At 64.5% G+C, this 54,834-nt stretch carries 48 protein-coding genes and 1 pseudogene; 23 read left to right on the forward strand and 26 right to left on the reverse strand.

Features of this window, described 5'->3' with window-relative positions; genetic code table 11:
- A pseudogene (gene eno, locus VFW84_RS05695) lies at positions 1–354 on the forward strand (phosphopyruvate hydratase); the annotation flags it as partial.
- Positions 355–436: 82 nt separating this feature from the next.
- Here eno and VFW84_RS05700 read toward each other — a convergent pair.
- Positions 437–1,585 carry a GGDEF domain-containing protein gene (locus tag VFW84_RS05700; protein ID WP_329679473.1) on the reverse strand — a complete coding sequence of 383 codons (1,149 nt, stop codon included), beginning with the start codon at positions 1,583–1,585 and terminating at the stop codon, positions 437–439.
- On the reverse strand, positions 1,582–2,742 hold the full coding sequence (locus tag VFW84_RS05705; RefSeq protein ID WP_329679474.1) for a GGDEF domain-containing protein: 1,161 nt from the start codon (positions 2,740–2,742) through the stop codon (positions 1,582–1,584). Before VFW84_RS05705 ends, VFW84_RS05700 begins: the two co-directional genes overlap by 4 nt.
- A gap of 119 nt (positions 2,743–2,861) precedes the next feature.
- Between VFW84_RS05705 and ftsB the strand changes: the two genes are divergently transcribed.
- Genes ftsB through VFW84_RS05725 form a run of 4 tightly spaced genes read left to right on the forward strand, consistent with a single transcriptional unit; the run spans position 2,862 to position 5,217 of the window.
- Positions 2,862–3,134 (forward strand): cell division protein FtsB, encoded by a 273-nt coding sequence (gene ftsB, locus VFW84_RS05710; protein ID WP_329679475.1) that lies wholly within the window; start codon positions 2,862–2,864, stop codon positions 3,132–3,134.
- A 15-nt stretch (positions 3,135–3,149) separates the two neighbouring features.
- Positions 3,150–3,800, forward strand: a complete 651-nt coding sequence (pnuC, locus tag VFW84_RS05715) for a nicotinamide riboside transporter PnuC (protein ID WP_329679476.1) — start codon at positions 3,150–3,152, stop codon at positions 3,798–3,800.
- On the forward strand, positions 3,797–4,447 hold the full coding sequence (locus VFW84_RS05720; protein ID WP_329679477.1) for an AAA family ATPase: 651 nt from the start codon (positions 3,797–3,799) through the stop codon (positions 4,445–4,447). Before pnuC ends, VFW84_RS05720 begins: the two co-directional genes overlap by 4 nt.
- A complete protein-coding gene (locus VFW84_RS05725) occupies positions 4,444–5,217 on the forward strand; it encodes a pseudouridine synthase (RefSeq protein WP_329679478.1) in 774 nt (257 codons plus the stop codon). Before VFW84_RS05720 ends, VFW84_RS05725 begins: the two co-directional genes overlap by 4 nt.
- Here the strand turns inward: VFW84_RS05725 and VFW84_RS05730 are convergent.
- Positions 5,211–6,197, reverse strand: coding sequence for an Hsp33 family molecular chaperone HslO (locus VFW84_RS05730; protein ID WP_329679479.1), 987 nt, complete (start codon positions 6,195–6,197; stop codon positions 5,211–5,213). The two genes, VFW84_RS05725 and VFW84_RS05730, sit on opposite strands and share 7 nt — an antisense overlap.
- Positions 6,197–6,721, reverse strand: a complete 525-nt coding sequence (locus VFW84_RS05735) for a gamma carbonic anhydrase family protein (protein ID WP_329679480.1) — start codon at positions 6,719–6,721, stop codon at positions 6,197–6,199. The genes VFW84_RS05730 and VFW84_RS05735 overlap by 1 nt, the downstream gene beginning before the upstream one ends.
- A 160-nt stretch (positions 6,722–6,881) precedes the next feature.
- Here VFW84_RS05735 and VFW84_RS05740 point away from each other — a divergent pair, with 160 nt between their 5' ends.
- From VFW84_RS05740 to VFW84_RS05755, 4 genes are all read left to right on the forward strand, one after another.
- Positions 6,882–7,439, forward strand: a complete 558-nt coding sequence (locus VFW84_RS05740; RefSeq protein WP_329679481.1) for a peroxiredoxin — start codon at positions 6,882–6,884, stop codon at positions 7,437–7,439.
- A gap of 15 nt (positions 7,440–7,454) precedes the next feature.
- The gene (gene yaaA, locus VFW84_RS05745; RefSeq protein WP_329679482.1) at positions 7,455–8,231 is read left to right on the forward strand and encodes a peroxide stress protein YaaA; all 777 of its coding nucleotides are present in this window, start codon (positions 7,455–7,457) and stop codon (positions 8,229–8,231) included.
- Between the two features lie 14 nt (positions 8,232–8,245).
- Positions 8,246–9,091, forward strand: coding sequence for a 2OG-Fe(II) oxygenase (locus VFW84_RS05750; protein WP_329679483.1), 846 nt, complete (start codon positions 8,246–8,248; stop codon positions 9,089–9,091).
- Positions 9,092–9,219: 128 nt separating this feature from the next.
- Positions 9,220–9,438 carry a hypothetical protein gene (locus VFW84_RS05755; RefSeq protein WP_329679484.1) on the forward strand — a complete coding sequence of 73 codons (219 nt, stop codon included), beginning with the start codon at positions 9,220–9,222 and terminating at the stop codon, positions 9,436–9,438.
- 99 nt (positions 9,439–9,537) lie between these two features.
- Here the strand turns inward: VFW84_RS05755 and VFW84_RS05760 are convergent, their stop codons facing one another.
- Positions 9,538–10,911, reverse strand: a complete 1,374-nt coding sequence (locus VFW84_RS05760) for a DEAD/DEAH box helicase (protein ID WP_329679485.1) — start codon at positions 10,909–10,911, stop codon at positions 9,538–9,540.
- Between the two features lie 343 nt (positions 10,912–11,254).
- Between VFW84_RS05760 and dnaX the strand changes: the two genes are divergently transcribed.
- From dnaX to recR, 3 genes are all read left to right on the forward strand, one after another.
- Positions 11,255–13,153: a DNA polymerase III subunit gamma/tau gene (gene dnaX / locus VFW84_RS05765; RefSeq protein ID WP_329679486.1), complete on the forward strand. Its 1,899-nt coding sequence runs from the start codon at positions 11,255–11,257 to the stop codon at positions 13,151–13,153.
- A 67-nt stretch (positions 13,154–13,220) separates the two neighbouring features.
- Positions 13,221–13,547 (forward strand): YbaB/EbfC family nucleoid-associated protein, encoded by a 327-nt coding sequence (locus VFW84_RS05770; RefSeq protein ID WP_290693327.1) that lies wholly within the window; start codon positions 13,221–13,223, stop codon positions 13,545–13,547.
- Positions 13,548–13,565: 18 nt separating this feature from the next.
- Entirely contained in the window at positions 13,566–14,153 is a 588-nt protein-coding gene (recR, locus tag VFW84_RS05775; RefSeq protein ID WP_329679487.1) for a recombination mediator RecR, read from the forward strand.
- Positions 14,154–14,184: 31 nt separating this feature from the next.
- Here the strand turns inward: recR and VFW84_RS05780 are convergent, their stop codons facing one another.
- Complete coding sequence (locus tag VFW84_RS05780) at positions 14,185–15,969, reverse strand: transglycosylase SLT domain-containing protein (protein ID WP_329679488.1); 1,785 nt, start codon at positions 15,967–15,969, stop codon at positions 14,185–14,187.
- On the reverse strand, positions 15,966–16,751 hold the full coding sequence (gene gloB / locus VFW84_RS05785) for a hydroxyacylglutathione hydrolase (protein WP_329679489.1): 786 nt from the start codon (positions 16,749–16,751) through the stop codon (positions 15,966–15,968). Before gloB ends, VFW84_RS05780 begins: the two co-directional genes overlap by 4 nt.
- Here gloB and VFW84_RS05790 point away from each other — a divergent pair.
- Together VFW84_RS05790 and rnhA are read left to right on the forward strand one after the other, a co-directional pair.
- Positions 16,750–17,592: a class I SAM-dependent methyltransferase gene (locus VFW84_RS05790; RefSeq protein ID WP_329679490.1), complete on the forward strand. Its 843-nt coding sequence runs from the start codon at positions 16,750–16,752 to the stop codon at positions 17,590–17,592. The two genes, gloB and VFW84_RS05790, sit on opposite strands and share 2 nt — an antisense overlap.
- Positions 17,592–18,038, forward strand: coding sequence for a ribonuclease HI (rnhA, locus tag VFW84_RS05795; protein WP_414638904.1), 447 nt, complete (start codon positions 17,592–17,594; stop codon positions 18,036–18,038). Before VFW84_RS05790 ends, rnhA begins: the two co-directional genes overlap by 1 nt.
- 17 nt (positions 18,039–18,055) lie before the next feature.
- On the opposite strand, the gene VFW84_RS05800 is transcribed toward rnhA, so the two are convergent.
- From VFW84_RS05800 to VFW84_RS05815, 4 genes are all read right to left on the reverse strand, one after another.
- On the reverse strand, positions 18,056–18,610 hold the full coding sequence (locus VFW84_RS05800) for a GNAT family N-acetyltransferase (protein WP_329679492.1): 555 nt from the start codon (positions 18,608–18,610) through the stop codon (positions 18,056–18,058).
- Positions 18,597–19,208: a molybdenum cofactor guanylyltransferase MobA gene (gene mobA / locus VFW84_RS05805; RefSeq protein WP_329679493.1), complete on the reverse strand. Its 612-nt coding sequence runs from the start codon at positions 19,206–19,208 to the stop codon at positions 18,597–18,599. Before mobA ends, VFW84_RS05800 begins: the two co-directional genes overlap by 14 nt.
- A complete protein-coding gene (gene moaA, locus VFW84_RS05810; RefSeq protein ID WP_329679494.1) occupies positions 19,201–20,343 on the reverse strand; it encodes a GTP 3',8-cyclase MoaA in 1,143 nt (380 codons plus the stop codon). The genes mobA and moaA overlap by 8 nt, the downstream gene beginning before the upstream one ends.
- 70 nt (positions 20,344–20,413) lie before the next feature.
- A complete protein-coding gene (locus tag VFW84_RS05815; protein ID WP_329679495.1) occupies positions 20,414–21,139 on the reverse strand; it encodes a C40 family peptidase in 726 nt (241 codons plus the stop codon).
- 301 nt (positions 21,140–21,440) lie between these two features.
- Here VFW84_RS05815 and VFW84_RS05820 point away from each other — a divergent pair, with 301 nt between their 5' ends.
- Complete coding sequence (locus VFW84_RS05820) at positions 21,441–21,869, forward strand: Hsp20/alpha crystallin family protein (RefSeq protein ID WP_329679496.1); 429 nt, start codon at positions 21,441–21,443, stop codon at positions 21,867–21,869.
- A gap of 35 nt (positions 21,870–21,904) precedes the next feature.
- Positions 21,905–22,306, forward strand: a complete 402-nt coding sequence (locus VFW84_RS05825; protein WP_329679497.1) for a TraR/DksA family transcriptional regulator — start codon at positions 21,905–21,907, stop codon at positions 22,304–22,306.
- Here VFW84_RS05825 and VFW84_RS05830 read toward each other — a convergent pair whose 3' ends face one another.
- The 9 genes from VFW84_RS05830 to queF all read right to left on the reverse strand — a co-directional run bounded on the left by VFW84_RS05830 (position 22,307) and on the right by queF (position 31,730).
- Positions 22,307–24,319 carry an ABC-F family ATP-binding cassette domain-containing protein gene (locus VFW84_RS05830; protein ID WP_329679498.1) on the reverse strand — a complete coding sequence of 671 codons (2,013 nt, stop codon included), beginning with the start codon at positions 24,317–24,319 and terminating at the stop codon, positions 22,307–22,309.
- Entirely contained in the window at positions 24,316–25,212 is an 897-nt protein-coding gene (prmB, locus tag VFW84_RS05835) for a 50S ribosomal protein L3 N(5)-glutamine methyltransferase (protein WP_329679499.1), read from the reverse strand. The genes VFW84_RS05830 and prmB overlap by 4 nt, the downstream gene beginning before the upstream one ends.
- A gap of 9 nt (positions 25,213–25,221) precedes the next feature.
- The gene (gene dapE / locus VFW84_RS05840; RefSeq protein WP_329679500.1) at positions 25,222–26,376 is read right to left on the reverse strand and encodes a succinyl-diaminopimelate desuccinylase; all 1,155 of its coding nucleotides are present in this window, start codon (positions 26,374–26,376) and stop codon (positions 25,222–25,224) included.
- 33 nt (positions 26,377–26,409) lie between these two features.
- Positions 26,410–27,594 (reverse strand): PilT/PilU family type 4a pilus ATPase, encoded by a 1,185-nt coding sequence (locus tag VFW84_RS05845; RefSeq protein WP_329679501.1) that lies wholly within the window; start codon positions 27,592–27,594, stop codon positions 26,410–26,412.
- 44 nt (positions 27,595–27,638) lie between these two features.
- Positions 27,639–28,457: a 2,3,4,5-tetrahydropyridine-2,6-dicarboxylate N-succinyltransferase gene (gene dapD, locus VFW84_RS05850; protein ID WP_329679502.1), complete on the reverse strand. Its 819-nt coding sequence runs from the start codon at positions 28,455–28,457 to the stop codon at positions 27,639–27,641.
- 34 nt (positions 28,458–28,491) lie between these two features.
- A complete protein-coding gene (dapC, locus tag VFW84_RS05855; RefSeq protein ID WP_329679503.1) occupies positions 28,492–29,739 on the reverse strand; it encodes a succinyldiaminopimelate transaminase in 1,248 nt (415 codons plus the stop codon).
- A gap of 28 nt (positions 29,740–29,767) precedes the next feature.
- Positions 29,768–30,385 carry a M949_RS01915 family surface polysaccharide biosynthesis protein gene (locus VFW84_RS05860; protein ID WP_329679504.1) on the reverse strand — a complete coding sequence of 206 codons (618 nt, stop codon included), beginning with the start codon at positions 30,383–30,385 and terminating at the stop codon, positions 29,768–29,770.
- 212 nt (positions 30,386–30,597) lie between these two features.
- On the reverse strand, positions 30,598–31,323 hold the full coding sequence (locus VFW84_RS05865; RefSeq protein WP_329679505.1) for an energy-coupling factor ABC transporter permease: 726 nt from the start codon (positions 31,321–31,323) through the stop codon (positions 30,598–30,600).
- Complete coding sequence (queF, locus tag VFW84_RS05870) at positions 31,320–31,730, reverse strand: preQ(1) synthase (RefSeq protein WP_414638905.1); 411 nt, start codon at positions 31,728–31,730, stop codon at positions 31,320–31,322. The genes VFW84_RS05865 and queF overlap by 4 nt, the downstream gene beginning before the upstream one ends.
- Positions 31,731–31,926: 196 nt before the next feature.
- Here queF and smc point away from each other — a divergent pair, with 196 nt between their 5' ends.
- The 4 genes from smc (at position 31,927) to VFW84_RS05890 (ending at position 39,803) form a co-directional block, all read left to right on the forward strand.
- Positions 31,927–35,442 (forward strand): chromosome segregation protein SMC, encoded by a 3,516-nt coding sequence (gene smc, locus VFW84_RS05875; protein WP_329679507.1) that lies wholly within the window; start codon positions 31,927–31,929, stop codon positions 35,440–35,442.
- 17 nt (positions 35,443–35,459) lie between these two features.
- Positions 35,460–36,524 carry a cell division protein FtsZ gene (locus VFW84_RS05880; RefSeq protein ID WP_329679508.1) on the forward strand — a complete coding sequence of 355 codons (1,065 nt, stop codon included), beginning with the start codon at positions 35,460–35,462 and terminating at the stop codon, positions 36,522–36,524.
- A gap of 74 nt (positions 36,525–36,598) precedes the next feature.
- Positions 36,599–38,656: an NAD-dependent DNA ligase LigA gene (gene ligA, locus VFW84_RS05885; protein ID WP_329679519.1), complete on the forward strand. Its 2,058-nt coding sequence runs from the start codon at positions 36,599–36,601 to the stop codon at positions 38,654–38,656.
- A gap of 10 nt (positions 38,657–38,666) precedes the next feature.
- Complete coding sequence (locus VFW84_RS05890) at positions 38,667–39,803, forward strand: ATP-binding protein (protein ID WP_329679509.1); 1,137 nt, start codon at positions 38,667–38,669, stop codon at positions 39,801–39,803.
- A gap of 24 nt (positions 39,804–39,827) precedes the next feature.
- Here the strand turns inward: VFW84_RS05890 and VFW84_RS05895 are convergent, their stop codons facing one another.
- Positions 39,828–40,514 carry a response regulator transcription factor gene (locus VFW84_RS05895; RefSeq protein ID WP_329679510.1) on the reverse strand — a complete coding sequence of 229 codons (687 nt, stop codon included), beginning with the start codon at positions 40,512–40,514 and terminating at the stop codon, positions 39,828–39,830.
- Positions 40,515–40,725: 211 nt separating this feature from the next.
- On the opposite strand from VFW84_RS05895, the gene VFW84_RS05900 reads away from it, so the two are divergent.
- Entirely contained in the window at positions 40,726–42,297 is a 1,572-nt protein-coding gene (locus VFW84_RS05900; RefSeq protein WP_329679511.1) for a methyl-accepting chemotaxis protein, read from the forward strand.
- 92 nt (positions 42,298–42,389) lie between these two features.
- Positions 42,390–43,004, forward strand: coding sequence for a MarC family protein (locus VFW84_RS05905; RefSeq protein WP_329679512.1), 615 nt, complete (start codon positions 42,390–42,392; stop codon positions 43,002–43,004).
- Here VFW84_RS05905 and VFW84_RS05910 read toward each other — a convergent pair.
- Together VFW84_RS05910 and VFW84_RS05915 are read right to left on the reverse strand one after the other, a co-directional pair.
- Positions 42,983–43,912, reverse strand: a complete 930-nt coding sequence (locus tag VFW84_RS05910) for a stomatin-like protein (RefSeq protein WP_329679513.1) — start codon at positions 43,910–43,912, stop codon at positions 42,983–42,985. The two genes, VFW84_RS05905 and VFW84_RS05910, sit on opposite strands and share 22 nt — an antisense overlap.
- A 4-nt stretch (positions 43,913–43,916) precedes the next feature.
- Entirely contained in the window at positions 43,917–44,360 is a 444-nt protein-coding gene (locus VFW84_RS05915; RefSeq protein ID WP_329679514.1) for an NfeD family protein, read from the reverse strand.
- A 100-nt stretch (positions 44,361–44,460) separates the two neighbouring features.
- Here VFW84_RS05915 and VFW84_RS05920 point away from each other — a divergent pair, with 100 nt between their 5' ends.
- Complete coding sequence (locus VFW84_RS05920; RefSeq protein WP_329679515.1) at positions 44,461–46,725, forward strand: arginine/lysine/ornithine decarboxylase; 2,265 nt, start codon at positions 44,461–44,463, stop codon at positions 46,723–46,725.
- On the opposite strand, the gene VFW84_RS05925 is transcribed toward VFW84_RS05920, so the two are convergent.
- From VFW84_RS05925 to VFW84_RS05935, 3 genes are all read right to left on the reverse strand, one after another.
- Positions 46,695–48,521 (reverse strand): putative bifunctional diguanylate cyclase/phosphodiesterase, encoded by a 1,827-nt coding sequence (locus tag VFW84_RS05925; protein ID WP_329679516.1) that lies wholly within the window; start codon positions 48,519–48,521, stop codon positions 46,695–46,697. The genes VFW84_RS05920 and VFW84_RS05925 overlap by 31 nt on opposite strands.
- Positions 48,518–51,064 carry a hybrid sensor histidine kinase/response regulator gene (locus tag VFW84_RS05930; RefSeq protein ID WP_329679517.1) on the reverse strand — a complete coding sequence of 849 codons (2,547 nt, stop codon included), beginning with the start codon at positions 51,062–51,064 and terminating at the stop codon, positions 48,518–48,520. Before VFW84_RS05930 ends, VFW84_RS05925 begins: the two co-directional genes overlap by 4 nt.
- Positions 51,061–54,834, reverse strand: a 3,774-nt coding sequence (locus VFW84_RS05935) for a cadherin-like domain-containing protein (protein ID WP_329679518.1), incomplete at its 5' end; no start/stop codon positions are given. The genes VFW84_RS05935 and VFW84_RS05930, both read right to left, overlap by 4 nt.

The following is a 54,834-nucleotide window of genomic DNA, read 5'->3' on the forward strand; positions in this document are numbered from 1 at the left end:
GGCGACGACCTGTTCGTCACCAACACCAAGATCCTGAAGGAAGGCATCGACAAGGGCATCGCCAACTCGATCCTCATCAAGATCAACCAGATCGGCACCCTGACCGAGACCTTCGCCGCCATCGAGATGGCCAAGCGCGCCGGCTACACCGCCGTGATCTCGCACCGCTCTGGCGAAACCGAAGACAACACGATCTCGGACATCGCCGTGGGCCTGAATGCTGGCCAGATCAAGACCGGTTCAATGAGCCGCTCTGACCGCATGAGCAAGTACAACCAGCTTCTGCGCATCGAGGAAGACCTGGGCAACGTTGCCGTGTACCCTGGCCGCAGCGCGTTCTACAACCTGCGCTGATGATGCTCTGCGGTTTGCCGTCAGATCCTGACGGTGATCGCCATGAACCGCCCGGACGCCCCGGGCGGTTTTTTTTGGTTTGTCACGCCACCGTGCGCTCACTCAGGCAAACCGTGTTTCGCCCCTGCTCCTTGGCCTGATACATCGCCGCATCGGCCAGTTTGAGCAGCTCTTCGGGTGGCAGGCTGTTCGCCTGGAACACCAGTGCACCCACGCTGGCCGTGCAGTGATGCACCACCTGATCCTGGGCTGAACCCCTGGGACTGACCACCAGGTGGTAGGGCTCGGCCAGCGACGCACGAACCTTGTCGGCCACACGCCGGGTGTTCTCCCGGGCGGCGGCCACATCTGGGCCCAGCATGTTCAGCAAGATGACGAACTCGTCGCCACCAAAGCGTGCCTCGACGTCGATCTCTCGCAGACACGCTCTCAGTCGCCGAGCGACCTCCTTGAGCAGAAGGTCGCCTGTGGCATGTCCATGCTGGTCATTGAGCGACTTGAAATTGTCCAGATCCAGGAACAACAAGGCGCTGTGTTCCTTCGTGCGTTTGCCCATGGCGATCGATTCGCGGATGCGCTGGAGCATGCGGCGCCGGTTGGGCAGGCCTGTCAGCATGTCGATGCTGGACAACTCCTCGAAGGACTCTTCGTTCTGGCTGGCGCCTCGGTCTCGCGCAAAGGAGATGACCAGCACAGTGAGCAGGCTGGTGCAGGTGTGGGATATGCGCAGGAACTCGATCGTGGCCGGTGTCGTGGACAGAATCAGCGGGTGCGGTGTGACGCCGACATATTCGAAGTAGAAGAACAGCGATGCATTGAGTACAAAGATGCTCACCATGCTGCGCCATTGCTCCAGCGAGAAGAACATGGGGGTCACGACGATGACCGAGATGAAATAAAAGTGCAGACCGAACCAGGAGCCGGCGACCAGCAGCATGGTGCAGAGCATGGTCAGCGTCACGGACAGGCTCAGCACCCACCGTGCCAGACCGTGAAGGCCCCGATGATTGAGCCAGGGAACGGCGGCGATGCTGAAGTAGAAAGGGGTGATGGCCCAGGTGGCCAGGACCAGCCCCGCCTCTCCCAGCGCCAGATTGGCCGCATGGTAGAGCGCATAGGCCACCAGCACCACATAGGTCGTGGCGTTGACGTTCCTGATCTTGCGCTTTTGGGTTGGGTCGGCGGTCCTGTCGCAACCGAGATCCAGCCAGGCACCGAAGGATGGGGTCATGGGGTGGTGGTGGGTGTCGGCGTGTGAAAACAGATGGCGTTGCGCCCCTGGTCCTTGGCTCGGTACATGGCCGCATCGGCTTGCTTGAGCACGGCTTCTTCGTCCAGGGGGTCACCCTGGAACAAGGTCACGCCGATGCTGGCGGTGCAGTGGTGTTCGACGAGTTGTTCCACCTCACTGCCCACGCGCACCAGCAACTGATAGGGCTCGGCCAGTTGCACGCGGATTTTTTCTGCCACACCCAGTGCATGGCCTTTGGCGGCCACAGGATCCCGGCCCAGCAGGGTGAGCATGATCACGAACTCGTCGCCACCGAAACGCGCCACCAGGTCGATCTCTCGCAGGCAACTGCGCAGGCGCCGGGACACCTCTTGCAAGAGGAGGTCGCCTGCAGCGTGACCGTGAACGTCATTGAGCGACTTGAAATTGTCCAGATCCAGAAAGATCACCGCGCCATGCTGCCCGGAGCGTTTGCTCAAGGCGACGGATTCCTGCAGGCGCCGGACCATCTGCCGACGATTGGCCAGGTTGGTCAAGGCATCGATGTTGGACATGGCTTCCAGCGCGCGCTCGTTCTGGCTGGCCATCCAGTCTCCGACAAAGGACACGATCAGTGCGGCCAGCAAACTGGTGCTGATATGCAGGAAGCGCAGCAGCCGGGTCGTGCCGCTGTCCAGGGAGAGTATCTCTGCCGCCGGTGGAAAACCAACATATTCGCAGTAGATGAACAAGACGGTGTTGAGCAAAAAGAACACCGTCGGGATGGGCCATTGCTGCAATGGAAACAGAACAGGCACCACCACCATGATGGCGATCAGATAGTAGTGAATGCCCAGCCACGTGCCGTTGGCCACCCATATATTGAGCACGATCAGCGCCGTGATGGTATGGGGCAACAACCACCGCGCCGCGGCATGCAGTCCAAGATGGTTGAGCCACGGCACCAGCAGCACGCAGGGATAGAAGGGCAGCAGCGCCCAGCTGGCCCGGACGAGCCCAGGGTTGCCCGTGGCCAGATACGTGAGGTGAAAGAACACGATCAACAGCAAGGTGGCCCATGCTGCGGCATTGACGTTGAGCACCTTGCGCTTGAGGGTTTCCGTCGGCGCGCTGTCGCAGCCAAGCTGGAACCACAGGCTCAAGCGATCCATCATCATGCGCCTTCCGTGTTTTATGGAACCACCTTGCTTTGAGTTTGATTGTGCACGAGGGGCTTACCCAGGTAAATTCCCTTTCGGCATATTCAGACCATGAATGGAAGTGGTAAGCTTTCAAAATGCGTTGGGTAACCCTGATTCTCGTGGCTTTGCTGTCGGTGATCCAGGCCGAACTGTGGTTCGGCAAGGGGGGGGTGCCCCGCGCCATGTCCTTGCAGGCTCAACTGGTGGACCAGAACGAGCGCAATGAGGCGGCCAAGCTGCGCAACGAGCAACTGGCCGCCGAGGTCCGGGATCTTCAGGAAGGCCTGGACATGGCCGAAGAGATCGCACGCTCCGAGTTGGGCATGGTCAAGCCTGACGAGATCTACGTCCAGATCACGTCCCGCTGATCCCCGGTCGATGCGATGACGCTGTCCCTGGCGCAGGCCGATGTTCTGGCGTGGGTTGATCTTTGGGTCGCTCCTTGGTGGACGGCCTGGGGTGTGCCCGTCAGCCGCCTGGAAGGTCTGGCCTTCATCCTGTCGCTGGCCATGGTGGGCTTCAATCTGCGGGTCAATCCGCTCGGTTGGCCCTTGGCCATCATCAGCTCTTTGCTCTACGGCGTCTTGTTCGCCCGCTTCAAGCTCTACGGCGAGGCCAGTCTGCAACTGGTCTTCGTGGTCATGGCGGTGTGGGGATGGTGGCAATGGCTGCGAGGCACCGACGAGCGCCAGCAGCGTCTGAGGGTGCGGGTGATGCCCGCCGCCCAGCGCTGGCAGGCGGTGCTGGCCGTTGGCCTGGCCTGGCCTGCGCTGGGCTGGATCCTCGATCAGGTGACCGACTCGGACGTGCCCTATGGGGATGCCCTGCCCACCGCGGGCAGTCTGGTGGGGCAGTGGCTGCTGGGGCGCAAATGGGTGGACAACTGGCCTTGCTGGCTGCTGGTCAACTTGGTGAGCATGGCCTTGTTCGCTTACAAAGGCCTGTGGCTCACGGTGATCCTCTATGGCTTGTTCGCGCTCCTGTCGCTCTGGGGATGGCGCGCTTGGCTTCGGATCGCCCGGGAGAGCGCATGACAGTGGGAACACTCGGGCAGATCATTGCCATCATTGGCGCGGAAAGCACCGGCAAGACCTGGCTGGCGCGCGAGCTGGCACGGGTGCTCGGTGCACGTGGGGTGGACGCCGTCATGGTCGGCGAAGTTCTGCGCGAGTTCTGCGATCACCACGGGCGCACGCCCCAGGCGCATGAGCAAGCCGGCATCGCCGCTGAGCAGACGCGGCGCATCCGGCAGGCCGCTCAGACCCATGCCGTGGTGCTGGCCGACACCACGGCACTGAGCACCGCGGTCTACAGCGAGCTGATCTTCCAGGACCACAGTCTGTATCCCGGGGCCATCAGCGACCATGCTGAGGCCGCGATGACCCTGCTCACCGCCATGGACCTGCCCTGGGTGGCCGATGGTCTGCAGCGTGACGGCCCCCATGTCCGCCGCCCCGTGGACGAGTTGCTGCGCCAGGTCCTGCTGCGTGCGCGTGCGCCGTTTGCCGTGGTCAGCGGCCAGGGCGTGGCTCGCATCGATCAGGCCCTGGGCATGGTCGAGCATGTGCTCGATGAGCCTCGGCGACGCGAGCGAGCCGCCTCCGGGCCGCGCTGGAGATGGTTCTGCGACAACTGTGATGACGGCGAGTGCGAGCAGCACTGGCTGAGCCGTGGCGCATGACGGACGATCAGGCACCGGGTGGCCCCCTGACCGTGTTGTGGCGTGACGAGCATCTGGTGGCCGTGCACAAGCCCTCGGGGTGGCTGGTGCACCGCACCGGGCTGGATGCGCACGAGACCCGCATCATCCTGCAGACCCTGCGCGATCAGCTCGGCCAGATGGTCTATCCCGTTCATCGCCTGGACAAAGGCACCTCCGGGGTGTTGCTGCTGGCCTTGAGTGCCGAGATGGCGCGCGCCATGGCGCAAGCATTCGAGGCGCGTCGGGTACGCAAGCGCTATGTGGCCATGGTGCGGGGCTGGTGCCCGGCCGAGGCCACCGTCGATCACGCCCTGCGCCCCGACGACGCACCCGACGATGCGCCAGCGCAGGAGGCGATCACTCGCATGTGGCGCCTGGCGACCTTGCAGATCGATGTGCCGGTCGATCGCTACCCCAGCACGCGAGCCTCCCTGGTCGCCTGTGAGCCGCTGACCGGGCGCCGGCATCAGATCCGCCGACACCTCAAGCACCTGTCTCACCCCATCATTGGCGATGCCACGCATGGCAAGGGCGCCCACAACCGCTGGTGGGCTGGACATTTGGGGGTGGGGCGCTTGTGCTTGCACGCACTCGCGCTGGGCTTTGAGCACCCGCTCACCGCCCAGGCCCTCTGCATCACCTCACCCCTGACAGGGGCAGGTCTGGCTGCGCAGATCAACCCGGACTGGCAGCACCTGCTGTCGGCCCTGGACTGGCACTGGGAGGTCGCCCTGGAGGCGACTCATTGAAGGCGGTTTGAGCCTGGCGGGTGGTCCGGATCGCTGGTGAACAGTTCGGTCGCGTCCACCGCATCAAACTGGTAGTGCAGACCACAGAACTCGCAGCCCACATCGATCTGACCTTGCTCGGCCACGATGGAGTCCACCTCCTCGCGGCCCAGGCCCCGCAGCATGCCGGCCACCCGTTCGCGTGAGCAGGAACATTCGAAATGGGGACCGTTGAGCCCTTCCAGGGGTTCGAATCGGCGCACGTCCTCTTCCCAGAACAGACGGCGCAGGATGGTGTTGGCGTCCAGGGTCAGCAACTCGTCGCGCTTGAGCGTGGCGGCCAGGTGGGCGATGCGGTTGTAGTGCTCGTTCAGGCCGATCTCGTCCTCATGGTGGCGCTGGCCCGCCAGATTGCCCTGGCCCTCCACCGGCAGGCGCTGGATCAGCAGGCCGGCAGCGACCTCGTCGTCGGCGGCCAGGATCAGCTTGGTGTCGAGCTGCTCGGACTGCAGCATGTAGTGTTCCAGCACCTGGCTGAGCTCGTGCAGCGGTTCGTGGTGGTCGCCGTTGAGCGGCACCACGCCCTGGTAGGGGTTCTGGCCGGGCAGGCGGTCCTTGGGGTCCAGGGTGATGGCGCAACGCCCCTTGCCATGCACATTGACCATCACCTCCAGGGGCAAATGACCACTGTCGGTGGCGGGCAGCTCACCCACCACCTTGGCGGTGGTGCGATAGCTCAGGTCAGGGTGGGCTTCGGCCACGGCCAGCTTGATGGGGCCGTCGCCAAAGACCTGCAGCACCACGGCGCCGTTGAACTTGATGTTGGCTTGCATCAGTACCGCTGCAGCCGACATCTCGCCCAGCAGGTGGCGCACCGGCTCGGGGAAGGCGTCGGCCGACTGACGCCGGCGCAGCACCTCTTGCCAGCTGCCCGTCAGGCGCACCAGCATGCCGCGCACGGGCAGGCCCTCGAAAATGAATTTATGCAGTTCGTCGCTCATCAGTCCACCCGCACCATGTCGGTCTTGTATTCACCCGCCTTGCTCACATAGAGCGCGGCCCCCAGTTGCATTCGGGCGATGTCGGTCTCATTGAGCGGCCTGACCGCCTTGGCCGGCGAGCCCATGATCAGCATGCCGTCCTCGAAGATCTTGCCCTCGGTGACCAGGGCGCCTGCGGCGACCAGGCAGTTGCGGCCGATCACAGCACCATTGAGCACCACCGCCTGGATGCCGACCAGGCTGCCATCACCGATGGTGCAGCCATGCAGCATGGCCTGGTGCCCCACGGTCACGTCGGTGCCGATGGTCAGAGGGTAGCCCAGATCCGTGTGCAGCACGGCGCCTTCCTGCACATTGGATCGCTCGCCGATGCGGATGGTCTCGTTGTCACCTCGGATCGCCGCCTGCGACCAGACGCTGCTGCCTTCTGACAGGATCACATGGCCGATCACATCGGCCGATTCGGCCACGTAGGCCGAGGGGTGCACCTCGGGGGCTTTGTCTCTGATGCGGTACAGGGCCATGTGTGTCTCCGGTCAAACAAGCGCGGATTGTAGGCGGGCGCCGGCTTTCACCTGGATGCGGGGCTTTGTGCCTGCGACGGCGCCCACCCGGGCTAAGATCTCGCCCATGGTGCCTGAAATGCGCGGGCGCCGCCAACATTCGAGCCTTGCAGGAGCATCCATGAAAACGATCGGCGACAAGCTGGAGCATTTCAAGGTGGTGGGCGTCAAGCCCGGTTTCAACCACCATGAGGAACACGGTCATTCGGCGTTCGAGGACATCACCGAGCACAGCTTTCCCGGCAAGTGGAAGGTGATCTACTTCTACCCCAAGGACTTCACCTTCGTGTGCCCGACCGAGATCGTGGCCTTTGACAAGCTGGTCAAGCAGTTTGCCGATCACGATGCCATCGTGATGGGCGGCTCGACCGACAACGAGTTCTCCAAGCTGGGATGGCGTCGCGAGCACGCAGATCTGCGCAGCCTGGGGCACTACAGCTTTGCCGACACGCAGGGCAACGGTCAGGCCCTGGTCGACCAACTGGGTGTGCGTGATCGCCAGACGGGCGTGGCGCTGCGTGCGACCTTCATCGTCGATCCGGACAATGTCATCCAGCACGTGTCGGTCAATTCGCTCAATGTGGGCCGCAACCCTGAAGAGGTCTTGCGCATCCTCGATGGGCTGCAGACTGGCGAGCTCTGCCCGGTCAACCGCGGCGTGGGTGGCGAGACGCTGTAAGGATCCCTGTCGACCATGTTGATCCTGCTGTCTCCGGCCAAGAGCCTGGACTATGAGTCCCCTCCGGTCACCGATCGCCACACCCTGCCGCAGTTCATTGACGAATCTGCCGCCCTGATCGAGGTGCTGCGCCCCTACAGCCCGGCGCAGATCGCCTCCCTGATGGACCTCAGTGATGCGCTCTCGCAGCTCAACGTGGCTCGCTACGCCGCCTGGAGCCCGCGCTTCACGGCGGCCAACAGCAAGCAGGCGGTGCTGGCCTTCAATGGCGACGTCTACGAAGGCCTGCAGGCGGCCACGCTCAAGCCGGCGCAACTGGATTGGGCCCAGGAGCACGTGGCCATCCTCAGCGGCCTGTATGGCATCTTGCGCCCACTGGACTGGATGCAACCCTACCGCCTGGAGATGGGCACCCGGCTGCCCAATCCGCGCGGCAAGGACCTGTATGCCTGGTGGGGTGACACCCTGGCCGGACACCTCAACCGCACGCTGGCCGCCCAGGGCAGCGATCTGATCATCAACCTGGCCTCCCAGGAATACTTCAAGGCGGTCAAGCGCAAGGCGCTCAAGGCCCGAGTGGTCGAGTGCGTGTTCGAGGACTGGAAAGCGGGGGCGTACAAGATCATCAGCTTCCATGCCAAAAGGGCTCGGGGGCTCATGGCGCGTCATGCCATCGTGCACAAGGCACGCACGGTCCAGGCGCTCCAGAGCTTCGATGCCGAAGGCTATGCCTTTGTGGCCGAGGCCTCCGAGCCGGATCGGTTGGTGTTTCGACGCAAGCTGGCGGCTTGAGGGGTGAGGGTTCGATGTCTCAGGTGATCACGCCGGAGTTGCGCCACTGGATCGTCGAGCAGGCCCAGGCCGGTCATGGCGTGGAGGCCGTGCTCCAGGCCATGAAGGCCAGTGGCTGGCACGAAGACACGGCCATCGAGGCGCTGGAAGACACCCTGCAGGCCCATGTGGATGGCTTGCGCGGGGCTGCAGTGCCGGTGTCGACATCAGCCCCGATGCCCTTCGTGCCGAGCGGCGTCAACGAGGTCTGGGCCCATGACCGCACCGTGCGGATCGTCACCAGCCTGGCCCGGCCTCGCATCGTGGTGCTGGCCGACGTGCTCTCTCCAGAGGAATGTGCGGCCCTGCGCACCCTGGCAGCGGAGCGCCTGGCCCGTTCCGAGACGGTGGTTCACGCCACCGGGGGCAGCGAAGTCAATGAGGCCAGAACCAGTGAAGGCATGTTCTTCAACCGGGGTGAGGGGGAGCTTGTCGAGCGCATCGAAGCTCGTCTGGCGGCCCTGGTCCATTGGCCGGTCGAGCGTGGCGAGGGTTTGCAGGTGCTCCGTTATGCGCCTGGCGCTGAATATCGTCCGCATTACGACTATTTCGATCCGGCGCAACCTGGCACGGCGAATGTGCTCAAGCGCGGCGGGCAACGTGTGGCCACGCTGGTGCTCTATCTCAATACTCCTCAAGAGGGGGGTGCGACGGTATTTCCCGATATTGATCTGGCGGTTCATCCCATGGAGGGGCATGCCGTGTTTTTCTCCTACGACCGGCCCGATCCGGCCACGGGGACTCTGCACGGCGGTGCGCCGGTGATCCGGGGTGAAAAATGGGTCGCCACCAAGTGGCTGCGGGAGGATCGGTTCGAGTAATCGGTCCGACACGTTTTTTTTCAAATAGGCTGTCAACCGGCGGCACAGGCCTGGCGTTGATGGAAGGCAAGCTCGGGGGCCCCTGGGCTTGTGAAATACAACCAACCTTTACTCCCTGGAGTTTTTTCATGAAAAAACTGATCGCCGCTCTGATCGCTTCGATGTTCGCCATGGGCGCTTTCGCCGCTGAGAAGGCTGCTGCTGCTCCCGCCGCTTCGGCTGCTGCTTCGGCTGTTGCTGCCACTGACGCTGCTGCTTCCAAGCCCGCCAAGAAGGCCAAGAAGGTCAAGAAGGCCAAGAAGGCTGCTGCTGGCGCCTCGGCTGCTTCCGCTGCTGCTTCGAAGTAATTCAAGCGCCGCTTCGGCAAGAAAAAACCCGGCTTCGGCCGGGTTTTTTTGTGGGTGCACGGCATCCGGTGTCAGGGGATGCCGCCGCCGAAAGGCGATTCAGCGCGTGCGTTCGCGCTCGCGCACCTGGCCGCCCGGGCCACGTCCCTGGCCCGACCCATGGGAGCGACCACCCGAACCTGAGCCAGCACCTTGTCGGCCCTGGCCTTGGCGCGCACCCTGACCATGGCCGGAGCGGTGCGACGAGTGCGCACCACCACCCGACTTGGCGCCACCGCCACCATGCAGCACCCGACGACCCAACTGGATGGGCTCGGGCTTGGCGTGGGGGTCGGGTTCAAAACCGGCCACCAGTTCACGCGGGATGCTGCGCTTGATGAGCCGCTCGATGTCGGCCAGAAAGCCTTCTTCGTCCACACAGACCAGGGAGATGGCACGGCCCTCCGAGCCAGCGCGGCCCGTGCGACCGATGCGGTGCACGTAGTCCTCGGGCACATTGGGCAGCTCGAAGTTCACCACGTGAGGCAACTGATCAATGTCGATGCCACGGGCCGCGATGTCGGTGGCCACCAGCACCTGCAGATCGCCGCTCTTGAACTCGGCCAGCGCTCGGGTGCGGGCGCTCTGGCTCTTGTTGCCATGGATGGCCATGGCGGTGATGTCCTGCTTTTGCAGAAACTCAACCAGCCGGTTGGCGCCGTGCTTCATGCGCGTGAACACCAGCACCTGATGCCAGTTGTTGCTGCTGATCAGATGGGCCAGCATTTCCTTCTTGCGGTCGCGGTCCACGGGGTGAACGACCTGCTCGACGGTGTCGGCTGTGGCATTGCGGCGTGCCACCTCGATGACCTTGGGCTGATTGAGCAAGCGCTCGGCCAGGGCCTTGATCTCGTCGGAGAAGGTGGCCGAGAACAGCAGGCTCTGCTTCTTGGGTGGCAAGACGGCCAGCACGCGCTTGATGTCGTGGATGAAGCCCATGTCCAGCATGCGATCGGCTTCATCGAGCACGAAGAACTCGACCTTGCTGAGGTCCACCGTGCCTTGCTGGTGGTGATCGAGCAGGCGTCCGGGGGTGGCCACCAGGATGTCGACACCCCGGCGCAGGGCATCGATCTGGGGGTTCATGCCCACGCCGCCAAACACCACGATCGAGCGCAGCGGCAGGTGCTTGCCATAGGTGCGCACGCTCTCTTCAACCTGGGCGGCCAGTTCGCGCGTGGGGGTGAGGATGAGTGCACGCACATGGGTGCGCTCACCCGCCACGCGAGCAAGCCGGTTGGCCATCAGCATGTGCAGCAGGGGGAGGGTGAAGCCTGCCGTTTTGCCGGTACCCGTTTGAGCGCCCGCCAGCAGATCACCGCCACTCAAAACGGCGGGAATGGCCTGGCTCTGGATCGGGGTGGGGGTGTGATAACCAGCTTCGGATATGGCTCTCAGGATGGGCTCGGCCAATCCAAGATTTTCAAACGACATGACTACAGGCCCTTAAAGGCAGGATTGTTCGGCGACTGCACCAGATCTTTCGGGCCTGAAAGAACGGGTCAACCGTGGTGCGCCAAACCACTAGCACAAACCATGAGATTCTGCATCGTTAAATCTTGTGCTTTTGACGCAAGAGGATTGTAGGGTCAGCCGTGAATATTTCATAGGCCGAAGGTAGGGGGGTGAAGCCGTGCATCATTCAAACTGTGTCAAATTGTGACTGGCTGATGGATGAGCGGGTTTCTTGTGCATGGCGCAGGGCAAGCACGGCCATATCGTGAAGCTGCGGGTCAGTCGCCCCGATGCCACACCTGACGCGCCTACAATCACCGCCATGACATCGACGGTTCTGGCGCGCAAGTACCGCCCACGCAGTTTTGAGGCCATGGTGGGCCAGGGCCATGTGGTCCAGGCCCTGGCCAATGCGCTCACGCAGCAACGCCTGCACCACGCCTACCTCTTCACGGGAACCCGTGGCGTGGGCAAGACGACCGTTTCCCGGATCCTGGCCAAATCGCTCAATTGCGTCGGCCCGGATGGGCAGGGGGGCATCACTGCTCAGCCCTGTGGTCAGTGTCAGCCTTGCCGGGACATCGATGCGGGTCGTTTTGTCGACTACGTGGAACTCGATGCCGCCTCCAACCGGGGTGTCGAAGAAATCTCCCAATTGCTGGACCAGGCCGTCTACAAACCCGTGGTGGGGCGCTTCAAGGTCTACATGATCGACGAAGTCCACATGCTCTCGAACACGGCATTCAACGCCATGCTCAAGACGCTGGAGGAACCGCCCGACTACCTCAAGTTCGTGCTGGCCACCACCGACCCGCAAAAGGTGCCGGTGACGGTTCTCTCGCGGTGCTTGCAGTTCAATCTTCGGCCCATGGCCTTGCAGACGGTGCATGAGCACCTGGAGCAGGTGCTGGCGGCCGAAGGCGTGCGTTTTGAACCCGGGGCCTTGCGTTTGCTGGCGCGCGCCGCGCGGGGGTCGATGCGTGATGGCCTGTCGCTCACCGATCAGGCGATCGCCTATGGTGGGGGCGCCCTGGAAGAAGCCGTGGTGCGGCAGATGCTGGGGTCGGTGGACCGTCAGCATGTGGTTCGCATCCTGCAGGCGGTGGTCGAGGGGGATGGTGCCGCCTTGGTCGAATCCGTGGACGGTCTGCGCAAACTGGGTCTGTCTGCTCAAGGCACGCTGGATGAACTGGCGGCCGCCCTGCAGCACATGGCCCTGCTGCAGACGGTGGCCGGCATGGCCGACGGCGATCCTGAAACGGCGAGTTGGCAGGCCCTGGCCGAGCGCTACGCGCCCGATGAAACCCAGATGTTCTACAGCCTGGCGCTGCATGGCCGTCAAGAGTTGCCGCTGGCCCCGGATGAATACGCCGGTCTTTTGATGATCCTGTTGCGCTGGCTGGCCTTCAAGCCGGGCAGCACGCTGCGCGAGGGCATCCGCCCAAAAGCTGAAGGCCCGGCGGCCCAGGCGGCCACCGGGCCCCTTGTCTCCAACGCGCAAGCGACGCCGCGGCCCCCGAGCGCTCCCGTGCCGGCCCCTGCACCTTCTGCCTCGGTGGTGGCGCCCGCCCCCGCTCGCGCAGCGTCGCCGGATCCCCGCCCCGAGCCGCCTCCCTGGGATGATGAGGGGGCGATCGGCGGCGCCATGCCTGCGGAGATGGATGACTTTGAAGAGGCGGGCAAGCCGGCATCCCCTGTGTCGGCGCCTGCCTTGGCGTCCGCCGTCGCCGTCGCCAGCAGCGAGCGTGCGTCAGATCCGGTGTCCACGCCCGCACGTGTCCATGGCTTCACGGCCACGGTCGTGCCGGTGGTGCCCACCACGGCTCTGGGCGACCGTTGGGCCGACGTGGTGGCGCGGCTGCAAAGCGAGGGCCTGATCACGGCGCTGGTGCGAGAGTTGGCCGTGCAGGCCGAATGTGTGGCCGTGCAGGACGAGCCGGGCATGACCGTGTGGACCCTGCGTGTCGAGCGCGAGAGCCTGCGCGGCGACGTGCAGCGCGAGCGCCTGACCCAGGCGGTCCAGAAGGCGCTGGGGGGAGAGGTGCGCATCGAGCTGCAGGCCGGTGTGGCCCGTGACACACCCGCGCTGCGCGATCAGGCGGCACGTGCCAGTCGACAGGCCGCAGCGGAGAGCCTCATCAAGCAGGATCCGCTGGTGAACAGCTTGCTGGAACAATACCCCGGTGCGCGGGTGGTGCCAGGGTCCATAGCGCCCCTGTGATCCCCCGCCCCCTTGTGGCATCCCCTGATGCCCGACAATCACCACTTTGCGAACGAAAGGAAATGGCATGCTCAAAGGACAACTCGCCGGCTTGATGAAACAGGCCCAGCAGATGCAGGACAACCTCAAGAAGGCCCAGGACGAGCTGGCGCTGGTCGAGGTCGAGGGCCAGTCTGGCGCGGGTCTGGTCAAGGTGCTCATGACCTGCAAGAACGATGTCAAGCGCGTCACCATCGACCCCAGCCTGCTGGCCGATGACAAGGACATGCTCGAAGACCTGGTGGCCGCTGCCTTCAATGATGCCGTGCGTCGCGCCGAGGCCACCTCCGCCGAGAAGATGGGCAAGCTCACGGCAGGCATGCCCATGCCTCCTGGCATGAAGTTCCCCTTCTGATCGACCGGATTCCTGCCCATGTCTGACCCGGTTGTTCAGGGCCTGATCGAGGCATTGCGTGCCTTGCCCGGTGTGGGTCAGAAGTCGGCACAGCGCATGGCCTTTCATCTGCTGCAGCACAACCGCGCGGGCGCCATCAAGCTGGCGCAGGCGCTGCTGCAGTCGGTGGACGAGGTCGGGCATTGCGAGCGTTGCCACACCTTCAGCCGCGACCGCATCTGCTCGATCTGCCTGGATCCCACGCGCGATGCGCGGGTCCTGTGTGTGGTCGAGACGCCGGCCGATCTGGCCGCGCTGGAGCGCACGGGCAGCTATCGCGGCATGTATTTCGTGCTGGCGGGCGCGCTGAGCCCTCTGGACGGCGTGGGTGTGCGCGACATCGGTTTCGCGCCCTTGCTCGCCCGAGCCATGGACGGCGTGGTCGACGAGGTGGTGCTGGCCACCAATTTCACGGCCGAGGGCGAGATCACAGCCCACGTGCTGTCCGAGCAGCTCAAGTCGCGAGGACTGAAGGTCACGCGATTGGCCCGCGGGGTGCCGGTGGGCAGCGAGCTGGAGTATGTGGACCTGGGCACGATTGCCCATGCCCTCATGGATCGCCGCTGAGCCGTCCTGCGGATGGCTCAGGCCTTGATGATCAAGGCGAGACGGAGGCCACGCGGACCTTGCCCTGACGAATGGGTGTGCGGCTCTTGATCCCACCATGGCGGGTCGAGCTGCGGATCTTGCTGGCGCTGGCCACCTTGATCTTGGTCCGTGCCGAGGAGGCGACCACGCGGCTGCCCTTGCTTTTGCCCTTGGCTGCCGATGCCAGTTGGCGCTTGGACGCCTTCACGGGCACATAGACCACCACGGTTTGCGCGCGCTTGAAGCGTGCGCCAGCAGAGGTCTTGTTCCATTGAGCGACCTGGGCGGCCGAGACGCGATAGCGCTTGGCGATGCTGGCCACCGTGTCGCGCTTGCCGGCCTTGAGGGTCATGCGGCGCATGGGCGGCAGATCTGGCGCCAGGCTCATCATGGCGTTGTCCGCGATGTTCTCGGACACGTCCTGCTCACGGTATTGCGAGCGTGGCACCAGCAGCGTGGAGCCCGCCTTGACCAGCATGCGCTGGGGGATGTGGTTGAGCTCGCGCAGCGTGCTCTCGCTCATGCCGACCTGGCGGGCAGCCTCGGCGGGGCGCATGGTCTTGGGCACGACCCAGGCGGTCCAGCTGGCCAGGGGGCCGCGGTGCTGACCCAGGTTGTGCATGAACTGGCTGGCGTTGTTGTAGGGCAGCAGGACCTGAGGGGTGCCGGCCGCCAGGATCACGGGCTTGTTCATCGAGGGGTTGAGCGCCTGAAAGTCCGCCAGGGGCATCTGCGCCAGGCGGGCCGCCAGCGCCACGTCCATGTCGCGCTGGATGGGCACGCTCACGAAGTAGGGGTGGTTTTCGATGGGCGCCAGGTTCAGGCCATAGACCTCGGGGTGCTGCACGATGTTGCGAACCGCGTGCAGCTTGGGCACGTAGTTGCGCGTCTCGGGGGGCATGTTCAGGCTCAGGTAGTCTGTGGGCAGGCCTGCCTTGAGGTTGCGGTTGATGGCGCGCTGGACATTGCCTTCGCCCCAGTTGTAGGCCGCCAGGGCCAGGTGCCAGTCACCGAACTGGCGGTGCAGCCGTGTCAGGTAATCCAGGGCCGCCCGGGTCGAGGCCAGCACGTCGCGGCGGTCGTCACGGAACAGGTTCTGCTTGAGTTCGAAATCCTTGCCCGTGGCGGGCATGAACTGCCAGATGCCAGAGGCACGCGCCGATGACATGGCCTGCGGATTGAAGGCACTTTCGATGAAGGGCAGCAGCGCCAGTTCGGCGGGCATGTTGCGGCGCTCGACCTCGTCGAGCACATGGTAGAGGTAGCGGTTGGCCCGCTCCATCATGCGCTGCACATAGTCAGGGCGGCTGGCATACCAGCGCTCGTGGTCGCTCACCAGTGAGCTGTCCAGGGCCGGCAGGGAAAAACCACGACGCACGCGCACCCACAGATCGGTGCTGGCATTGATGTCGTCGAGGTTGAGCGTCATGTCGGGACGCAGAGGGTCGGTGGGCAGGCCGGCGGCTTCCCGTGCCTCTTCGTCGCCCTGCGGGGCGGCGGTGGGTTGACTGCGCAGGTCATTGGGCACCAGTGCGCGGGTGATCACCGAGGGTGCATTGGCCGGGCGGGCCTCGTTGACGGCCAGTTGCTCGGAGTCCGAAGCATTGCGTGCTTCGACCAGGCGTGTGACGGGTTTGATCTGAGCGACCACCACGGGCGCCTTGCCCTCGCGGCGGCTCATGTTCAGTGTGTCCTGCAGGCCGGCGCATCCCGTCATCCAGGGCAGGGTCAGGGCCACGGTGGTGGCGCAGGCCAGACGATGCAAGGCGCGAGGAGGGAGGGTGTAGATGCTCATGCTTTGAAGGTGTTCTTCCAGAGGCGCAGGGTGGTGAAGACCGTCTGGGCATCGGTGCTCGCGGCGCCCTGGTGCAGGGCGCTGGCCACGACGGTGGGCTCTTGCGTGCGCAGAAACGGATTGATGGCCTTTTCCCGGGCCACCGTGGTGGGCAGGGTCGGCAGGCCTTGATGTCGCTGCTGCTCGCAAAGCTGACGCACATGCCCCAGTTGGGCATTGTCAGGCTCGACGGCAGTGGCGAAAGTGAGGTTGGACAAGGTGTATTCGTGTGTCGGACACAGCCAGGTGTCATCGGGCAGCGAGGCCAAGCGGGCCAGCGAAGCCGCCAGTTGTTCGTGGGTGCCATCGAAGAGCCGACCGCATCCCGCCGAGAACAGCGTATCCCCACAGAATACCAGGGCTGAAGACCAGGGCAAACCAGATTGGGGTTGCGCGATGTAAGTGACGTGGCCGGCCGTGTGGCCGGGCGTGTCCCAGACCTGCCATGACAGGCCCAGCGCCTCGAAGCCCGAGCCTTCATGAACCGTGGTGGTCACCTGCTCGACGGGCTCGAGCGCCGGGCCGTAGATGGGCCCTGTACAGTGCGGGCGCAAGGCAGGCAGACCCATGATGTGGTCCGGGTGCCGATGGGTCACTAGAATGGCAGCCAGCGACAGTTGCTGCTCATGCAAGGCTTCGAGCACCGGCGTCGCATCCCCCGGATCGACCACCAGGGCCTCGCGGCCGTTGTGGATCATCCAGATGTAGTTGTCGGTAAAGGCGGGTAGGGCGACCAGTTTCATGACGAAAGTCGAGCCGATTATAGAGTTGCACCCCTGGCTGGCCATGCCCCCCGGGCAGGCTTTGCTGGAATGGGAGCAAGCCCAGATGGATCGGCTCGTGGCCGATGTCTTCGGCTTTCATGCCTTGCAACTGGGTTTGCCCGAGGTGGATGCCTTGCGGGCCAACCGCATGCAGCATCGCTGGCTGGCGCTGGATGCGGCCTACGAAGGCTGGACGCCTCCGGAGGTGCCTCTGACGCTGGAGGCCATGGGGGCATGCGGGACCACGGCGCACCTGCGCTGTGATTTCGAGTCATTGCCCTTTCCCAGCAACAGCCTGGATCTGGTGGTGCTGCCGCATGCGCTGGAGTTGGCACGCGATCCGCACCACACCTTGCGTGAGGTGGAGCGTGTGCTGGTGCCCGAGGGGCGCGTGGTGATCGCGGGCTTCAACCCCGCCAGCCTGTGGGGCGTGTGGCAACGCATGGGCCGCTGGGGTGTGAACCGCGCCCTGGTGCTGCCCCAGGGGGAGTTCATCGCCTACTGGCGGCTGCGTGACTGGCTGCGCTTGCTGGGCATGGAGGTCGACACCGGGTGTTTTGGTTTTTATCGCCCGCTGGTGCGTGAACCTCAGTGGTGGCAGCGTCTGCAATGGATGGAGCGCGCTGGTGACCGCTGGTGGCCCGTGCTGGGGGCGGTGTATTTCGTCGTGGCGATCAAGCGGGCGCGGGGCATGCGCCTGGTGGGCAAGATCAAGCGACAGCGTGTGCCGGTCAGTGCGGCTCCGGCCGTGGTGGCCAATCGACATATCCAGTCCGTGGAGGGCAACAGGCTGTCCACGGCAACACAAGAAAGAGAATGATGAGTGATGAGGCGCTGCCCAAGGTGGTGGTCTATACCGATGGAGCCTGCAAGGGCAACCCTGGCCCGGGGGGCTGGGGCGTGTGGATGGTGAGCGGGCCTCACGAAAAAGAGATGTGGGGCGGCGAGCGATCCACGACCAACAACCGCATGGAACTGACGGCGGTGATCGAGGCGCTCAATATGCTCAAAAAGCGCTGTCAGGTTGTGCTCTACACGGACAGTGAATACGTGCGCAAGGGCATCACCGAATGGATCACCGGCTGGAAGCGTCGGGGCTGGAAGACCGCAGACAACAAACCCGTCAAGAATGTCGAGCTCTGGCAGACGCTGGAGGCGGCTGCGGCGCGCCATCAGGTCGAATGGCGCTGGGTGAAGGGGCATGCGGGCGATCCGGGCAACGAGCGCGCTGATGCGCTGGCCAACCGGGGGGCCGCTCAGCAGTGAGGCCTTGCCTTGCGGCCTCAGGGCTTGAGCAGCAAGGCCATGGTGAGGCGGTCGACGTAGACCGCTGAGCCGCCGGGGCCCACCAGACGCACGGCGCGAGGCACGATGCCGCAGGGTTTGAAGCCCGCGCGCTCGTAGAGCTGCACGGCTTGCTGATTGGCCGTGCTGACTTTCAGGGTGATCAACTCAAGCCCGCTGGCGGCGCGCGCCTGACGCAGGCATTCGTCGATCAGCTTGAAGCCGATGCCGCATCCACTGTGCGTGGGCTTGACCATCATGCTGTTGAGTTCGGCGCTGTGCCGCAACTTGGGCAGGCTGTGGCGCTCCAGTCCGACCATGCCCACCATCTCATCTCGCACCCAGGCGCCGATCAGAAAGGTGCCACCCAGGGGCTCGTAGAGGCCCAGGCGCCCGATATAGCTCTCGGGAGGTCGGGATTGCTCGATGTCCAGGTCTGCATCGAAGGCCTCCGGATGCAGGCGCAGGCCTTCATCGCGCAGGCTCTTGAACGAGCTCAGCTCAGCCGGGGTCACGCGGGCAATGCGCAATCCCGTCAGGTCATGAGTGACCATGCAATGTCTCCGGAGTATTGATGTTGGCAAAGGCCGCCGACGGCGCAAAGCATACGCCTATCCAGCGCTGCTGTGTGATCCAGCGGTGCACGCGCCGCTCGCCTTCTTGCACCGCCTGCGCCAGGCTGGGCAGAGTCTGGTGGGCGATCAGAGCGGTGGTCCAGTGGTGCCTGTCCTCTCCTGTGGCCTCGTCTCGCGTGAACGGTACGGCGATGTCCGCGCCGTGTTCGAGTGCGGCACTGTGCAATCGGGCCACCAGATCGGCGGGCAGGTTCGGACTGTCGCAGGGGGCCAGTTGCAGCCAGTCGCACCGGGTGCGACGCAGGCCCGTGAGAATGCCGATCAGCGGCCCGCTCAGCTTGGGCAGATCAGCGTCGTCAGGGACCACGGGCCAGGGCCACTGGGCGTAGGTGTCGAGGTGTCGGTTGGCATTGATGCTGAGTTGCCGCACCTGTGGTGCCAGTGCCTGGGCGACCTGCCAGGCCAGGGCCTGTCCGTGCCGCAACATGAGCCCCTTGTCCTGTCCGCCCATGCGACGACCTTCTCCGCCGCTGAGCAACCAGGCGTCGATTTCAAGGGGCAGGGTGTCTTCAGCCACCGATGTAGCTCATCTCGATCGGCAGGGCGTTCGGGGACGCCTGTCGTGGCGATGCTTCGGCCAGGCCACGCATCTGCGAGTAGCGGTCATCGCGCTGCTGCCACAGTGCGCGCAACTGGCCCTGCAGCGCCTCATCCGTGGCACTGGAGCGCAGGGCAGCGCGCAGATCGTGCCCCTGGCGTGCAAAGAGACAGGTGTAGAGGCGTCCGTCAGTGGACAGGCGCAAGCGGCTGCAGTCACCGCAGAAGGCCTGGGTGACGCTGGAGATGAAGCCGATCTGTCCAGCACCGTCGGCATAGGCGTGTCGGCGCGCGGTCTCCCCAGCCTGCCGCGGCGCCAGGGGGGTGAGCGGAAAGTGCGACTCGATCAGGGCCTGGACCTCGCTCGAAGGGAGCACCTGCGTGCGCTGCCAGCCATTGGTCGAGCCGACATCCATGTATTCGATGAACCGCAGCTCGATGCCGGTGTGGCGGAAGTGACGTGCCATGGGGACGATCTGCTGGTCGTTGACGCCTCGCTGCACGACCATGTTGACCTTGAGCGGACCCAGCCCCACCTTCTGGGCGGCCTCGATGCCCTCCAGCACCCTGCCCACGGAGACGCCCGCATCGTTCATGCGCTGGAAGATGGTGTCGTCCAGTGCGTCAAGGCTGATGGTGACGCGATGCAGGCCCGCACTGCGCAGTGCGGCAGCTTGCGTGGCCAGCAGGGTGGCGTTGGTGGTCAGGGTGAGCTCCACAGGTTCGCCTTGCGGTGTCTGCAGCTCGGCCAGGCGTGCCACCAGTCGGTCCAGTTGCTTGCGCAGCAGCGGCTCGCCTCCGGTCAGTCGAAGCTTGCTCACGCCCATGGAGACAAAGATGCGGCTGGCGCGCTCGATCTCCTCGAAGCTCAGCAGTGCAGGCTGGGGTAGGAAGCGGTGGCCGGGTCCGTAGACCGTGCGCGGCATACAGTAGCCGCATCGGAAGTTGCAGCGGTCGGTGACGGAGATGCGCAGATCGCGCAGTGGGCGAGAGAGCTGGTCACGCAGCGCGCCGGTGCCAGGTGCCGATGCGGTCGGCAAAGGCTTGACGGCGGAAGTCACGCCTTCCGGGTGGCTGTGGATGGGGGTCAGCGGGATGACGCGGGCTTCTCGCATGCCTTGCATTGTCGGGCATGCCGGCCTGACGGCGCCGCTGCGCCCGCACAAGACCTGAACTCAGGGGGGGTCAGGGCGCGCTGTCGACCTGGGCGCTGGTGTTCAGAGGAGATTTGCTCAGGGTTGGCACGCGACGGGCGCCATCGAACCGCTGTTGCCAGTAGGCCAGACGCATGTCTTCGATGCGCACGCTGCCGCCGGCGCGGGGCGAGTGGATGAACTTGTTGTCGCCAATGTAGATGCCCACGTGCGAGAAGGTGTGGCGCAGGGTGTTGAAGAAGACCAGATCACCGGGCTTGAGTTCAGCCTTGTTCACGCTCATCATGCCGGGCATGCTGGCCTGCTCGGCGGCGCGGCGAGGCAGCACCATGCCGATGCTGCGCTCGAAGACATGGCGGGTGAAGCCGCTGCAGTCAAAACCGGCGTCCTTGGATTGCCCGCCGCGGCGGTAGGGCACGCCCAGAAAGTCCATGGCGGAGATGACCAGATCGGAGGCCAGATCAGACGCCTTGTCCCGCATCTGGCTGGCCAGTTCGGTCACCGGTCGGGTGTCCAGCAGGCCTTTGTCACTCAGGAATCGGGTGACGGGGTCGCTGTGTTCGTCGTTGGCGCTGGATTCCAGTCGCTCCGAGGCTGCATCAGGCAACCCGGTGGGCGTGGCGTTCTGAGCAGATGCGGCTGCCGCAAGCAGCAGGCAGATCACACCGAAGGCCAGGTTCCGGCACAGACCCTGAAAGCGCCAGACCGTGCTTGGCGCGTTCATCAGGCCCTGTGGCGTGAGGGAAAGAAAAGGCATGGGTCGCAAGCCTAGGGCAGAACGATCTGCCCGTCAACCTTGAAAGTTGAACTCAATCAAGAGGTTAACACCGTTTTCTGAGGTTTCTTCACGGATGTCAGTGCTGCGAACAGGGGGCTTTCCTGGGGGCGCCGGGCAGGGCGGAGGGCCCCCAAAGGGGTAGCGAGGGGATTTTTGATCTTTGTCAACGACCAATGAGCACTGCTTTTCTAAGCTTGAAAGCCAGTGCAGTACCTTGGCCGATCCGCCCTGTGGCAAGGGGCGGGTCATGATCGATGACTGTCCATGGATGGAGGACGATATGAAGCAACGCCGCGATCTGACGATGTTCCCCACGGATTCCTTTGGTGACCTGTTGACCGGCCTGATGCGTCCCTTTGCGCTGCGCCTGGACGAGAGCGCAGCCCCCACGATCAAGCTGGATGTGACGGAAGGGGCCGAGGCCTACGAGGTCAAGGCCGACATCCCTGGCGTGGACAAGAAGGACATTGATGTGCACATCGATGGCAATCTGGTCTCCATCTCGGCCCATATCAGCCAGGAGAAGGAGGTCAAGGAGGGCGACCGCATCCTGCGGCGGGAGCGTCATGAAGGAGCGGTGTCTCGTCAGTTCTCGCTGGCGCATGACATCGACCAGGCGCGCACCGTGGCCAAGTATGACAACGGCGTGCTCTCGTTGACATTGCCCAAACGGGAACGCAACAGTGCAGGCCGTGTCGACGTGACCTGAGCTGATCCTGATCGACTTTGACCTTGGAGATCCTCATGTCCGTGAACACAGTGGCCGGCCAGCCGGAGCATCTGACCCCAGCACATCTGGAGGCGCTGCGCCAGCGCATGCAGGCCCAGGTGGATGAGTTGGTGGCGCGTGACGCTGCGCTGCGCACCCAGTTGTCGTCAGAGGCCTCGGCCACCGCCAATAACTTTCTGGCGGGGGCCGAAGGGGCGCTCAACAACGAGTCGGACGAGGAGGCCGTGGCCTTGCTGCATCACGAGCAAGGCGAACTGGCGGCCTTGAACGACGCGCTGGCTCGCATGCGCAGCGGACATTACGGCTGGTGCGGTGCTTGTGGCGAGGCCATCAGCGCCGCACGCCTGGACGCGGTGCCCGAGGCGCGACTGTGCATCCAATGTCAGGACGCTTCCGAGCACCTGCGCCCGGGCTGATCACCCCTGCTGCTGGAGTTGATCGAGTTCCTCATTGAGCTCCAGCCAGAGCAGTTCCTGCGCCTCCAGGTCGTCGGTGACGGTCTTGAGGCGTTTGCCTTTGTCACCGCGCTCGGCGGTGCTCAGCGAAGGGCTGCACAGGGCCTCGTTGATCTGATCACGCTCGGTGCTCAGCGCGGTCATGGCGTCCTCGACTTTCTTGAGTCGAGCCTTGAGGGGTTTGCTCAGTTCAGCCAGGCGCTGTCGTGCCTGGGCCGAAGCCTTGCGGTCCTCCTGGCGTGCTTCCTTGGGGGCGGCGGCCATGGGCGTGGTCGTCGGCACCACGACAGCGATCGGTGCGGCCGCCGGTTCGGCCTTCGGGGCCCGTGCCGCCGCTGAGGCGGCTTTGAGTTCGGCCGCCTGCAGGCGACTTTGTTCGATCAGCCAGCGCTGGTAGTCGTCCAGGTCGCCGTCGAAATCGTTGATGCCGCCCTTGGTCACCAGCCAGAACTCATCGCAGACCTCGCGCAACAGGGCTCGGTCATGGCTGACCAGCATCACCGTGCCCTCGAACTCGTTGAGCGCCATGCTCAGCGCCTCCCGGGTGGTCAGGTCCAGGTGGTTGGTGGGTTCGTCCAGCAGCAGCAGGTTGGGGCGCTGCCACACCAGCAGGGCCAGCACCAGGCGGGCTTTTTCGCCGCCGCTCATCTGACCGACAGGTTGGGTGACCATGTCGCCGACAAAGCGGAAGCTGCCCAGGAAGTCTCGCAACTCCTGCTCGCGCCCCGGGGGCCCGACGTCGCGGGCCAGCCGCACCATGTGCATCAGCGGGCCGTCGTCCAGTTGCAGCACGTCCAGCTCTTGCTGAGCGAAGTAGCCGATGCTCAGACCCTTGCCCTCGGTGATCTCGCCCGCGATGGGTGGCTGCATGTGGGCCAGGGTCTTGACCAGGGTCGATTTGCCCTGGCCATTGGCGCCCAGGATGCCGATGCGCTGGCCAGGCATGACCGAGCGGTTGATGTCACGCACGATGGTGATGTCACCTTCGGGTGTCTGGTAGCCGCAGTTCAGGGCCTTGAGCGCCATCATGGGGTTGGGCAGACTCAAGGGCTCCTTGAATTCGAACTGGAAGTCGCTGGCGGTGAGCACGGGGCCCAGCTTTTCCATGCGTTCCAGGGCCTTGACGCGGCTTTGTGCCTGCTTGGCCTTGGAGGCCTTGGCCTTGAAGCGGGCGATGAACTTGTTGAGGTGGGCGATGCGGTCCTGCTGCTTGGCGTAGGCGGCGGCCTGCTGGCTCATGCGTTCGGCACGCATCATCTCGAAGGCGGTGTAGCCGCCGGTGTAGCGGGTCAGCTTGGCCTCATCGAGGTGCAGGGTGACCTTGGTGATGGCATCGAGAAACTCGCGATCGTGGCTGATGACGATCATCGTGCCTTCGTAGCGCTGCAGCCAGGCCTCCAGCCAGACCAGGGCGTCGAGGTCCAGGTGGTTGGTGGGCTCATCGAGCAGCAGCAACTGGGAGGGGCACATCAGCGCCCGGGCCAGTTGCAGGCGCATGCGCCAGCCACCGGAGAAGCTGTTGACCGGGGCTTCGAGCTGATCGAACTTGAAACCCAGACCCATCAGCAGGGCCTGCGCACGCGCCGGAGCATCGAATTCTCCCGCGTCGGCCAGCGCGGCATAGGCTTCGCCCATGGCGTGGCCGTCGTCTTCGTGTTCGGCCTTGGCCAGCGCTTCACGCGCCTGCATCAGGCGAGCATCCCCTTGCAGGACGAAGTCGGTGGCCGATTCGTCTGTCTCGGGCATGTTCTGGGCGACCTCGGCGAAGCCCCCCGGTGCCAGCCAACTGGGAGGGATTTCGATGTCGCCGGCGTCAAGCTGCAAACGGCCCGCGATCAGCGAGAACAGCGAGGATTTGCCCGCGCCATTGCGTCCGATCAGGCCGACCTTCTCGCCGGGATGCAAGGTGGCGCTGGCGCCTTCGAGCACGACCTTGGTGCCTCGGCGCAGGGTGATGTTGCGCAAGGTGATCATGCCTGCGACTCCTCGGTGTCCAGGGTGAGGGCTTCACGGGTGATCAGCAGCAATTGATCGGCGCCGGAGGAGGTGTCCAGCCAGACCACCGGCAGATCGGGGAAGGCGGCTTCGAAGTGGGCGCGCTCGTTGCCGATCTCCAGCACCAGCACGGCCTGCTCGCTCATGTAGCGGGCGGGATCGCCTTGCAGGGTGGCGATCAGGTGGCGGCAGAAGTCCATGCCGTCGCTGCCTGAGCCCAGGGCCATGGCGGGTTCCGCCTGGTATTCCGGGGGCAGGGCCGCCATGGAGGCGGCATTGACGTACGGCGGATTGCACAGGATCAGGTCGTAGGGCCCATGCACGCTCTCCAGGCCATCGCTGTGGATCAGGGTGATGCGCTCGGACAGAGCGTGCTTGTCCACGTTGATGCGGGCCACGGCCAGCGCATCGTCGCTCAGGTCGGCGCCATCCACGGTGACGTCGGGCCAGGCCATGGCGGCCAGCACGGCCAGGCTGCCGTTGCCGGTGCACAGGTCCAGCACACGGGTGGTGTGCTCACCCAGCCAGTGGTCGATGCTGCCATCGGCCAGCACCTCAGCGATGAAGGAGCGCGGCACGATGGTGCGCTCGTCCACGTAGAAGGGCACGCCCTGAAGCCAGGCTTCGTGCGTCAGGTAGGCCGCGGGTTGGCGGGTGGTGATGCGTTGCTCGATCAGGGCCTGGGCCCGGGCTTGCTGCTCGGCACTGACGGGCTGGGCCGCGACGCTGTCGAGGTCGTCGATGGGCAGACCCAGAGACCACAGCACCAGCCAGGCCGCTTCGTCGAAGGCGGTGGCGGTGCCATGCCCAAAAGCAACACCCGCCTCGGTGAGGCGGGCGCTGGCGGATTCAATCAGTTCGGAAATGGTCATGAGTGGGTGTCAGCACAGCAGGCGGGAGAGCGTCTGCTTGTAGATGTCCTTGAGCGGATCGATGTCCTGGGTGGCCACGCATTCGTCGATCTTGTGGATGGTGGCATTGATGGGGCCGAATTCGACCACCTGCGGGCAGATCTGGGCGATGAAACGCCCGTCCGAGGTGCCCCCGGAGGTGGAGAGTTCGGTCTGCAGGCCGGTGACGGCGGTGATGGCGCCGCTGATGGCCTCGATGAGGCTGCCCGGGCGGGTCAGGAAGGGGCGGCCGCTGAGTGCCCAGTCGATGCTGTAGTCCAGGCCATGGCGTTGCAGCACCTCATGGACGCGCGCCTGCAGTCCTTCAGGTGTCGATTCGGTCGAGAAACGGAAGTTGAAGTCGATGAGCAACTCGCCGGGGATGACGTTGTTGGCCCCGGTGCCCGCATGGATGTTGGACATCTGCCAGCTGGTGGGCGGAAAATGCTCGTTGCCTTCGTCCCAGCGCATGGCCACGAGTTCGGCCAGGGCGGGGGCCGCCAGGTGGATGGGGTTGCGCGCCAGGTGGGGGTAGGCGATGTGGCCCTGCACGCCCTTGACGCGCAGCTTGCCCGACAAGGAGCCCCGGCGGCCGTTCTTGATCATGTCGCCCAGGGACTTGACCGAGGTGGGTTCACCGACGATGCAGCAGTCCAGGCGCTCGCCACGCGCCTGAAGCCACTCGCAGACCTGGACGGTGCCGTCGACCGAGGGGCCTTCTTCGTCGCTGGTGATCAGGAAGGCGATGCTGCCCTGGTGATCCGGGTGGGCCGCGATGAATTCTTCGCTGGCCACGACCATGGCCGCCAGTGAGGTCTTCATGTCGGCGGCGCCTCGCCCAAAGAGCATGCCGTCGCGGTGGGTGGGCACGAATGGGGGGCTGCTCCACTGGTCCAGCGGGCCGGTGGGGACCACGTCGGTGTGCCCGGCAAAGACCAGCGTCGGAGCGCCCTGGGCGTGGCCTGCGCCACGCCTGATGGCCCACAGATTGGTGACGGGCGCCTGGGCAGGACCGAAGTTCAGGGTCGTGCACTCAAAACCCACGGCGCTCAGGCGCTCGATCATCAGGGCCTGGCAGCCGGCGTCATCGGGGGTGACGGAGGGACGCGAGATCAGCGTCTCGACCAGGCGCAGGGTATCGGACATGGCAACAGGGGTTCTTGAGGCGGTGTGGGGGAATCAGAAGCGGCGGCCGCTGGCCACCGAGGTGTCGTGCCCGTGCACATCCAGGGTGATTTCGGTAAAGGAGGGGCCGTCGTCTGCTTCTTCGGCCTTGGGGGCCAGCTTGGTGGTGCCGCCCATGTCGTTTTGCAGGCGCCACATCAGGTTGGTGGGCGAATCGGAGAAGGCCATGCCTTCGTCGCGGGTGACCAGACCTTCATTGATCAGGCGGGCAATGTCCTGCTCGAAGGTCTGAGAGCCTTCGGCCAGGGATTTTTCCATGGCCTCCTTGACACCACCGAAGTCGCCACGGGCGATCATCTCGGCCACCAGTTGGGTGTTGAGCAGCACTTCGACCGCCGGCAGACGGCCGCCTGTGGTGCTGCGCAGAAGACGTTGGGAGACGATGGCCTTGAGCCCCGAGGACAAATCACCCAGCAGGGCCGGGCGCGCTTCGGGGGTGTAGAAGGACAGGATGCGGCCCAGGGCGTGGTAGCTGTTGTTGGCGTGCAGGGTCGACAGCACCAGGTGGCCCGACAGGGCGTAGGAGATCGCCGCCGTCATGGTTTCGCGATCGCGGATTTCGCCGATCAGGATGCAGTCGGGCGCCTGACGCAGGGCGTTCTTGAGGCCCACCTGCAGCGAGCTGGTGTCACGGCCGATCTCGCGCTGGTTGACGATGGACTTCTTGTTGGAAAACAGGAACTCCATCGGGTCTTCGATGGTCAGGATGTGACCGGTCATGCGCTGGTTGCGATGCTCCAGCATGGAGGCCAGCGTGGTGCTCTTGCCGGTGCCGGTGGCGCCAGCCAGGATGATCAGGCCACGCTTTTCCAGCACCAGATTGGCCAGCACTTCGGGCACGTTGAGGGAGTCGAGTTCGGGGATGTCCGAGGGGATGTAGCGAAACACCGCCGCCACCGAACCACGCTGCTTGAAAGCACTGAGGCGGAAGATGGCCACGCCCCGGATGGTGAGGCCCACATTGAGCTCGCCCGTCTCGTCGAGCTCTTCCATCTGCGCAGGCGTCAGCATCTCGGCCAGCAACTGACGGGGTTGCGAGGGTGTGAGGATCTGGTCGGTCAGCTGCAGGATCTGACCGTGGATCTTGATGAGGATGGGCGTGTTGGCAGACAGAAAAACGTCTGACGCCTTTCTTTCGGCCATGACGCGCAGAACGCGTTCGAGGTTCCCATCACTCATCAGAGGTCTCCCAGGTGGTTTGGACAGTGGCCGTGACGCCAGGATCAGGCGCGCAGCAGGTCGTTGATGCTGGTCTTGGAGCGCGTCTGTGCGTCCACGCGCTTGACGATCACCGCACAGTACAACGAATACTTGCCATCTGCACTGGGCAGATTGCCGCTGACGACGACAGAGCCGGCCGGGATGCGGCCATAAGTCACTTCACCGGTGGCGCGGTCATAGATCTTGGTGCTCTGACCCAGGTACACGCCCATGGAGATCACCGAGTTTTCTTCGACGATCACGCCTTCGACGACCTCGGAGCGCGCGCCGATGAAGCAGTTGTCTTCGATGATGGTCGGGTTGGCCTGCAGGGGCTCCAGCACACCGCCGATGCCCACGCCGCCAGACAGGTGAACGTTCTTGCCGATCTGGGCGCACGAGCCCACGGTGGCCCAGGTGTCGACCATGGTGCCTTCATCGACGTAGGCACCGATGTTGACGTAGGACGGCATCAGGATCACGTTCTTGGCCTGGAAGCTGCCACGGCGCGCCACGGCGGGAGGCACCACGCGCACGCCGCTGGCACGCAGTTGCTCGGCGCTCCAGCCATCGTACTTGGTGGGAACCTTGTCGTAGAACTGCAGAGGGCCGTCGCCCATGGGCACGTTGTCATTGAGACGGAAGCTCAGCAGCACGGCCTTCTTGATCCATTGATGGGTGACCCAGCTGCCGTCGATCTTCTCGGCCACGCGCAGCTTGCCGCCGTCGAGCTGGTCGATGATGTGGTTGACGGCATCACGCACTTCGGCGGGGGCACTGGCAGCGGACAGTTCGGTGCGCTGGTCCCAGGCGGTATCGATGACGGATTGCAGTTGGCTCATGGGGAGTCTCTCTCGGTGATGTTCAACAGGGTGTTCAGGACAAGGTCTGGATGAAGGCCTTGATGCGCTCGGCTGCCTCGACGCAGTCGTCGATGCCGGCAACCAGGGCCAGCCGGATGCGGCCTGTGCCCGGATTGAGGCCCTGGGCCTCGCGGGCCAGATAGCTGCCGGGCAATACGGCGACATTGTATTGAGCCAGGAGCTCGCGGGCGAACCATTCGTCGCTGCTCAGGCCCACCTGGGCGCCACGCTCGGCGCTGATCGCAGGCACGGCCGCCCAGAGGTAGAAGCCGGCGTCGGGCAGGGCGACATCCATCACGCTGGCCAGGATGGGCGTGACGCGCTCGAATTTTTCGCGGTAGAGGCGGCGGTTGTCGACCACATGGGCCTCGTCATCCCAGGCGGCGATGCTGGCGCGCTGGATGGCCGGGCCCATGGCGCTGCCGTGATAGGTGCGATAGAGCAGGAAGGCCTGGATGATGTCGGCGTCACCCGCCACAAAGCCCGAGCGCATGCCCGGCACATTGGAGCGCTTGGACAGGCTGGTCAGGGCGATCAGGCGCTTGAAATCGTGGCGACCCAGGCGCTCAGCCGCTTCCAGTCCGCCCAGGGGGGCGGCATCCTGGCCTTCGCGGAAATAGATCTCCGAATAGCACTCGTCCGAAGCGATCACGAAGCCATGGCGATCGCTCAGGTCAAACAGACGTTGCCATTCGTCCAGCGGCATGACCGCCCCTGTGGGGTTGCCAGGCGAGCAGACGAACAGCAGTTGCGTGGTCGCCCAGGTCGACTCCGGGATGGCGCTCCAGTCGGCCGCGAAGTTGCGGGCGGGGTCGGAATTGGCATAGACCACGCGGGCCCCGGACAGCAGGGCGGCACCTTCGTAGATCTGATAGAAGGGGTTGGGGCTGACCACCGTGGGGCCACCGGCCGCCTGGTGCTGCGTGGGGTCGATCACCACCTGGGCCAGGGCGAAGAGGGCTTCGCGCGAGCCATTGACGGGCAGGATCTGGGTGGCTGGGTCCAGCGTGAGCTGGTAGCGGCGCTGCATCCAGCGGGCGCAGGACTCCCGCAAGGCGGGCTCGCCGGCGGTGGCCGGGTAGCTGGCCAGCCCGTCGAGCGCGGCGGTCAGGGCCTGCTTGATGAAGTCGGGGGTGGGGTGCTTGGGCTCGCCGATGCCCAGGCTGATGGCCCGCAGGGCCGGGTTGGGTGTGACCCCCTTGGTCAGGGCGCGCAGGCGCTCAAAGGGGTAGGGTTGCAGTTTGGACAGCAGCGGATTCATGGGGCTGGATTATCCCAGCCCTGAGCACTCAATGCTCTGGCGCCTGCGTGATGTTGAAACCACTGGTGGCATTGAGGCTCTTGGGCAGGGCCACGCTGTCCCACAGGCTGAGCGCATAGCTCTGCACCGGAGCGGGCAGCACGCTGAAGCCCGCGTCCAGGGTCCGCGAGCCGAAATCTCCGGGGCCTTGCGCCACGGCGCCACGGATCGCGAACTTGCGGTCCTTGTAGTAAACGAGCAACTTGCCGTCGTCCGGGTTGGGCGCCTGGGCGGGCAGGGTGTAGGAGATGAAGGCCTCGACCACGCCATCGCCGTCGACATCCCGCACGATGAATCGATCGGTGCGCGGCGCGCGTGCCGATCGTGCGCTGGAGGCGCTGCGTTCATCCGTGGGTGCGAAATCACGCGCCTGCCAGCGCTTGATGTAAGCCGCACCGCTGGTGGTGAATTTGTAGAAGGACAACTCGGCGGGTGCCGCCTTGCCCTGGGCAGAGGGCCCGGCTTGCCGGGATTCCACAAAGAGATGCTCGCCCTCGGCGTCCTTGCAGGTGAAGGCCTGGACGATCACGCCTTCCACCGGTGCCTTGACCCCTTGTGCCTGCACCGGCTTGATCTGGCAGGCGTGCGCAGTGATCCCCGCGAGCATGAGCCCCGTGGCCAGCCACAACGTCCTCGATAAGCTGCAAGGTGTAGGGGTTGTCTGAATCATCGGCGAGTGGGTGCGGATTCGCCATGACAGCGATCCCTTCTGCACCCGATTGTCTCTTCTTTTGATGGACATGTAACCGAACGTGACCCTCTGAAGGAGGGAACCCCCGCGTGTAAGGGTCGGGTTCTCCCGAGACGGGGGCGGCGCGTTCATGGGGATGGCCCGGGCCCTGGCAGGTAGCGTTCGTCGGAATAGGTGAGCAGCCAGTGCGGCTTGAACGCCACAAAGATGGCGGTGAGCATGCCGGTGCTGATGGCCTCGCCCCAGCCCAACAGCCAGTGCCCGAGCATCCACTCCAGGCTGTCCAGCCCGGGGGGCTGGCGTTCGGCCCACAGGCCCAGCGCGCCAGAGGCCGTGATGGCCAGCGCCGTGGCCATGAAGCCTCGACCCAGGATGAAGACAAACAGATGCCTGGGCAGCCAGCGCCGCATGAGCAGGCCGATGCACAGTGCGACGGTGGCCGGGATCACGCCCATCCAGACGATCTGGGAGACGATGCCATCGAGGCGCTCGTTCAGAAGGGTCGGTAGGGCAGACCATTCGGGTGTGCCAGCCAGGCCGGTGCTCACCCGGCTCAGGTGCTGGGGGCCGAAGACATCGATCAGCGTGGCCAGCAGGCCGATGGGCACGAGCATCAGCACGGCCATGGGCCAGCCGAACATGAGCACCAGCAGGCAGGCGCCCGACATGTGCAGGGCCATGCCCGAGGGCAGCAGCTTTCGGGTCCACCAGGCCCAGGGCAGCAGGACCATGGCGGCGAGCCAGGGGTTCTGCAAGGGCCGGTGGGCCAGCACGCGCCAGGGCTGGAAGGTCAGTGCGACGATCAGCGCCACGCCCAGCGCGGTCCACTCGAAGGTGGACAGCCAGGGGTTCATCCCAGCAGGCCGGTCTCGGCGTTGTGGGTGGGGAGGTCCACGCGAGGCTGGGGCTTCCAGCCCTTCTTGCGGTGCTCGACCACCACATTGGTGTAGATGCCGCCACGCACATACCACTTGGCCGTGATGCGAACGAAGCGCGGGTCGATGGCCTTGACGATGTCGGTGAGGATGTCGTTGGTGACTTTTTCGTGGAAGGCGCCTTCGTTGCGGTAGCTCCACATGTACATCTTCAGGCTCTTGAGCTCGATGCACTGCTTGTCGGCAATGCAGTCGATGGTGAAGTGCGCAAAGTCAGGCTGGCCGGTGAGCGGGCAGAAGCAGGTGAACTCAGGCACCTGGAACTGAATCACATAGTCACGCTCGGGGGCCGGGTTGGGGAACACGTCCAGCGTGCGGGAGGGCATGGAGGGCGGAGTGGCCGGTTTGGCACGGGTGCCAACCTTCACGGCGGGGGCTTTCTTGGCCATGGTGAATTGCTGTGGTTGCAAGGGCAAAAGCCCAAAGACGCGATGCTATCATCCCCTGAGAGGCCCGCCTGGATGTTCTGCGGGTTTTTTCAATTAAATCAATGACTTAAGTTGGCCTTTCGGCCGCCATTGCATGCGCCTGAATTCGATCAAGCTGTCTGGCTTCAAGTCGTTTGCCGAGCCCACGCACTTCCATCTGCCTGGTCAGCTGGTCGGGGTGGTCGGCCCCAATGGTTGCGGCAAGTCCAACATCATGGATGCCGTGCGCTGGGTGCTGGGCGAGTCCAAGGCCTCCGAGCTGCGTGGCGAGTCCATGCAGGATGTGATCTTCAATGGCTCGGGCAACCGCAAGCCGGCCAGCCGCTCCAGCGTGGAGCTGGTCTTCAGCAATGAAGACGCCCGCGCGGGCGGCCAGTGGAACCAGTTCGCCGAGATCGCCGTCAAGCGCGTGCTCACGCGCGACGGCACCTCCAGCTACTTCATCAACAATCAGCCCGTGCGTCGTCGTGACGTGCAGGATGTGTTCCTGGGCACAGGCCTGGGGCCGCGCGCCTACGCCATCATTGGCCAGGGCACCATCAGCCGCATCATCGAGTCCAAGCCAGAAGAGCTGCGCCTCTTTCTGGAAGAGGCTGCAGGCGTCTCCAAGTACAAGGAGCGTCGCCGCGAGACCGAGAACCGTCTGAAGGACACACGCGAGAACCTCACCCGCGTCGAAGACATCCTGCGCGAGCTCAACAACAACCTCGAGCGTCTGGAGCGCCAGGCCGAGGTGGCCACGAAGTACCGCGATCTGCAGGAGCAGGGCACGCTCAAGCTGCACCAGTTGTGGTTCCTCAAGCACCGCGATGCCGCCACCGAAGAGTCCCGCATCAAGCTGGCTGCCCTGGAGGCCACCAACGCCCTGGAAGGCCGCATGGCCGAACTCCGTGGCGTCGAGGCCGAGCTGGAGCACGTGCGCCAGGCCCATTACGATGCCAGCGACGAGTTGCACACGGCACAAGGGGCTCTGGCTGAAGCCAACCTGGAAGTCAGCCGCCTCGAAGAGCGCATCCGCTATGTGGTCGAAGGCCGTCAGCGAGTCGAGCAGCGACTGGCCGAACTCAAGGGCCAGAACGAACAGTGGGCGGAGCGCCGCGATGCGGCCCAGGAGGAGCTGGAGACACTGGCCGAGCGCATGATGCAGGCGCAGGAGCAGGCCGAGGTGCTGGCCGCGCAGGCTGAAGAACTCGCCATGCAGGTGCCCACCTATGAAGATGCCGTGCGTGCGGCCACGCAGCGGGCCAATGAGCAGCGCGGTGTGGCCGGGCAGGTGCAGCAACAGATCCAGTTGCTGGCCGCGGAGTCGCGCAACATCGACGATCAGTCGCGCCAGTTCAATCTGCGCCGCGAGCGTCTGGCCGCGGAAAAGCAGGGCCTGGCGGCCCCCGATGACCACCGCCTGAACGATCTGCGTCAGCAATTGGCACACGGCCAGGAAGAGCTGGCCCTGTTCGAGGCGCAACTCCATGAGCTGACCGAGACCGTGCCCGCGCTGGACGATGCCCGCAAGGCGCGGCAACACGACAGCAATGCCCAGACGGCCCGACAATCGGAGCTGAGCGCGCGCCTGGAAGCCCTGCGGGCCCTGCAGGACAAGGTGCAGACCGAAGGCAAGCTCAAGCCCTGGCTGGCCCGCCACGGACTGGACAGCCTGCAAGGCCTGTGGAGCAAGATCCACATCGAGCCCGGCTGGGAAAACGCCCTGGAATCCGCCCTGCGCGAGCGTCTGGCCGCGCTGGAAGTCGGCCGTGTCGAGACCGTGCGCGCATTCGAGAACGACGCGCCGCCCGCCAAGCTGGCCTTCTACAGTCTGCCCTCGTCCAGCATCAGCAATACCCACACCACGCTGCCCCGTCTGTCGGATCTGCTGCGCCTGAACGATGCCGGTATCAAGGCCCTGATGAACGACTGGCTGGAGGGCGTCTACACCGCCAGCGGCCTGGAAGAGGCCCTGGCCAGCCGCAGCAAGCTGACGCATGGCGAGGTCATCATGACCCGGGCCGGTCACGCGGTCAGCCAGTTTGCGGTCAGCTTCTATGCGCCCGATTCCGAGCAGGCCGGCATGCTGGCCCGTGCTCAGGAGATCGAGAACCTCGACAAGGAGGTGCGCGCCCAGGCCTTGATGGCCGAAGAGGCTCGCTCGGCCTTGATCCGTGCCGAGGCAGCCTACTCCGACGCCTCGCAGCGCCTGGCGACCTCGCGTCGCGAGACCTCCGAGGTGCAGCAGCGCACGCACCAGATGCAGGTCGAGGTGCTGAGGTTGACGCAGCAGGCCGAGCAGACCCACAGCCGTCGAGAGCAGATCAGCGCTGAGCTGGCTGAGATCGATGCCCACCTCGATGAGTTGCAGGAGCGCCGCGCCATGGGCGAGGCCCGCTTTGAAGAGCTGGACCTGAGCCTGGCCGATGCCCAGGAAAAACACGCCCAGCTCGAAGAGTCTGTCATCGAGACCGAGCGCAAGCTCCATCAGGCGCGGGAGCAGTCGCGCGCCCTGGAGCGCCAGGCTCAGGAGGCACAGTTCAGCGCCCGCACCATGGAGGCCCGTCGGGGCGAGTTGCAGCGCGGTATCGAAACCGCTGCCCAGCAGATCCAGACCAATGAGGCCTCGGCCGTGCAATTGCGCGAAGAGCATGCCCGCCTGAGCGAGTCGACCTCGCAGACTGGCCTGGACGATGCCCTGGCCGTCAAGCTGGACAAGGAAGCCGCGCTGGCGCAGACCCGCAGCCGCTACGACGACCTGTCAGCCCAGTTGCGCCGGGCTGATGAGCAGCGCCTGGAGTTCGAGCGCAGCCTGCAGCCCTTGCGCGATCAGATCACCCGGCTGCAGCTCGAAGAGCAGGCCGCCAGCCTGGGCGGTGCCCAGTTCATGGAGCAGCTCACGGCCGCCGGGGTCGATCTGGACGCCCTGGCGCAGCGCATCGAGCAAGACGGTGTCAAGCTCTATGGCCTGCAGTCCGAGATCGATCGCATCCAGCGGGACATCAATGCCCTGGGCGCGGTCAACCTGGCGGCACTCGACGAGTTGATCGCCGCCCGCGAACGCAAGGGCTTTCTGGACTCCCAGACGGCCGATCTGATGGACGCCATCGGCACCCTGGAAGACGCGATCCACAAGATCGACCTGGAGACGCGCGACCTGCTGGGCGCGACCTTCAACACGGTCAACGAGCACTTCGGGCGCATGTTCCCCAGCTTGTTTGGCGGAGGCAGCGCCAAGCTGGTGATGACAGGCGACGAGATCCTGGATGCAGGCGTGCAGGTCATGGCCCACCCGCCCGGCAAGAAGAACAGCACCATCCACCTGCTCTCGGGTGGCGAAAAGGCCCTGACGGCCATTGCCCTGGTGTTTGCCATCTTCCAGCTGAACCCCGCGCCGTTCTGCCTGCTCGACGAGGTCGATGCGCCGCTGGACGACGCCAATACCGAACGCTACGCCCGACTGGTCAAGAGCATGTCCAGCGGCACCCAGTTCCTGTTCATCTCCCACAACAAGATCGCGATGGAGATGGCCGAGCAACTGGTGGGCGTGACCATGCAAGAACAAGGTGTCTCCCGCATCGTGGCGGTGGACATGGAAGCGGCGCTGGGCATGGCCCATGCAGCCTGACACAAGAGATTCGAGCCATGAACAATGAATTGACTCTGGGACTGGCCTTGCTGGGTGGCGCGGTGCTGGCCGGCGTGGTCGCCCATGGCGCCTGGACCGCCCGCAAGACCGCCGCCCGGGCCCCCAGGCGATCCGATCCGCATGACCCCATGCCAGGTTTGCCTGATCAGACCGATGGCGTGGGCGACATGCTGGGCGACACGGTGCCTCTGGCGGTGACAGGCGTCGCAGGCACGTCCCTGCCGCCGGTGAAGAAAGGCGGACCACGTCTGGACGCCCTCATCGATGCCATTGCCGTCATCAGCGTGGACCACCCCTTGACGGGTGAGCAGGTCATGGCCCACCTGCCGTCGACCCGCCGCGCGGGCAGCAAGTCCTTCATGATCGAGGGCTTGCGCGCCGATTGTGGCGAATGGGAGCCGCCTCAAACGGGTGTGACCTACAGCGAGTTACAGGCCGGCGCCTTGCTGGCCAACCGTCTGGGAGGGCTCAACGAGATCGAATACTCCGAGTTCGTCCAGAAAATCCAGGCCTTTGCCGACTCACTGGGCGCAGGCGTGGAATTCCCCGACATGCTGGACGTGGTGGCCCGCTCCAAGGAGCTGGACGCCTTTGCCAGTGCGCACGATGCCCAATTGGCCATGCGCTTGTTTGCCAAGGGCAGCGCCTGGTCGGTGGGTTATCTGCAGCAGCAGGCCGGCCGCCACGGCTTCGTGCCTGGCGTGCTGCCCGGCCGACTGGTGATGCCTGGGCTGGAAGAGGGCGCTCCCCCGGTGCTGACACTGCATTTCGATGCCCAGGCCGCCTTTGCCGACGACCCTGATCAGGCCAGCCTGAGGGAGGTGCAATTGGCCTTCGACGTGCCGCAGACGGCAGCCGAGCAGGAGCCCTTCAAGAGCTGGTGTGCGGCCGGTGAGGCCCTGTCGCTGGCGCTGGACGCCTTCATGGCCGACGACCAGGGGCGTGCCTTTGCGCCGGCGGCCTTCCATGCCATCGAGACCGAATTGCAGCGCCTCTATGAAGCTCTGGCGCAGAGAGACCTGGCTGCGGGCTCCGCAGCCGCGCGCCGGCTGTTCAGCTGACGAACCGGGCCAAGGACCCTTTCACACGCGTGCAGAACGATCTGTTTGGCGGGGCCAGCCAGCCGACGCCCCCTTTGCCGTCCCCGGCACCGACACCGGCCGACGAGGCCCGTCGCTTGCGTGAGCAACTGCACCATCATGCTCATCGCTATTACGTGCTTGACGCGCCGGAGATCCCCGACGCCGAGTACGACCGCTTGTTTCAGGCGCTGCAGGCCATCGAAGAGGCACACCCGGCGTTGCGCACACCCGACTCGCCCACGCAACGTGTGATCGGCCGGGTGCTCGACGGTTTCACGCCCGTGCGCCATGCCGTGCCCATGCTCTCGATCCGCACCGAGACGGACACGGAAGCGACAGGGGCCGAGGCCTTTGATGCCCGTGTGCGGCGCGAGTTGGGCCTGCAGGAAAGCGATCCTCCAGTCGAGTACGCGGCCGAGCTCAAGTTCGACGGCCTGGCCCTCAACCTGCGATACGAGCAGGGCGTGCTGGTGCAGGCGGCCACGCGGGGTGATGGCGAGATGGGCGAGGATGTGACCCAGAACATCCGCACCATCGGCCAGATCCCCTTGCGCCTGCAGGGCCTGGCGCCCGAGGTGCTGGAAGTGCGCGGTGAGGTCTATATGCGCCGCGACGACTTCGAGCGGCTCAATGAGCAGCAGCGTGAGCGTGGCGACAAGACCTTTGTCAACCCTCGCAACGCCGCGGCGGGCGCCGTGCGTCAGCTGGATCCTGCCATCGCCGCGCAGCGGCCTTTGAGCTTTTTTGCCTACGGTCTGGGTGAGGTGCGGGGCTGGAGCGTGCCCGACACCCACAGTGACCTGCTCGATGCCTTGCAGGCGGCGGGCTTGCCTGTGTGCGAGCACCGCACCGTGGCGCAAGGGGCCTCCGGTGAACGTGGCCTGGTGGCTTTCCATCAGGCCATGGGCCGCTTGCGTGACCAGTTGCCCTTCGACATCGATGGGGTGGTCTATAAGGTCAACCAGCGCGCCTTGCAGGAGCGCCTGGGCTTTGTCACGCGTGAACCCCGTTGGGCCGTGGCGCACAAGTACCCGGCGCAGGAGCAACTGACCGTGGTCGAGGGCATCGACGTGCAGGTCGGCCGCACCGGCAAGCTCACCCCGGTGGCGCGCCTCAAGCCGGTGTTTGTGGGTGGGGTCACGGTGACCAATGCCACCTTGCACAACATCTTCGAGTTGCGCCGCAAGAAGGTGCGGGTGGGGGACACCGTGATCGTCCGCCGTGCCGGGGATGTGATCCCCGAGGTCGTGGGCACCGTGACCACTCAGCGCGACACCTATGTCCCCAACTTCCGTATGCCCATGGCCTGCCCGGTCTGCGGCAGCACGGTGATGCGCGAGTGCGGAGAGGTCAATCACCGCTGCACGGGGGGGCTGTTCTGCGCGGCACAGCGCAAGCAGGCCCTGTTGCACTTTGCTCAACGCCGCGCCATGGACATCGAAGGCCTGGGTGAAAAGCTCGTGGACCAGTTGGTGGATGGCGGCCTGGTGCGCACGCTGCCAGACCTGTACAAGCTGGGCCTGATCAAGCTGGCAGCCCTGGATCGCATGGCCGACAAGAGTGCGCTGAACCTGCTGGCCGCACTGGACAAGAGCAAGCAGACCACCTTGGCGCGCTTCCTGTTCGGCTTGGGCATCCGCCACGTGGGCGAGGCCACGGCCAAGGACCTGGCCCGGCATTTCGGGGGCATCGATGCGCTGATGGATGCGTCGGTCGACCATCTGCTGCATGTCAACGACATCGGCCCCGTGGTGGCGCAGAGCATCCGCACCTTCTTTGATCAGCCGCACAACCGCGAGGTGGTCGAGCAATTGCGCGCAGCGGGCATCACTTGGCCGGAGCACGATCCCAGCGAGGCGGCCACACGTCCGCTGCCACTGGCGGGCAAGACCCTGGTGCTCACTGGCACCTTGCCCACCTTGAGTCGGGAGGAGGCCAAGGCCCTGATCGAGGAGGCCGGTGGCAAAGTCGCTGGCTCGGTTTCCAAAAAGACGCATTACGTCGTTGCAGGCGAAGAGGCCGGCAGCAAGCTCGACAAGGCGCGCGACCTGGGGGTGCCCGTGCTCGATGAGCCGGGCCTGAAAGCCTTGCTGAGCGCTGATCCGCAGTGAGGACATCACCATGAACATCGAAGTGCATCAGGATGACCAATACCACCTGCGTCGGCTGGTCGATCGCCTGCCGTCCATGCTGGCCTACTGGGACAAGGGCCTCATCTGTCGTTATGCCAACCAGGCCTACAAGCGCTGGTTCGGCATCACGCCCGAGCGCTTGATCGGCACCTCGATCGTCAATCTGCTCGGGCCCGATCTGTATGCCTTGAACAAGCCCTACATCGAAGCGGCCTTGCGCGGTGAGGAACAGACCTTCGAGCGGCTGATCCCCGGTCCGGGAGGCACCAAACGCTTTGCCATGGCCTGGTACATCCCGGACGTGGTCAACGGGGTGGTCGAGGGATTCATGGTCCAGGTGACCGAGCTCACGCAACTGCGTGAGACCGAAGACGCGCTCCATCGTGAGCGCACCTTGCGCCTGCAGATCGAAGAGCATGCGCGCCAGCTCGACGCCCTGCTGCAGGAACGGGGGGAAATGCTGGATGTGCTCGCCCACGAGGTTCGCCAGCCGCTGAACAATGCCACGGCCGCCCTTCAGAGCGCAGCCACGGTGCTCAGCGAGGTGGGTGAGACGAGCGCATCCGAGCGCTTAAGGCGCGCTCAGACCGTGATCGGGCAGGTTCAGTCCAGCATCGACAATCGCCTGGCGGTGGCCTCACTGCTCGGCCGGCAGGATGCCATCGAGCGCACCGACACGGACATCGACGCCTTGTTGGGGGTCGCCCTGGCCGACATCCCTGGCAGTGAACGAGGGCGAATCCGGATCGAGCGGATCACCTCGACCCGCACCGCTTCCATGGACATGAGCCTCATGCGCATGGCGCTGCGCAATCTCCTGATCAATGCACTCAAATACAGCCCGGAGGGGGCGCCGGTGACTGTGCGCTTGACCGATTCCGACGAGCCCCTGGCACTGGTCATTGATGTGGAGGATGCCGGCCCGGGCATGGAGCCGGATCTGGTGCCGCACATCTTCGAGCGCGGAGTTCGAGGGAAGCGGCAGCCTGGACAACCGGGTCATGGCCTGGGGCTCTACATCGTGCAGCGCGTGATGGCCATGCACGGTGGACGTGCCGAACTGGTCCGCAACGGGCCTGATGGGGCCACGATGCGCCTGTGGCTGACACCGTCGTCCGAGGTCTGAGCGAGAACCGGTCGCTCGTGACCGTCAGGCGGCCTTCAGTGGTGCGCGAAAGACGTAGCCCACGCGCGACTTCGATTGCAGGGGGACCAGGATGGGCGTGGCCCGCTCGATGCGTCTGCGCAGGCGGTAGATCGTGGCATTGAGGCTACCGGCGTCGTAGTGCTCATCGCTTTTGCCCAGGTGCTGGCACAGCAGCTCGCGGCTGACGACCTCTCCGTCGGCCTGAACAAAGCATTCGACCAGGGCCAGATCGATCTCGCTGAGATCCACTCGCGCGCCATCGGGCGCGACCAGTTGCCGCGCAGGGCGGTCCAGTTTCCACTCGGCCGGTTTGGCGTTGTCCTTGCCTGCTCGGCGTTGCACCGCCTGAATGCCGATGACGACCTGCTCGAACTGCACCGGCTTCGTCAGATACATGTCTGCGCCCGCCGTGATCACGCTCTTGAAGACATCCGGGGCCACGCGCCCTGACACAACCAGAACGCCCGCATCGCTGCGCAGACGCAGGATCTTGATCAACTCGACACCATCGATGCCGGGCAGCATCAGATCGACGACATAGAAGTCGTAGCTGTAGGGCGATGCGTGTGCCAGGAAATCATGGCCGTTGTTGAATACATCCACCTGAATTCCCTGCTCTCGCAGGTGTTGAGACAGGAACTCGGTGTACTCCAGGTCGTCGTCGATCAGGGCAAGGGTGTGAGGCAGCATGGATACGGTCAACCTAACCAGGGTTGACTGCATTGGAGCATCAAATCCATGGGGATCAAACCGAGAATTGCGCCACAAACAGGCCATCAACTGATTCGTTGGCGAATAAATGATTAAAGGCAGCATTAATAGTGACGAAAACGGACCAGTTGGTGTTCTGTGATCCGTTCGTTCGCAGACATCGTCACCCCTGGTCGAAAGAGGCTTGCATATGCGCAACAACTTGCCCGTCACCCAACGAGAATTCGACTTCCCGGAAGATGCCACATTGATGTCTGTGACTGACAAACAAAGTCACATCATGTATGCCAATGCGGCGTTCATCTCGGTCAGCGGTTTCGAGCGCGATGAGTTGATGGGGCAGCCTCACAATCTGGTGCGGCACCCCGACATGCCAGCCCAGGCGTTTGCCGACATGTGGGCCACGCTCAAGTCGGGTGATTCCTGGACGGCCCTGGTCAAGAATCGCCGCAAGAATGGCGACCATTACTGGGTGCGGGCCAACGCGGTGCCGGTGGTGCGTGAGGGGCAAGCCGTCGGTTACATGTCGGTTCGTACCAAGCCGACCCGTGCTGAAATCGCTCATGCTGAGTCTCTGTACCGAGACATTCGTGAGGGGCGCGCCAAGGGACTGGCCTTTCACAAGGGTTTGCTTGTTCGCACTGGCGCCTGGGCCTGGACATCGGCGCTGCAGACCATGCCCGCACGTTGGCGGGTGCGACTGTCGGTTGGGCCTTTGGCATTGATGGCCATCCTGGGGGCATCGCTGGCCGGCGTCGAAGGTGCAGCGCTGGGGGGCTATGCCCTCGGTGCCTTGAGCCTGACGCTGCTGGTGGCTTGGTGGCTGGAGAGGCAGCTGGCGCATCCTCTCAAGCAGTTGCTCCGGCAGGCACAGAGCGTGGCCGCAGGCCAGCCAGGCGACATGCAGCACCTCAATCGAGTCGATGAGATTGGTCTGATTCTGCGTGCGATCAATCAGTCTGGCCTGAATCTGCGAGCGCTGGTCGACGATGTCAGTCATCAGGTCCACGGTCTGCGCAACTCGGGCAGCGAGATCGCGCAGGGCAACAACAATCTGAGCGCTCGCACCGAGGCCGCGGCGGCGAACCTGGAGCAAACCGCAGCCTCCATGGAACAAATGACGGCGTCCGTGAAGAACAATGCAGAAACGGCGGCCAAGGCAACCGAGCTGGCTTCAACGGCCAGTCAGTCCGCCGCCAGTGGGGGCGCGCTGGTCAATGAGGTCGTGGGCACGATGGAAGCCATCACCACGTCCAGCCGCAAGATCAGCGACATCATCGGTGTCATTGACGCGATTGCCTTTCAGACCAATATATTGGCGCTCAATGCCGCAGTGGAGGCCGCCAGGGCGGGTGAGCAGGGGCGGGGCTTTGCCGTGGTGGCCAGCGAGGTGCGTGGCCTGGCACAACGCAGCGCCAACGCTGCCAAAGAGATCAAGACGCTGATCAGCGACAGCGTGGAGAAGGTCGAGCAAGGCAGCAAGCTGGTCAATCACGCTGGAGTCGCCATGGGAGACATCGTCAGCCAGGTGCGCCGAGTGGCGGATCTGATTGGTGACATCAGCTCGTCGAGTGTCGAGCAGTCCAGTGGCATTGACCAGGTGAACACGGCCGTCGGGCAACTCGACCAGATGACGCAACAAAACGCAGCGCTTGTCGAACAGTCTGCTGCCGCCGCTGACAGCATGTCCATGCAGGCTTCGCGCCTGGTAGAGGCCATCGAGGTCTACGGGCGAAGAACCGGGGTGGCACTGGTCAAATGATCAAGGGGTGAGCGCGGTGGATTGAATTTTCGGGGTGGATCCAGGCTTGCTTTGGAGGTTCATGTCGGTAGCCAGGGCGCACAATTGGATCCATGACCCACACCACCACCTCAGCCTTCATTCTGCTTTTGCTGGTGCTGGACCCCTTTGGCACGCTGCCGGTCTTCATGTCGGTGATGCGCTCGGTGGCCCCGGAGCGCCGCGCCTGGGTGGCCTTGCGCGAATCGCTGGTGGCCTTTGGCGTGCTGCTGGCCTTCATGTTCGGAGGCGATGTCTTCTTGCGCGCCACGCACCTGTCAGAGCGCTCTCTGGAGGTGGCTGGGGGCGTGATCCTGCTGCTGGTGGCCATCAAGGTGATCTTCTCGTCGGGGCAGCGCTTGTTCGACAGCGATGCTTCCAGCACAGCACCGCGGCGCGAGCCGCTGATCTTCCCCATTGCCATTCCCTTGCTGGCCGGCCCCTCGGCAATGGCCACGGTGCTGCTGCTGGCCTCGCGTCAGCCTGAGCAAATGTGGAGCTGGGTGATGGCGCTGTCGGCGGCCATGGCCGTGTGCGCCGTGGTGTTGCTGCTCAGTGAGCGGCTGTACCGCTGGCTGGGCGACAGCGTGGTCAATGCCCTTGAAAAGCTCATGGGCCTGGTCCTGACGGCCATCGCGGTCGAGATGATCCTGGCGGGCCTCAAGCGTTACTTCGGCGCGGGCGCCTGAGCGGCTGGCTGGGCCTTGAGCAAGGTCATGGCGGTGCCGATCAGGGCGGAGACTTCGCTCATATTGCCCGGCACGATCATGGTGTTGTTCTTCTGGGCCAGTTGGGCGTAGGCCTCCACGGCTTTTTCGGCCACCTTCAGTTGCACCGCCTGCTGCCCCCCGGGCTGCTCGATGGCCGCGGCGATCATGCGGATGGCTTGAGCGGTGGCTTCCGCTACGGCGCTGATGGCGGCGGCCTCACCTTGAGCCTTGTTGATCTCGGCCTGCTTTTCACCCTCGGAGCGGGCGATGAAGGCCTCCCGCTCACCGGTGGCGATGTTGATCTGCTCCTGGCGGCGGCCTTCCGAGGCGGCGATCAGGGCGCGCTTTTCACGCTCGGCCGTGATCTGGGCCTGCATGCTGCGCAGGATCTCGGCCGGCGGTGTCAGGTCCTTGATCTCGTAGCGCAGCACCTTCACGCCCCAGTTCAGTGCGGCCTCATCCAGGGCGTTGACCACGGCGGCATTGATCAGGTCACGTTCCTCAAAGGTCTTGTCCAGCTCCATCTTGCCGACGACCGATCGCAGGGTGGTTTGCGCCAGTTGCGTGATGGCCACGATGAAGTTGGACGAGCCATAACTGGCCCGCATGGCGTCCGTCACCTGGAAGTACAGGATGCCGTCGACCTGCAGCTGGGTGTTGTCCTTGGTGATGCAGACCTGGCTGGGCACGTCCAGGGGCACCTCCTTGAGCGAGTGCTTGTAGGCGACCCGGTCGACAAAGGGCATGACCAGATTGAGGCCGGCGGTCAGGGTGCCGTGGTACTTGCCCAGTCGCTCCAGGACCCAGGCGCTTTGCTGCGGGACCACCTTGACCGCCTTCATCACGAAGATGACCACGATGACGAGGAAGACGAGTGCGATTTCCATGGTGTCAGACCTTTTCAATGATCAACTGGTTGCCCTGCATGGCGCAGATGCGGTGGGGGCCGGGGGAGGGGGGCTGATCGGGATGCTCGGCCTTGAGGCGGGCCGTCCAGGGCGCGCCCCGGTAGGTGACGTGGGCACAGCCGTCCTCTTCCCACCGGGTCACGAGCACCGTCTGCCCCAGATCCAGGGTCACATCGGGGTCGGCATGCGTGCCCAGCGGCTGCTGGTTGGCGCCCTGACGTCGGCGCCAGAGGTACCAGCCGCCCGAACTCAGGGCTCCGACGATGGCTGCCACGGCCACCTGAGGCGTTTCGGGCAAGCCTGCGTGGGCCGCCAGGGCGCCTGCGGCGGCCCCCAGGGCCAGCATCAGAAGGTAGAACGTGCCCGTGGCCAGTTCGGCGGCCACCAGTGCGCCCATCACGAGCCACCACAGGGTACTTGCGTCCACAATCGCCTCCAGATGATCAATTCCTGCGCCAAGTGTACGCAGTTGCCACACAAGCGCTCTACACTTCGCGCTTTCCTGTCTTTTTGCTGCCGGGTGGCCCATGCTGCGTTTCCACTTTCCGATCGTCATCATCGACGAGGACTTCCGCTCTGAAAACACCTCGGGCCTGGGCATCCGTGCCCTGGCCGACGCCATCCAGAAGGAAGGCATGGAGGTTCTGGGGGTGACCGGTTACGGTGATCTGGCGCAGTTCGCACAGCAGCAAAGCCGCGCCAGCGCCTTCATCTTGTCCATCGACGACGAAGAGTTCACGCCGGGCCCTGAGCTGGACCCGGCGGTGCTGAATCTGCGCAAGTTCATCGAGCAGATCCGCTTCAAGAACGCCGACATCCCCATCTACCTGTACGGCGAGACGCGCACCTCCGAGCACATCCCCAACGACATCCTGCGCGAGTTGCACGGCTTCATCCACATGTTCGAGGACACGCCCGAGTTCGTGGCGCGCCACATCATCCGTGAAGCCAAGAGCTACCTCGACGCGCTGCCGCCACCGTTCTTCAAGGCGCTGATGGACTATGCGCAGGACGGCTCCTACTCCTGGCACTGCCCGGGGCATTCGGGCGGCGTGGCCTTCCTCAAGAGCCCGGTGGGCCAGATGTTCCACCAGTTCTATGGCGAGAACATGCTGCGCGCCGACGTGTGCAATGCGGTGGAAGAACTCGGCCAGTTGCTGGACCACACCGGCCCGATCTACGAGTCCGAAAAGAACGCGGCGCGCATCTTCAATGCCGACCACTGCTTCTTTGTGACCAACGGCACGTCCACCTCCAACAAGATGGTGTGGCACCACACCGTGGCGCCCGATGACATCGTCGTGGTGGATCGCAACTGCCACAAGTCCATCCTGCACAGCATCATCATGACCGGGGCCATCCCGGTGTTCATGACGCCCACGCGCAATCACTTCGGCATCATCGGCCCGATCCCCAAGAGCGAGTTCGAACCCGCGACCATCCGCAAGAAGATCGCCAAGAACCCGCTGCTCAAGGGGGTGGACCCCAAGAAGGCCAAGCCCCGCATCCTGACGCTGACGCAAAGCACGTATGACGGTGTGCTCTACAACACCGAGACGATCAAGGGCATGCTCGACGGCTGGATCGACAACCTGCATTTCGATGAGGCCTGGCTGCCGCATGCGGCCTTCCACAAGTTCTACGGCATGTACCACGCCATGGGCAAGGGGCGCGCGCGCCCCAAGGAGGCCGTGGTCTACTCCACGCAGTCCATCCACAAGCTGCTGGCGGGCATCTCGCAGGCATCGCATGTGCTGGTGCAGGACTCTCAGGACGTGAAGCTGGACCGCAACCTCTTCAATGAGGCCTACCTGATGCACACCTCCACCTCACCGCAGTACGCGATCATCGCGTCCTGTGATGTGGCTGCGGCGATGATGGAGCCCCCAGGCGGCACGGCGCTGGTCGAGGAAAGCATCCGCGAGGCGCTGGACTTCCGCCGCGCCATGCGCAAGGTCGACAAGGAGTACGGCAAGGATTGGTGGTTCAAGGTCTGGGGCCCGGACAAGATCGCGGCCGACGACATCGGCAAGCCGTCGGACTGGGTGCTCAAGGCCAATGAAAAATGGCATGGCTTCGGCAATCTGGCCGATGGCTTCAACATGCTGGACCCGATCAAGTCCACCATCATCACGCCGGGCCTGGACGTGTCGGGCAAGTTTGCCAAGACGGGCATCCCTGCGTCCATCGTCACCAAATACCTGGCCGAGCATGGCGTGGTGGTCGAAAAGACGGGCCTCTACAGCTTCTTCATCATGTTCACCATCGGCATCACCAAGGGCCGCTGGAACACCATGCTGACGGCACTGCAGCAGTTCAAGGACGACTACGACAAGAATGTGCCCCTGTGGCGCATGCTGCCGGACTTCTGCAAGAAGTACCCGCGCTATGAACGCATGGGTCTGCAGGACCTGTGCCAGAGCGTGCACGAGGCCTATGCCAAGGGTGACATCGCCCGACTGACCACCGAGGTGTATCTGTCAGGGCTGGAGCCCGCCATGAAGCCCTCGGATGCCTATGCCTGCATCGCGCGTCGCCAGACCGAGCGGGTGGACATTGAACAACTGGAGGGGCGCATCACCACGGCCCTGCTGACACCTTACCCGCCGGGCATCCCCCTGCTGATTCCGGGCGAGCGCTTCAACAAGAAGATTGTCGATTTCCTGAAGTTTGCGCGGGACTTCAACGATGCCTTCCCGGGTTTCGCCACGGATGTGCACGGCCTGGTGGCCGAAGATCTGCCCGATGGCAGCAAGCGCTACTACGTGGATTGCGTGGCCGACGGCGCCTGATCCAGCGCGGTCCAGTCGGTGGGGGCGTGCGATGTCACGCCCGGTGGCCGGCGGTTGCGGCTCACCAGGGCCTCGAAGGCAGCGGGCGGCACCGCCTTGCTGAACAAAAAGCCCTGGTAGACGTCGCAGCCGACATGCTGCAGCATGCGGTGCTGTTCGACGGTTTCCACGCCTTCGGCCACCACGTCCATGCCCAGGCTGTGGCCCAGGGTGACCACCGTCTGCACGATGGCGCGGTCCTTGTCATGGGTGGCCACGTCGATCACGAAGGAGCGGTCGATCTTGAGCTCATTGGCCGGGAAGCGCTTGAGGTAGCTCAGCGACGAATAGCCGGTGCCGAAGTCGTCGATCGACAGGCCCACGCCCAGGGCACGCAAGTCGTTCATTTGCTGTAAGGCCCTGGCGGCGTCTTGCACCAGCATGCTTTCCGTGAGTTCGACCATCAGCGACTGGGCCGGGATGCCCGTGTCCTGCAACAGTTGCTCCAGACGTGGGCACAGGTGGCCTTCCTCGAAATGAGGCTTGGCCACGTTGATCGAGACCTTGAGGTCCACATGGCCCAGGGATCGCCACTGCGCGATCTGGAAGCAGGCTTCTCGCATGACCCATTCGCTGATGTCGCCGATCAGGCCGGTCTCTTCCGCCACGGCAATGAAGCGCCCCGGCAGCAGCAGGCCCTGTTCCGGGTGTTCCCAGCGGACCAGTGCTTCGGCGCCGGTGATCGTCCCCGTTCTCATGCAGACCTTGGGCTGGTAGTACAGACGCAGCTCGTTTTGTTCGATGGCGCGGCGCAACTGGTTGGCCAGGGTCAGGCGCTCCACCGAGCGCGCCGTGAGTTCTTCCGAGAAGAACTCGTAGCGTGTCTTGTTGCTGGACCGTCGTGCCTTGGCGCAGGCGATGTCCGCACTCTTGAGCAGGGCTTCGGCGTGTTGCCCATCGGTGGGCGTCAGGGAAATACCGATGCCCGGGGTCAGGAAGATCGAATGGCCGTCCACCTCGATGGGGCGATTGAGCAGCAACAGCACCTGCTTGGCCATTTCAGCGGCGGTTTCGGCCTCGGGCAGGTCGGGCAGGATCAGGGCAAAGTCCTGATCCCCGATGCGAGCCAGATCCATGGAGTCGGTGTGCAGGCTCATCATGCTGGGATCGGCCTTGGGCGCGACCAGCTCGACCAGACGGTGGGCGGCCTGCCTGAGCAGGGCGTCTGCGGCATGGACGCCCAGGGTTTCGCGCGTTTCGCGAAACTGGTCGCAGGAGATGTGCAGCAAGCCGACCGTGCTCTCTTGCTGGAGGCCTTTGGCAATGGCGTCGTCCAGGCGGTGGTTGAAGCGTTGCCGGTTGGACAGGTTGGTGACCGGGTCCACATAGGCCAGCCGGTCCTGGTATTGCTTGAAGGCCAGGGTGTTGCGCACCCGCAGGATCAGCTCGCTGGCATCCACGGGTTTGGAGAGAAATTCCGTGGCACCCATTTCCAGGGCCTGGAGCTTGGTGGCGGGGTCGCTCGCCGCGGTGAGCACGATGACCGGCAGGAAGGTCAGGGCCTCGTCCTTGCGCATGGCCTCCAGGATGTCGAAGCCCGACACCTCGGGCATCATCAGATCGAGCAGCAGCACGTCCGGACGGTGCGAGCGGATGATGTCCAGGGCTTCGCGAGGCTCATTGCAGGCGATGAAGCGCGTGTAGCCAGCATCTTCCAGGTGGGTCTGGATCACATCCGTGAGCAGGGACTCGTCGTCCACCATCATGACGCGAGCCTCTTCCCAGTGGCCTGGGTTGTTATGGGGCATGGCGCTCATGGGCTGTCCTGGGTTGCAAGCACGGTCTGGGGCATGGGGTCGTCGATGTCGAGCACCATCCGCGACGCGAGGGAGCGAATGGTCTGCATGAATTGCGCTGCCTGAGCGAGGTCACCGGCCTTGCAGGCGTTTTCCAGGTCTCTGGAGGGCTCGAAATAGTCGTCGAAGCCGACGCTGCCGCCTGCGCCCTTGAGCCAGTGGGCAAGCGAGGCGAGTTGCACCAGATCGCGTTGCTCCAGCGCGGCATCCATGGCGGACAGCTTGGCGGGGAACTGATCGATGAACTTGCGAACGACATTGCGTAGCTTGGGGTGCTGAGACAAGCGTGAGACCATGGGGCCCGCCTTGGGCGCTGGGCCCATGGACAGGTTGTCGGCACCCGACGCCCCACTCTTGAGTGCAGATGTCTCAGGGGGGGGCGGTTCGTCGGCGGCCAGGCGCTGTCCGCCGAGGCGCTCTCCCAGGTCGGCCAGCAGGGCGTCGATGTTCAGGGGCTTGGTGTGCACGCCAGTGAATCCGGCATCGTCGAGCCCGCGCTCGAAGCCCTTCATGGCATTGGCCGTCAGCGCCAGGATGGGCAACTGGTGACCCAGTTCACGCAATCTGCGCGTGGCCGTGGCGCCGTCCATCACGGGCATCTGCATGTCCATCAGGATCAGATCGAAGGGCTTGCTGGCGACCTGGTCGAGGGCGGCCTGGCCGTTTTCGGCCTCGCTGATCTGCAGGCCGGTTTCTTCCAGCACCAGACGCACCAGTTCACGGTTTTCGGCGCCATCATCGACCACCAGCACGTGCTTGGGCGGGAAGCGCCAGCGCGAGGTGGGCAGGGCGCGCAAAGGCGATGCCTGGTCTGCCAGCGCAGCGGGTTCGAGCATGGGGATGTCACTCAGCTCACCGGGGTCGATCCAGACGTGGAAGGTGCTGCCGCGGCCCAGCTCACTGGTGACGGTGATGTCGCCGCCCATGGCGCGGGCAAAGCGTCGGCTGATGGTCAGGCCCAGGCCGGTGCCGCCAAAGCGCCGGTTGGTGGAGGACTCGGCCTGCACAAAAGGCTCGAACACCGAAGTGAACTTGTCGGCAGGGATGCCCACGCCCGTGTCGCTCACGTCGATGCACAGGCGAGAGCGGCTGCCGTGCCGTTCGACATGCATGGAGACCACGACCTCGCCCTCGCGGGTGAACTTGATGGCGTTGCCCACCAGGTTGGTGATGATCTGCCGCAGGCGAGCGGGGTCGCCCAGGATGGTGGCAGGCAGGGCCTCCTGCAGGTCGGCCCGCAGCGTGATGCCTTTTTCCTGCGCCTTCACGTCCAGAACGTGGATCACGTCATGGACCACCTCGTGGGGCGCAAAGCGCACGCTTTCGAGCTCCAGCCGACCAGACTCGACTTTGGAAAGGTCCAGGATGTCGTTGATCAACTCGAGCAGGTGTCGACCACTGGCATGGATGGTGTCCAGGTGGCGGCGTTGTTCCTCCACCGGTTGAGATTGGCCTCCGCGTCGGCGCAGGAGTTCGGTGAAGCCCAGGATGGCGTTCATGGGCGTGCGGATCTCGTGGCTCATGTTGGCCAGGAAGTCGCTCTTGGCCCGGTTGGCGGCCACAGCCTCTTCCTTGGCGATCTGCAGGGCCACTTCCTTTTCTTCCAGCTCGGTGACGTCCTGGAAGCTGATGAGCACGCCCTGGGCCTTGTCGGCGGCCAGTACCGGCGAGCAGTTGACTCGGAAGGTGTAGCGTTGTCCGCGCGCCGTGGTCAGGTACATCAGCACATTGCGTCGGGTCTGCTTTTCCTTGAGCGCCTGAACCCAGGGCAGGCCGTGACGGTCCAGGGTCGCACCGTCCCGGTCGGTCCAGGGCAGGGCGTCTGCCGACTTGCCGATCAATGCGTCGGCATCCACGCCCATGATCCGGGCGAGGGACTGGTTGGCCAGCACGGTGTAGCCGCGTGCATCCAGCACCATGAGGCCTTCTGTCAGGGTGTCCAGCGCGGAGCGGACGCGACCCGGGATGGCCTGGGATGGGTCCAGGTGCCGCAACATGCGACCCAGATAGAGGCTGAAGGCGACGAAGCTGGTCAAGCCCATGAAGGCTGACAGCCGGATCAGAGGGTCGTCCAGGTAGCCCAGCCAGCCAGGACGTCTCAATGGGGTGAAGCGCAGTTCGATCTGTCCCCAGCGTTCATCGGCGTGCCACAAGGGGATCTGGATCTGCTCATCCGTGGATGCACTGGTGTTGCCCAGGGACCATGTGGCATGGTCGCCCTGGGTCAGCAGCAGGGTCCGATCGGTTCGGCGCACCCCGACGGAAAGCACGTCCTCTCGGCGGGAGGTGGCCGTGCGCAGACTTTGCGCCAGGGGCTCGGGATCGTCCTCGTTGAGCTGGGTGGTGCCGATGACGGCCAGCGCCTCCGCAAGCGTGGCGCGTTCCGTGCGCTGGAGCAGTTCGGGGTCGGCCACCAGACCCAGATAGGATGCCAGCAGCAACAGGGTCACCATCATGGACGACAGCCCCATGGCCAGATAAAAGCGCGTGCCCAGTCGCCTCATGAGCGTTGCTCCCCGGTCGGGTTGGCGGGGGCCTCAGGGGGCGGTGGTGGCGTCGGGTGCTCCCCATCGAAGAGCTGCTCCAGTGGTGCATCCGCGTCCGTGCCATCGGCCAGCGCGTGCTTGCCCGAGGCCCGGTTGAGGATGGGCAGCGGGTCGATCATGCCCCACAGCGGCATGGACGACAGCATGGATCCCAGCAGGGCGCCGCCGCGCAGCAACCAGATCACGTAGCCCATGGATAAACCGGTCGTCAGTGCGATGGACGACACCATCATCTGTTGTCGGTTGTTGTCTTGCTCTGTCAGCTGTTCACGCAAGGCATTGAGGCTGCGATTGAGCTCCTCGGCTGCGGCCCCTGACGGCAGGGAGCCTGTCCAGCGGTAGATGAAGTCGCTGATCTGGACATCCACAGGGCTGGGCGATCCACTGACGCGGGCTTGAGACTCGATGCTGATGCGCACAGGGGAGGCGGTCATCGAAAACTCCACTGCGGGCGGTGGGACCAGCGCGGCGCGGCGCAGCTCCAGGCTGTCACGTTGCAGCGCCGTGGTGTCGCTGGGGGGGGCGGCCTGAGTCTCGGCTACCAGATTGGCTGCGGCCGAGGTGGCCTCATCGGAGACCGTCTCGCTAACGGGAGCTTCATCCTGGGGGGCCGTGCTGTCGCTGCCGGGCTCCGGGGTGCTCACGGGAGCGCTGATCTGAATGTTGCGGATCATCGTGACGTCGGGTGGCGACGCCAGGGTGACAGCGATGCCGTCGCTGACCGTCAGTTGGTAGCCGGGGACTGTGCCGGAACCGTCGTGCACAAAGACGACGGTGCCAGCATTGATCTCCTGAACGGTAAAGGTGCTCACCGCCTGACCAGATGTCAGATCGATGAATTGACCGCCTGTCATGGCGCTGGCCGTGAGTTGCAGTTGCCCCGCCGTTTGCTCGGCATCGCTCACGATCAGTTCAGGCGTGGCTTGAGATCCTTGCTGGATGTTCAGACGGTTGAGGCTGATGACGGGGGCGTCGTTGACGGGCAGGATGCTCAAGGCCATGGCCGGAGAAGCCATGGCAACGCTGCTGCTTTCTCCGTCATGGAGACCGATGCTCACCGTGCGTGTGGATGCATCGGGGTGGTCGCTGGTGTTGGTGTAGGTGATCCGATCCAGTGCGTCCTGGTAGTCGCTCAGTGAAGCGATGCCCTGCAGGGTGAGCGTTCCGGTCGCGGCATCCCAACTGCTGGAGATGCCTCCCTGGGACTGCAGCGCCAGGATGTCCTGCCCCTGGACGTAATGCGTGTCGATGCGGACCGTGGCCCCCTCCAGCAGCAGGTTGTCCACATCGCTCAGGCTCACCGAGCGACCCAGTGACACGGCACCGCTGTTTTCCGTGTAGATCAGGCTGACGGTGCCGCTGCTGGTGATCACGGGGGCATCGTTGATGGGGGTGACGACCACTTGGCGTGTGATCGGGGTACTGACATCGTGAGCGGCCTGGCCATCGCTGACCGACATCAGCAGGGTGCGGGTGCCGGCGCTGGGGTTGTCGCTGCCGTTGACATAGGTGATGCTCCGCAAGGCGAGCTGATAGTCGGCCACGGAGGCGACCCCGCTGAGGACCAGGGTGCCCGTGTCGGCATGCCATGTGCCGACGATGCCATCGGCATCCTGGAAGGCGAGTACATCCTGCCCCGCAGCGTAGCCCTCGCTGAAGCGCACGGTGGCGCTGTTCAACACGGCATTGTCCAGATCGAAGAGGTCGATCTGCTCGTCCAGGCGCAAGGGCGTGCCATTTTCAAGGTAGTTCAGCGTGCCAGTGCTGCCCACGATCGTGGGCGCATCGTTGCTGGCGACGACGTCGATCGTGTAGTGAAGGGCGTCGCTGAGCGGGTTGTCCGCAGCGCCGTCGTCCAGCACGAGCGTGATGGTTCGGCTGGCCGTGTCCGGATCATCGCTGTCATTGAGGTAGAGCACGCTGCGCAAGGCGGCCTGGTAGTCGGCCACGCTGGCCGATCCGCTCAGGGTCAAGGTACCGGAGGTCGCATCCCATTGCCATTCGATACCGCCCTGCGTCACGATGCTCAGCCGGTCCTGGTCGAGGACATGGTTGCCCGTGATGCGCAGGGTGGCCCCCACCAGGGTGTTGTTGTCGACATCGTTGAGAACAAGCCCGGTGTCCAGCCAGGTGCCCGCTGCGTTTTCCTGATGCGTGGCCTGGCCTTGGGAGGGCTGTGCCACGGGCGAGTCGTTGACGGCGCTGACCAGGATGGTCTGCGTGAGCACGGCACTGGGATCGCTGGCGTCCATGACCTCCAAGCTCACTGTTCGCGTGCCCACCACCGGTTGCTCACTGAGATTGGCGTAGCGGATGCTGCGCAGGGCCGCCTCGTAATCGGCCAGGGTGGCGTTGCCAGACAGTGTCAGGATGCCTGCCTCGGCATCCCACTGGCTGCCGATCCCCGCGCCGGCATCGACGCTCAGAACATCCTGCCCAGACACGTGGCCTGCACTGATCCAGACCGTGGCGCCAGTGAGTGTGCTGTTGTCGACATCGCTGAGTTGCAGTTCGGGGCAGACCTCGGTGGCGGGTGCGTTTTCCTGGTAGCCGATGCCCGATCCCGTGGCCACGAGGACCGGTGCGTCATTCAGTGCCGTGATGCTCAAGGAGCGGGTGAGCACAGCACCCTGCGCCAGGCTGCCATCGCTGACGGTGATCTCGATCGTGCGAGGGCTGGTGTCGGGGTCATCGCTGAGGTTGGTGTAGCGAACGAGCGCCAGCGCCGCCTCGTAGTCGGCCAGGGAAGCATTGCCACTGAGCGTCAGGGTGCCGAGATCGGCATCCCACTGGCCTGTGATGTCTCCCGAGTTCGTGAAGGACAGCAGGTCCTGAGCTGGAACATGGCCAACGATGTGGATCGTGGCCTGGCTCAGGACATCGTGGTCGAGATCGCTGATCGTCAGGCCGTCGGCCACCGCGATGGATGCCGCGTTCTCGGTGTAGCTCGGTGTGACGCCATCCGAACTCAGCACCGGCGTGTCGTTCACAGCCTGCACGTCCAGGCGCCAGGTGACAGGGGCGCTGTCCACCGAGCCGTCGTGCACGGTCAGCGTGAGGTCTCTGGCGGTTTCGGAGGGGCGGTCGCTGCTGTTGACATAGCGAATGCTTTGCAGGGCGGCCTGCCAGTCCGACAGGCTCGCATATCCTGACAGAGTGAGTGTGCCCGTGTTCTCCGACCATGTGCCTGTGATGCCCGCCTGATCGACGAATGTCAGCGTGTCCTGGCCCTGAACATAGGCTGTGGAGATGGTGATCACCGCTCGACTCAAGGCTGTGCTGTCCACGTCGGTGATGAGCAGTGCCGCGCCCATCACCTGCAGTGGTGTGGCATTTTCGACATAGGTGATCTGGCTGACGCCTGGTGTGACCACTGGCGCATCTGGCTGCGTCAAGACCGTGAGCGTGCAGGTTCCCACGTTGCTGGACAGCCCGCTGTCGCTGACCTGGAGTTCGAGGGTGCGCGCCTGAGCATCGGGGGCCTCGCTGAGGTTCTGATAGCTCACGCTGCGCAGGGCGAGTTGATAGTCCTCCACCGAGGCCAGGCCGTTCAGGGTCAGAAGACCTTGATCGACGTCCCATTGACCCGTGATGCCATAGGCGTCGGTGAACAGCAGCACGTCCTCACCCAGGGCATAGGCGCTGGCGATGCGGACGGTGGCTGAGCTCAGTTGGGTGTTGTCGGGGTCCACCAGGGTGAGGGTGGGTGCCACCTGGATCGGGGCGGT

The organism is Aquabacterium sp. (assembly GCF_036279655.1).
GTDB lineage: Bacteria > Pseudomonadota > Gammaproteobacteria > Burkholderiales > Burkholderiaceae_C > Aquabacterium.

What these genes read in the sequence shown, in the direction of transcription:
- VFW84_RS05700 (WP_329679473.1), bottom strand. Translation starts at nt 1,585, where the DNA reads ATGACCCCATCCTTCGGTGCCTGGCTGGATCTCGGTTGCGACAGGACC.
- VFW84_RS05705 (WP_329679474.1), bottom strand. Translation starts at nt 2,742, where the DNA reads ATGATGATGGATCGCTTGAGCCTGTGGTTCCAGCTTGGCTGCGACAGC.
- ftsB (WP_329679475.1), top strand. Translation starts at nt 2,862, where the DNA reads ATGCGTTGGGTAACCCTGATTCTCGTGGCTTTGCTGTCGGTGATCCAG.
- pnuC (WP_329679476.1), top strand. Translation starts at nt 3,150, where the DNA reads ATGACGCTGTCCCTGGCGCAGGCCGATGTTCTGGCGTGGGTTGATCTT.
- VFW84_RS05720 (WP_329679477.1), top strand. Translation starts at nt 3,797, where the DNA reads ATGACAGTGGGAACACTCGGGCAGATCATTGCCATCATTGGCGCGGAA.
- VFW84_RS05725 (WP_329679478.1), top strand. Translation starts at nt 4,444, where the DNA reads ATGACGGACGATCAGGCACCGGGTGGCCCCCTGACCGTGTTGTGGCGT.
- VFW84_RS05730 (WP_329679479.1), bottom strand. Translation starts at nt 6,197, where the DNA reads ATGAGCGACGAACTGCATAAATTCATTTTCGAGGGCCTGCCCGTGCGC.
- VFW84_RS05735 (WP_329679480.1), bottom strand. Translation starts at nt 6,721, where the DNA reads ATGGCCCTGTACCGCATCAGAGACAAAGCCCCCGAGGTGCACCCCTCG.
- VFW84_RS05740 (WP_329679481.1), top strand. Translation starts at nt 6,882, where the DNA reads ATGAAAACGATCGGCGACAAGCTGGAGCATTTCAAGGTGGTGGGCGTC.
- yaaA (WP_329679482.1), top strand. Translation starts at nt 7,455, where the DNA reads ATGTTGATCCTGCTGTCTCCGGCCAAGAGCCTGGACTATGAGTCCCCT.
- VFW84_RS05750 (WP_329679483.1), top strand. Translation starts at nt 8,246, where the DNA reads ATGTCTCAGGTGATCACGCCGGAGTTGCGCCACTGGATCGTCGAGCAG.
- VFW84_RS05755 (WP_329679484.1), top strand. Translation starts at nt 9,220, where the DNA reads ATGAAAAAACTGATCGCCGCTCTGATCGCTTCGATGTTCGCCATGGGC.
- VFW84_RS05760 (WP_329679485.1), bottom strand. Translation starts at nt 10,911, where the DNA reads ATGTCGTTTGAAAATCTTGGATTGGCCGAGCCCATCCTGAGAGCCATA.
- dnaX (WP_329679486.1), top strand. Translation starts at nt 11,255, where the DNA reads ATGACATCGACGGTTCTGGCGCGCAAGTACCGCCCACGCAGTTTTGAG.
- VFW84_RS05770 (WP_290693327.1), top strand. Translation starts at nt 13,221, where the DNA reads ATGCTCAAAGGACAACTCGCCGGCTTGATGAAACAGGCCCAGCAGATG.
- recR (WP_329679487.1), top strand. Translation starts at nt 13,566, where the DNA reads ATGTCTGACCCGGTTGTTCAGGGCCTGATCGAGGCATTGCGTGCCTTG.
- VFW84_RS05780 (WP_329679488.1), bottom strand. Translation starts at nt 15,969, where the DNA reads ATGAGCATCTACACCCTCCCTCCTCGCGCCTTGCATCGTCTGGCCTGC.
- VFW84_RS05790 (WP_329679490.1), top strand. Translation starts at nt 16,750, where the DNA reads ATGACGAAAGTCGAGCCGATTATAGAGTTGCACCCCTGGCTGGCCATG.
- gloB (WP_329679489.1), bottom strand. Translation starts at nt 16,751, where the DNA reads ATGAAACTGGTCGCCCTACCCGCCTTTACCGACAACTACATCTGGATG.
- rnhA (WP_414638904.1), top strand. Translation starts at nt 17,592, where the DNA reads ATGAGTGATGAGGCGCTGCCCAAGGTGGTGGTCTATACCGATGGAGCC.
- VFW84_RS05800 (WP_329679492.1), bottom strand. Translation starts at nt 18,610, where the DNA reads ATGGTCACTCATGACCTGACGGGATTGCGCATTGCCCGCGTGACCCCG.
- moaA (WP_329679494.1), bottom strand. Translation starts at nt 20,343, where the DNA reads ATGCGAGAAGCCCGCGTCATCCCGCTGACCCCCATCCACAGCCACCCG.
- VFW84_RS05815 (WP_329679495.1), bottom strand. Translation starts at nt 21,139, where the DNA reads ATGCCTTTTCTTTCCCTCACGCCACAGGGCCTGATGAACGCGCCAAGC.
- VFW84_RS05820 (WP_329679496.1), top strand. Translation starts at nt 21,441, where the DNA reads ATGAAGCAACGCCGCGATCTGACGATGTTCCCCACGGATTCCTTTGGT.
- VFW84_RS05825 (WP_329679497.1), top strand. Translation starts at nt 21,905, where the DNA reads ATGTCCGTGAACACAGTGGCCGGCCAGCCGGAGCATCTGACCCCAGCA.
- VFW84_RS05830 (WP_329679498.1), bottom strand. Translation starts at nt 24,319, where the DNA reads ATGATCACCTTGCGCAACATCACCCTGCGCCGAGGCACCAAGGTCGTG.
- prmB (WP_329679499.1), bottom strand. Translation starts at nt 25,212, where the DNA reads ATGACCATTTCCGAACTGATTGAATCCGCCAGCGCCCGCCTCACCGAG.
- dapE (WP_329679500.1), bottom strand. Translation starts at nt 26,376, where the DNA reads ATGTCCGATACCCTGCGCCTGGTCGAGACGCTGATCTCGCGTCCCTCC.
- VFW84_RS05845 (WP_329679501.1), bottom strand. Translation starts at nt 27,594, where the DNA reads ATGAGTGATGGGAACCTCGAACGCGTTCTGCGCGTCATGGCCGAAAGA.
- dapD (WP_329679502.1), bottom strand. Translation starts at nt 28,457, where the DNA reads ATGAGCCAACTGCAATCCGTCATCGATACCGCCTGGGACCAGCGCACC.
- dapC (WP_329679503.1), bottom strand. Translation starts at nt 29,739, where the DNA reads ATGAATCCGCTGCTGTCCAAACTGCAACCCTACCCCTTTGAGCGCCTG.
- VFW84_RS05860 (WP_329679504.1), bottom strand. Translation starts at nt 30,385, where the DNA reads ATGCTCGCGGGGATCACTGCGCACGCCTGCCAGATCAAGCCGGTGCAG.
- VFW84_RS05865 (WP_329679505.1), bottom strand. Translation starts at nt 31,323, where the DNA reads ATGAACCCCTGGCTGTCCACCTTCGAGTGGACCGCGCTGGGCGTGGCG.
- queF (WP_414638905.1), bottom strand. Translation starts at nt 31,730, where the DNA reads ATGCCCTCCCGCACGCTGGACGTGTTCCCCAACCCGGCCCCCGAGCGT.
- smc (WP_329679507.1), top strand. Translation starts at nt 31,927, where the DNA reads ATGCGCCTGAATTCGATCAAGCTGTCTGGCTTCAAGTCGTTTGCCGAG.
- VFW84_RS05880 (WP_329679508.1), top strand. Translation starts at nt 35,460, where the DNA reads ATGAACAATGAATTGACTCTGGGACTGGCCTTGCTGGGTGGCGCGGTG.
- VFW84_RS05890 (WP_329679509.1), top strand. Translation starts at nt 38,667, where the DNA reads ATGAACATCGAAGTGCATCAGGATGACCAATACCACCTGCGTCGGCTG.
- VFW84_RS05895 (WP_329679510.1), bottom strand. Translation starts at nt 40,514, where the DNA reads ATGCTGCCTCACACCCTTGCCCTGATCGACGACGACCTGGAGTACACC.
- VFW84_RS05900 (WP_329679511.1), top strand. Translation starts at nt 40,726, where the DNA reads ATGCGCAACAACTTGCCCGTCACCCAACGAGAATTCGACTTCCCGGAA.
- VFW84_RS05905 (WP_329679512.1), top strand. Translation starts at nt 42,390, where the DNA reads ATGACCCACACCACCACCTCAGCCTTCATTCTGCTTTTGCTGGTGCTG.
- VFW84_RS05910 (WP_329679513.1), bottom strand. Translation starts at nt 43,912, where the DNA reads ATGGAAATCGCACTCGTCTTCCTCGTCATCGTGGTCATCTTCGTGATG.
- VFW84_RS05920 (WP_329679515.1), top strand. Translation starts at nt 44,461, where the DNA reads ATGCTGCGTTTCCACTTTCCGATCGTCATCATCGACGAGGACTTCCGC.
- VFW84_RS05925 (WP_329679516.1), bottom strand. Translation starts at nt 48,521, where the DNA reads ATGAGCGCCATGCCCCATAACAACCCAGGCCACTGGGAAGAGGCTCGC.
- VFW84_RS05930 (WP_329679517.1), bottom strand. Translation starts at nt 51,064, where the DNA reads ATGAGGCGACTGGGCACGCGCTTTTATCTGGCCATGGGGCTGTCGTCC.